Origin of the sequence: Corallococcus sp. CA053C (assembly GCF_003611675.1) — a bacterium.
Lineage (GTDB): Bacteria > Myxococcota > Myxococcia > Myxococcales > Myxococcaceae > Corallococcus.
Genome location: NZ_RAWA01000021.1, coordinates 1 through 52255, shown reverse-complemented (window position 1 = coordinate 52255; position 52255 = coordinate 1). Strand labels below are relative to the sequence as shown.

The following is a 52255-nucleotide window of genomic DNA, read 5'->3' as shown; positions in this document are numbered from 1 at the left end:
GGGTTCGTCGGCAGCGTCAGATGTGTATTAAGAGACAGGTGTAGGCTGGGGGCGTGACGAAGCTCTTCCTGTCCCAGGCGCAGCTCGAGGAGTGGGCCCTGGCGGACAAAGCAGACCTGCGCGAAGGCCGGCTGGTCGTGGCCGAGGGAGGGGGCGACTGGCCCCTCACTCCCGCCGTCCACGTCCTGCAGCTGGTGTCGGGCGAGGACACGCATCAGCTGGTGTCCCGGGTGAAGACGGAGGAACAGCTCGCCCGGCTGGGGGCCGAACAGATGGCCGACTCCATCCTGGTGGGGGACTCCGCGTACGAGGTCGTTCCAGGCTATGTGGCGGAAGTGGGCGCTCCTTCTCCGGAGCGCAAGCCCAACTCGGAGACCGATCTGCTGGCGGCCTTCATTCTCGATAAAATGGGTTGAGGACGGGCTGATTGCCTCCTCGCCCGTGGTTATGAGCCTGCCGCCATGAGCCACACGCTCGTCACACTCGCCTGCCACGCCTACGGGCTGGCCGCGCTCGTCTACCTCGCCTTCCTGGTCCGCCAGTCGCAGGTGCTCGCCGTCACCGGGCGCGTGCTCGTGGGGACGGGGCTCTTGCTGCATTGCGTTGCCCTCATCGAGCTGCTGGGAGCGCAGGGCGGCCGGCTGGTGGGGCCCGCGCAGGGCATGTCCACCTTCGCCTTCCTCCTGCTGGCGCTCTTCCTGGCGTTGGATGTGCGCTACCGCAAGCCTGTCATCGGCGCGTTCCTCACACCCCTGGCGGTGGCGGTGCTGCTCGTCGGCATGCTGTTGCATGGCGGGCCGGCGCCGCTCCCGGCCGCGGTGCGTCAGCCGCTGTTGCCGGTGCATGTCACCATCGCGCTGCTGGGAATGACGGCCTTTGGCGTGGCGGCGGGGGTGGGCGTGATGTACCTGCTGATGGAGCGGCAGGTGAAGACCAAGCACTTCGGGCTGCTCTTTGCCCGGCTGCCCTCGCTGGAGTTCCTGGACACGCTCAACCGGCGGCTGGTGGTGTGGGGCTTCATCGCGCTGTCGCTCACCCTGGCGACCGGGGCGTTGTTCGTCACCACGGTGCCGGGCATCGCCTGGAACTTCGACGCCAAGCAGCTGGCGACGTTCATCGCGTGGGGCGTCTTCGCGGCGCTCGTCAACGCGCGCATCTTCGCCGGCTGGCGCGGGCGGCGCGTGGCACTGCTCACCATGGCGGGCTTCTGCCTGGTGCTGGTGTCCTTCCTGTCGTCCTACGATCTGTCCGCCGCTGGCCCGGGGATGCCGTAGCCATGGAATTCATCTGTATCGGCGTGTCCCACCGCACCGCGCCCCTGGGCATCCGGGAGCGGTTGGCATTGCCCGAAGCCCGGCAGACGGAAGTGTTGCAGCGGCTGGCTCAGGCGCCGGTGGAGGCGCTCTGGGTGTCCACGTGCAACCGCGTGGAGGTGTACCTGGCGGCCCCCAGCGCGGAGCAGGCGCGGGAGCGTGCGCGGGAGACGCTGCAGGAACTGGGCGGCACGGAGGCGCTGGAGCACCTGTATGAGCACCAGGGCGAGGCGGCGCTCGTGCACCTGTTCCGCGTGGCCTCCAGCCTGGACTCGATGGTGCTGGGCGAGGCGCAGATATTGGGCCAGGTGAAGGACGCCTTCGAGCGCGGCCAGGGCGCGGGCGCGGTGCGCGGGGAACTGACGCGTGCGTGCGCGGCGGCGTTCGGCTGCGCCAAGCGCGTGCGCACGGAGACGGCGGTGGGGCGCGCGGCCACGTCCATGGCGTCCGCCGCGGTGCAGCTCGCGAGCAAGGTGTTCGACGGGCTCAAGGACAAGACGGTGCTGGTGGTGGGCGCGGGCGAGATGGGCGAGCTGGCGGCGCGGCACCTGAAGAACGCGGGCGCCGGGAAGCTCATCGTGACCAACCGCACGCTCGCTCGCGCGGAGGCGCTGGTGGCGGAGGTGGGAGGCGTCGCGCGGCCTTTCGAGGACCTCTTCGCGCTGCTGGCGTCCGCGGACGTGGTGGTGACGAGCACCGCGTCGCCGGTGCCGCTGTTCACCCGCGACAACGTGGGAGCGCTGGGCAAGGGGCGCCGGGGCCGGCCGCTGTTCATGGTGGACCTGGCGGTGCCGCGAGACATCGACCCGGCGGTGGGCACGCTGGACTGGGTGCATGCGTACGACGTGGATGACATCCAGAAGTTCGTCGCGGACAACGCCGCCGCGCGCGCGGAAGAGGCGCACAAGGCGGGCGGGCTGGTGGCGCAGGAGGTGGCGCGCTTCGCCCGCGAGCGTGCGCTGCGCGACGGCATGCCGGTGCTGGCCCGCCTGCGTCAGCGCGCGGAAGGGATTGCCCGCGCGGAGGTGGAGCGCACGCTGCTGGGCCTGGGCGACGGGCTCACCGACAAGCAACGCAAGAGCATCGAGGCCATGGGACGCGCCATCGTGAACAAGCTCCTGCACGAGCCCACCGCGCGGCTGCGCGCCGTGGGGCCGCAGGGTGAAGGCAACCGTCTGGCCGGCGCCGCCGCGGAGCTGTTCGGTCTGAGCGAGGAAGAGGCCGCCGCCATCGCGCCGGAGCCGGAGCCCGCGCCCGGTGCGGATGTGGCGTCAAACGTGGCGGCCAATGGGAGTCGGCGATGAAGGCCGTGCGCATCGCGACGCGGCAGAGTCCGCTGGCGCTCTGGCAGGCGCGCCACGTGGCGGCGCTGCTCATGGAGCGCAACCCGGGCCTGGAGGTGTCGCTGGTGGAGATGACCACCGAGGGCGACCGCTTCCTGTCCGCGCCGCTGTCCGCCGTGGGGGGCAAGGGCCTGTTCGTGAAGGAGATTGAGCAGGCATTGCTCGACGGCCGCGCGGACGTGGCGGTGCACAGCCTCAAGGACATGACGTCGGTGTTCCCGGACGGGTTGATATTGGCCGCGGTGCCGGCGCGCGAGGATCCGCGCGACGCGTTCTGCAGCCCGGAGGGCTACACGCTGGCGCGGCTCCCGCCGGGGGCCAAGGTCGGCACGTCGTCGCTGCGCCGCAGCTGCATCCTGCGCGCGCGCCGTCCGGACCTGGAGATCATCTCGCTGCGCGGCAACGTGCAGACGCGGCTGCAGAAGACGCGCGACCTGAAGCTCGCGGGCGCGATGCTCGCCGCGGCGGGGCTCAAGCGGTTGGGCCTGGAGCACCACATCACGGAGATCGTGCCGGTGGCGGACAGCCTGCCCGCGGTGGGGCAGGGCGTGCTGGCCATCCAGTGCCGGGGCGCGGACGCGGACGTGCGCGCGCTGCTCGCCCCCCTGGAGGACCTCACCACGCGCGGCGCGGTGCGGGCCGAGCGCGCCTTCCTGGCGAAGCTGGAGGGCGGCTGCACGGTGCCCCTGGCGGGCCACGCCACGGTGGTGGATGGACAGGTCCACCTGCGCGGGCTCGTCGGCCGGCCCGACGGCACCCGGGTGGTGCGGGGCGAGGTGAAGGGCCCGGTTCCGGAGGCGGAGCGGCTGGGCGAAGCGCTCGCGGAGGAGCTGCTGTCGCGCGGGGCAGGCGACATCCTGCGTGATTTCGGCCGCCGCGACGACGCGTCCCGCGCCTAGAGTGCCGGCCCGTGGACCGGCGACTGGATGGCATCCGAGTGTTGGTGACGCGCCCGCGAGAGCGCGCCGAGGAGCTGTGCTTCCTGCTGGAGGACGAAGGCGCGGAGGTCTTCAGCCTTCCGCTCCTGGAGCTGCGGCCCCCGGAGGACCCCCGGCCGCTCGCGTCCGCGGCCGAGCACGTGCAGCGCTACCACTGGGTGGTGTTCGCGAGCCCCTCCGCCGTGGAGGCGTTCCTGGAGGCCCTGCGGCTCGCGGGCACGTTGGACCGGCTGTCGCGCGTGAAGCTGGCCGCGGTGGGGCCGCGCACCGCGAGGACGGTGGAGGCCTTTGGCCTGACGGTGGCCGCCGAGCCCGCGGAGGGCACCGGGGCGGCGCTGTTCACCGCGCTGCGCGACCTGCTCGGTCCTGACGACGACGTGCTGCTGCCGTCGGCGGAAGAAGGCCGGCGCGAGCTGGAGGACGGCCTGCGCGACCTGGGCGTGCGCGTCACGCGCGTGACGGCCTACCGCTCCACCCCCGCGCCCCTGCCGCCCGAGGCCCTGGCGCACCTGTCCGAAGCGCCGCCCCAGGTGGTGCTCTTCGCGTCACCGCGCACCGCGGAGGCCTTCCTGGAGGGCGCGGGCCGCGAGCCCCTGGCCTCGGCGAAGGTGGTGGCCATCGGCCCCACGACGGCGACGGCGCTCGCGCAGCTCGGGCTCGACGTCGCCGCCATCGCGGAGCGCCCCACGCCCGAGGCGCTGGTGGATGCCACCGTCCGGGCGGTTCGCGGTTAGACTGTCCGCCCGGTGACGCTCCGGGTGCCAGGCCGGCGCCCGCGCGACGTGACGCGAAGAGGTGCGGGTGATGAATCGTGGGTTGCAGCGGAGTGGCTTCCTGCTCGGATTGCTGGCACTGGCCGCGACCGCGGCTGCGCAGGGCCCGGCGGACTACCAGTACCTGGACCACTGGGTGCTCAACAACAGCCAGGACCCGTTCGAGTACTACCTGGACGCGCGCAACGGCCGGCCCGGCGACAATGACCTGGCGCGCGTGGAGACCGCGGTGCAGGCCGCGTTCAAGGCCTGGCAGGACGTGGCCTGCGCCTGGCCCGCCTTCACGTACAAGGGTCGCTCCACCACCGCGCCCATCGCGGACGTGAGAGACCGGTTGGATCGCTTCAACGTGGCGGCCATCTGGGTGACGGACGCCGCGGATCCGGCGTACTCGGACGTGCTCAACCACGGCAACAGCGTGTCGCAGGCGGTGCCGCTCACGAACGGCGGCTACGTCTACCAGTGCGACATCTTCCTCAACGCCGTGAGCAACCGCTTCACCACCGCGGACACGACGCCCGCGGGCTTCTACGACCTGCAGACGACGGTGACGCGTGAGATTGGCCACTGCCTGGGCCTGGGCGACACCGGCGACTCCGTCTGGGAGTCCGTCATGTACTTCGTGCAGGAGCCGGGCCTGCAGCGGCGCACGCTGTCCGCCTACGACCGGGGCGCGTTGTGCCAGCGCTATCCCCAGACGGGCGCGGTGGGCTCGCCCTGTGACACCACCGCCTGCGGCAGCGGATTGACCTGCGCGTCCACCCAGAACACCACCAGCGGCAAGGCGGTGAAGATCTGCACCAAGGCGTGCCCGGACGGCGTACCCGGTGCGTGCCCCGCGCCCTACCAGTGCCGGGCCTCGGCGGTGGTGTCCGGCTCCCAGTTCGCGTGTCTGCCGGCCCCCGTGGGCGAGGACACCCAGGTGGGCAGCCCCTGCGCCAGCGCGACCGAGTGCGGCGCGGCCAACTCCCGCTGCCTCACCGAGGCCGACCAGACGACCGGCTTTCCGCCCTGGAAGGGCGGCTACTGCACGGAGTCCTGCACGGCGAACGCGGACTGCCCGCTGGGCTCCACGTGCGCGACGGTGGGCTCCATCGGCAAGCGCTGTCTCGACACGTGCCGCGCGGGCACGGGCGACTGTCGCTCCGGCTACTCCTGCACCCCGCTGCCCGAAGGCAACGTGTGCGTGGCGGACTGCGCGAGCAACGCCCAGTGCGGGACGTCCTACGCGTGCCGCACCTGCGACCACGCCTGCATCACCCAGCAGGCCGGCACCCGCACCGTGGGCGAGCCCTGCACGCAGACGACCGAATGCGGCACCAACCAGCAGTGCCTGAAGCTCAATGGCAATCCGCAGGGCGTGTGCGCGGAGTCCTGTTCGGTCTCCACCTGCACCTGCGCCCCGGGCAACACCTGCCGCTCCGCGGGCTCGGGCGGCCAGCGCTTCTGCTTCCGCGACTGCGAGGACGGCACCTGCTCCTCGCCGCTCCAGTGCGTGCCCTTCGAGGAAGGGAAGGCCTGTCTGGCCAACTGCCGCAACAGCCAGGACTGCCCCAACGGCCTCGCGTGTGACAGCGCCGGCCGGTGCTACGATCCGTTCGCGAAGACGGACGGCGGCACCTGCGCGCTCTGCAGCGACGGCGGGACGCAGCCTCCGCCCCCGCCCACCGATGGCGGGACGGGCGGCACGTCGGGGCCGGATGGCTGTGGTTGCCAGGGCGCGCCCGCGTCCGCCGCGGCATTCCTCGCGGGGCTCGGGCTGTTGCTCCTGGCCACCCGCAGAAGGAGGAACGGTTGACCCAGGCGGCACCCCCCGGAGGCAACACCCCGTCCCGGAGCAGCGCTGACTTCACCGTCGCCTTCCTGCTGGAGGCGATGGTGGCCCAGCGCCTGCTCACCCCGCAGCAGGCGCAGGAGGTGCTGGCGCGCGAGCCCGCGGCCCGGGCCCGCGTCCTCAAGCAGCAGGGTGGGGCGGGCAAGGACGCGGTCCGCTACGACGTCTCGCCCGTGGAGGTCATCGCGGCCTTCCAGATTCCCGCGCCGGGCGGGCGGGGCGTGCTGGACGAGGACCGCGTGACGGAGGCGGCCGCGCGCGCGGCGGGGCTGGAGTACCGGAAGTTGGATCCGCTGAAGATGGACATGGCGCTGGCCACGCGCACCGTGTCGCGGCCCTACGCGCAGAAGCACGTGCTGCTGCCCCTGGAGCGCACCGAACAGGGCCGGCTGCGCGTGGCGGTGGCCAACCCCTTCGACCGCGAGCTCTTCGAGAGCTTCCACCGGCTCACCGGCGAACCGGTGGAGCCGGTGCTGTCGGCGAAGACGGACATCCTCAAGTCCATCGCGGACATCTACGGCTTCAAGAAGACGCTGGCGCGCGCCGCGGACGACTTCGGCGGCGCGCAGACGCAGATGGGCAACTTCGAGCAACTGGTGTCGCTCAGCGGCACCCAGGAGCTGGAGGCGTCCGACAGGCCGGTGGTGCAGGCCGTGGACTACCTGCTGCGCTACGCGTTCGACAACCGCGCGTCGGACATCCACGTCGAACCCAAGCGCGCCACCAGCGTGGTGCGGCTGCGCATCGACGGGGTGCTGCACCCCGTCTACACGTTGCCCGCGCAGGTGCACGCGCCCATCGTGTCGCGCGTGAAGATGCTGTCGCGCATCGACATCTCCGAAAAGCGCCGCCCCCAGGACGGCCGCATCAAGACGGAGCGCGACGGCCGCGAGGTGGAGCTGCGCGTCTCCACGCTGCCCACCGCCTTCGGCGAGAAGGTGGTCATCCGCATCTTCGACCCGGAGACGCTGGTGCAGGACATCGCCCAGCTGGGCTTCGAACCGGACGAGAAGGGCCACTTCGAGTCGTGGATTGATCAACCCCACGGCCTCATCCTGGTGACGGGCCCCACGGGCAGCGGCAAGACGACGACGCTCTACTCCGCGCTCAAGGCGGTGGCGGGCCCGGACGTCAACGTCACCACGATTGAAGACCCCATCGAGATGGTGTGGGACGCCTTCAACCAGGTGCAGGTGCAGCCCAAGGTGGGCCTGGATTTCGCCGGAGCCCTGCGCCACATCCTGCGCCAGGATCCGGACGTCATCATGGTGGGTGAGATCCGCGACGCGGAGACGGCGGAGAACGCGCTCCAGGCCGCGCTCACCGGCCACCTGGTGCTCTCCACGCTGCACACCAACGACGCGCTGGGCGCGGTGGCGCGCATGAAGGACCTGGGCGTGCCGGCCTTCCTGCTGGCGCAGAGCCTGCTGGGCGTCATGGCCCAGCGCCTCCTGCGCCGCGTCTGCGTCCACTGCGCGGAAGAGGCGGTGCTGACGTCGGACGAGTTGCAGGCCCTCCAGGCGCCCCTGCCGCTGCTGCCGGGCGGGGTGCGGCTGATGAAGGGCGCGGGGTGCGTGCGCTGCCGGGGCACCGGCTACTCGGGCCGCACCGGCGTCTTCGAGATCGTCTCCACCACGCACGAGGTGCGGGAGCTCATCGCCAACGACGCGCCCCACTCGGAGCTGGTGAAGGCGGCGCGCAAGAGCGGCATGCGCACCCTGCGCGAGGCCGCCGTGCGCAAGCTGGCGCAGGGCCTCACCGCGTTCGACGAAGTGGTCCGCATGACGTCCGCTTCCTGAAGGCGCAGCCGGCCCCAGGAAACACGAAGGGCCCGCCGTACCGCACGGCGGGCCCCACGCACTGCGAAGACCGAGACGGCGACTAGAAGCGAGCCTGCAGGAGCGTGTTGAAGCCCAGCGCGTGCGGCTTCTCGAAGTTCGGCTGCGCGACGCCCGTCACGTCGTCCTCGAACGTGGTCCGGTTGGTGTCGTACGTGTAGTAGACCTCGCCCACCGCGGCCACGGACTCGGACAGGTCCCAGCGGAACGTGGCCTTCGCGGAGATGATGGGCTGCGCGTCGCAGCGATCGCTGCCGCCGCACTCGGCGGGCAGGATGCTCAGCTGGTTGGCGTCACGCACCACCACCGTGCGCGTGCCCGTGAGGCCGATGGGCGGGTTGCTGCCGCCGAGCGACGGATCCGGGCTGCGGAAGGAGGCCGGCTGCTGGATGCCCAGGATGATGCCCGGCGTCACGTGCAGCGCGGGCAGGTGGTAGTCCGCGCCCACCGCGACGAACATCTCCGGCTTCAGCTCCGTGCCCGTCGGGAAGTCCTTGAACGGCGGGAGGCCCGGCACGTCGAACTGGATGAAGGACAGGCTGCGGTAGAGCGCCAGCACGTTGAAGCGCCACAGGTTGTACTTCGCGCGCCCCTGCAGCGCCGCGGCTGTCGCGCCCTGCGGCTTGGTGGCGCCGAAGGTGTCCGGATCCTCCAGCGTCTGCGTCAGGTAGCTGCCCTCCAGCGACACGGAGTAGGACAGGCCGCCCGGGTACTGCTCCGGCGCGAAGAAGCGCTGGTAGATTTCCGGGTCGTTCTTGTAGAGCCGGAAGTCCACGCTCGTGCCCACCGGTACGCCCACGTGGTAGACGATCTGCCCGGACACGCCCGCGGAGTTGACGTTCGCCTCGATGCCCTGGTTGGCCAGGCCCGGGACGATGCCCTTCTGGAAGAAGCCGCCGCCGGCCTCCACGCGCAGCGTCTCCAGGATGTCCCAGCCCGCGCCGCCCATCACGCCGTAGAGCGTCTCCTGCTCCAGCACGAGGTCGTTGAGCACCAGCGCCGTCTTGCCGCCGAGGTACGCGTACCAGCGGTCGCGGGTGAGCTGGAGCTTGGCGCCCGGCACGCCCGCCGCGGTGGCGCGGTTGGTGAAGATGGGGCTGCCGCCCCAGGAGATGCGGTACGCGTACCCCAGACGGAAGCGGTCCGCGGACACCGGGAAGCCGGTGAGCGACAGGCCTTCCTTCTCACCCCAGCCCGGCGGCTGGTAGTTCAGGCGCACGTAGCTGGAGTTGTCGAGGATGTCGACGCCGCCCGAAGGCCGCTCCAGCACCAGCAGCGTGAGGGCCGCCTCGGTGGTGAGGCCCTCGAAGAACGCCGGCATGCGCTTGTAGAGCACCACGTTCGACAGCGACTCGAAGCCGGAGAACTTGGTGTTGAAGTTGTCGTAGAACTGCGTGTTCTGGTTTCCCGCGCCAAAGCGCGCGTTGGGGCTGTTGGGCGTGGTTTCACCCGCGCCCGCAAGCACGTTGTCGTCCGCGAAGACGAACGACAAACGGGTATCCACGAAGTCCCCGGCCCATGCGGGCGCGGAAAGAGCGGTCAGGCCCGTCAGGGCCAGCGTCTGCAACGTTTTCAATGTCCCTCCAGGAAGCGGTCCGGGGGAGACCGCTCCTCCCTGCGCCCCGGAATCCACCGGGGCGCGATGCGACTTTTAAGAAAGAATGACTACGGGCACGGCTTGATGGGCTTCGGGCACTCCAGGCCGGGCCCGGGGTAGCAGCAGAGGTCGTCCTGGTCGCGAGGCAACACGTTCCACCGGGGGCGCGCGGGGCCCACGTGCTTCAGGTGGCCCACGACGTCGAAGGTGGCCGCGTGCAGCTGCTTGCACTGGAGCGCCTTCGCCGCGTCGGCGTCGGTCTCGCTGCAGTCCGGGTTCAGGTCCGGCACCGCGTCCTTGATCTGCAGGCTGATGCGCGAGCGCGAGTCCGGCGCCAGCTGACAGGCGGCGTTGCGGGTGGCCGCGGCATCGCGCACGAGCGCGACCTGCGTCTCGTTGCCCTGCAGGGTGTACTCGAACCGGGTGTTGGCCGCGACGAGGGTGCCCGTCTGGTCCACGCTCACGCCCTCTTCGCCAAAGCGCACGTGCACCGGCTGGTCGCAGTAGAGGTTGATCCGCGCGCCCTGGGGCTGGGCACGGGTGAGCGACGTGGTGCCCACGGAGACCTTGGTGATGCGCGCGGCGACGGAGTCGTCCAGGCCGGCGGCGGCGGGGCCCGTGGCGTTCATCTCCACCACGAACTGGCCGAAGTTCGTGTACGTCGTCTTCTCCGCGCAGATGGTGCCGGCGAACTGCCCGATGCCCAGCGTGCAGTCGATGACGCACTGGCGCTCCGGGAGGTCCGGATCATCCGCCGGCTCCTCGAAGCAGTTCTTCCAGGTGCGCGCCGCGCCGCTGCCGGACGGGCAGAACATGGGCATGTCGTTGTTGCCGTTGGCGTCGCAGTTCTTGAACACGCGCGGGAACTTCACCCGGCGCAGCTTCACGAGCGACGACTCCAGGCTCTCCATCTTGAAGTTCTTGTAGCTGTAGCCGCACAGGAGGTCGTCCAGGTACGGCGACCCGCTGTAGCCGCACAGCCGGCCGTTGATCTCCACCGGCGGCACCTGGGACAGGTACTTGTTCCACTCGCTCTGCGGCAGCAGGCGCACGTTCTCCCGCAGGGTCCAGGCGGGGAAGCTCAGCTGCGTGGTGTTGGTGAACTCCGCCACCGTGCCGGAGAGCGTCCAGATGAGGTCGCCCGCGTCCAGGCCTTCCGGGAACTGGTAGTTGTAGATGTAGACGCTGTTGAAGCGGCCCGGGTTGAAGCCGTCCGGCTCCGGCGTCTGGATGTTCGCGCCCGCGAGGCTCTTCTCCAGCACGCGGCAGGCGGTCATGTCCGTGACGTAGAAGCCGCTGGAGTCCGTGCCCGTGACGAGCAGCTTCATCTGCTGGCCGTTGTTCGGATCCGACGGGTCGCAGTTCTGCACCAGCGGCTCGCCGGCCTCCGGGTTGCGCCCGATGCGCAGGAACTGCTTGATGAAGACGCTCGTCTCGAAGCCCGACTCCGGCAGCTGGAGGGTGGAGATTCCGGGCTCCGAGAAGCGGATGGGCGTGGACAGGCCCGTCGCGAACGTGCGCGTGGCGGGCTCCGCAGGCACCTGGGTCAGGTCCCCCACGACGCCGCCATCCGCGTAGTCCAGCTCGAAGGGCTCGTCCTGCACCCAGACGTGCGTCTCGCCGTACAGGTGGGCCACGCGCACGCTGCCGGTGCCCTTGCCGTTGGTGAGGTTCGCCCAGCGCTTGCTGTAGTCGCCGGTGATGTCACCCGGCACGACGCGGAAGGAGACCGGTCCGTTGAAGGACGTCATCTCCCCGCCGTTGCCGTCCACCGCGGTGATGGACAGCCCGATGTCCACGTCCGTGCGGGGCAGGGTGTAGGGGCACTCCGTCGTGCCGCGCACCGCGGGGGGCACCGCGGCCTGGTCGTTGCCGTACTTCGCGGCGCACGCGTTCACCACGGGCAGCAGCGCGCCGGAGCCGTCACCGACGGTCAGCGTCGTCACCTCCACGCGGAACGAGGAGAGTCCGTTGGGCGTCTCGGATTCCTTCGTGTAACAGCCGGCCGCCAGGGCCAGCGTGGACAGCAGCAGGAGTCTTTTCATTACTTCACCCTCCGCCCGATGCGGCCATCCTCGATGGCGTTCGCGATGGGCATGGAAGTGGGCTTCTCACAGAAGGAGCGAAGCTGGGTCGTCACGGTGCCGCAGGTCGGGTTGGTACCGGACAGAAGGTCGCGGCAGGTGCACCGGCCGGTGGACGGGCCCGGGGGCACCGCGCACTGGGCCTGCATGGCCTCCCGCGTCAGGTCCGGCACGCCGCAGCTGCTGAGCCGCTCGCGCTGCCCGTTCTCGTCCGCCGGCATCTTGAGCAGCGAGCCGCAGGTGCAGCTGCCTTCCGCGCCGTCGGAGGTCTTCACCTTCTTGTTGAGGGCGTCCTCGAAGGTCTTGGACACCGCGCAGGCGCCCAGCGTCTTTTCGTCCACCGTCCACGTGCCGTCGATGAGCGAGCCGCAGCGCGTGCCGTTGCTGGACGTCTCCTTGCCCTTCAGCAGGTCATCGCAGGTGCAGAAGCCCTGCATGTAGCCGATGAGCGAGTCGCGCAGGCTGATGTTGGTCTCGATGCGCGTCGTGTTGCGCTTGAGCACCGTGAAGCCGGAGCCGCCCTTGGCGATGTAGTCGTTCACCGCGACCTTGTAGGTGCCGTTGGTGTCCAGCGGCTTGCCGTTGATCTGGATGTCGATGCCGGGGTGCGCCCAGCAGCGCGAACCGCTGGCGTCCTCAAGGCACTGCCACGGCGCGTGGCCCTCGCGGCCCGTCTGCGGGCAGTCCTGCTGCGCGGTGGCCGGGGTGCAGGCGATGCGCAGGTCGTTGAGCTGCACCTGGGCGCAGTCCATGGTGAAGCGGGCGCCGGAGATCTGCGCCTGGCTCACGCACCCGCGCTCGGCGGAGCGCTCGGTGACGAAGTCGAACATCTCCTGCATCTCCACGCCGGACAGGTACATGATGTTGATGGTGTTCTCGAACGGGAACACGTTGAACATCGACTCCTGCGTCACGACGCCCGCGTAGAGGTTGTCGCGGATGCCCAGCGAGTTGGTGAGCGCCATCTCCGCTTCCACGCGGTTGCGCTTGCGCATGGAGTCCGCCGCGATGTTCCCCAGGGGCGAGTCACCGCCGTTGGAGTTGTTGCGGCGCTGCACGTCGATGGGCGCGTAGGAGAAGATGGACGTCAGCTGGAGCTTGAAGTCCATGCCCAGCATGTACGGCACCAGCAGGTCGGTCGTCTGCGGGTCCTCCTGCCGGCGGCACTCCTCGATGGCCTCGCGCACGCCCGGGGCCTGGATGAACTCCCCCGGGTCCCAGAAGATGGCGTCGTCGAAGCGGTACTTGCGCATCACCTCGTTGCACCAGAGGCCGTCCACCGGGAACGCGTGGTAGTCCTGGCTGACCACCTCCGCGCCCTCGTTCTCGCCCAGCTGCTGGGGCATCTTCACGACCAGCTCCAGGCGACCCACGTACTTGGCGAACGCGCCGGAGTGGGACAGCACGACCTTGCGGCCGCTGGGGTCGCTGACGAGCTGCGGGGGGTTGAGCACCACGTGCAGGTGGCCGCCCAGCACCACGTCCAGGCCGTTGACGCCCGCGATGTGCACGCGCACCACCGACTTGTCGTCGCCCACCGGGCCGAACCACTCCAGCACCTTCCACGCGTCGTGCGAGCGCTCCACGAACGCCTTCGCGCGGCCGTACTCGTAATAGGCCTCGTAGCCCTGGATGAGGTCCTGGTCCTCGGTGAGGCCCAGGTGGCTGACGACGACGATGAGGTCCGTCACCGGGCGCAGCAGCTCCACGTAGGAGCGCGCGACCTCGTTCTGCTCCAGCGGCGTCGCCTGCAGGCTGTTGCCGCCCTCCACGATGGAGTTGAGCGAGGAGATGTTGGCCATGCCGATGATGCCCACCCGCAGGCCCTTGATGACCTTGATGGTGTACGGGTTGGTGATCAGGCCCGCGCCGTTGTTGCCCGGGGCCTTCGGGTCGTCCCACTGGTAGTTGGCGGCCAGGAGCGGGAAGTTGGCGAAGTCGCGCGCCTTCTTGACGAAGTTGAGCGCGCCGGCGTCGAACTCGTGGTTGCCCACCACGGCGGCGTCCAGGTGCTGCTCGGACAGGAAGCGGAACTCCGCCTCGCCCGTGTTCACGTTGAAGATGGGCGCGCCCTGGAAGCAGTCACCCGAGTCCAGGTGCAGGATGCGGTCGCCGCGCTTGCGCTCCCTCTTGAGGATGGACGCGATGCGCGTGGCGCCACCGAACGGACCGGCCTCCGGGATGAGCTCCAGGTCCTGGTCCGTCTTCAGCGGCGTGAAGTCATACGGGATGAGCCGCGAGTGGATGTCAGAGGTATGAAGGAGGGTAAGCCGCACCTCCTGACCCTCGAGGTGGTAATCCTGGCCTTCCAGGACAGGCATGCACGAGGCGAGGGCCAGGGCGCAGGCACAGAAGAGGCCGAGCAGTGCGCGACACATTCGTGGCGGATCCGTGATTCAAGAGAGTGACGACTTGAGGACGGCGCAACCTACGGGATCAAGGGTGCACGGGCAAGCAACGCCACCGTGGCACCTCTACCTACCAGTGCAGCAGGAGAGCAGGCAGACATGCGTCCCAGCAGTTCCAATGTGACTGACATCGAGATCATCGAGGATTTCTCCGCCACGGCGCGTTGTGACGAGGGTTTCCTTCGGGTGCGGCGTCTGCGGTGCCGCAACCGGCGGCAGGACGGCACGTCCTCGTCGGTGTACCGGGTGGACGTGGTGGACCGCCCCCGGTTGGACGCGGTGTCCGTGCTCGTCTACCGCCGTGCGTCAGATGGCGGCGTGGAGGTTTTGACGCGGATGAACCTGCGCCCGGCGGCGTACTTCCGACGCGAGCAGACGTCGTCCATGACGGTGCCGGACCCGGTGAGCTACCTGCGCGTGGAGGAGATCGTCGCGGGCCTGCTGGAGCCGTCCGACAAGGGCGAGGAGGGGCTGCGCCGCCGCGCGGCGGAGGAGGTGAAGGAGGAGGCGGGCTACGCGGTGAAGCCGGAGGACATCCAGCTGCTGGGCGGCGCGTTCTTCCTCGCGCCGGGCATCCTGTCGGAGAAGGTCTTCCCGGCCGCGGTGGACGTCACGGGCGTCACGCAGGGCGAAGTGGAGGGCGACGGCTCTCCCCTGGAGGAGGGCATCTTCCTGCAGTGGCGGCCGGTGCAGGCGGTGCTGGAGGCGTGCCGCAAGGGGGACATCGCGGATGCGAAGACGGAGGTGTCCCTGACGCGGCTGCTCGCCCGTCTGGGGTGAAAGGCCGGCGCGGCTTGCAGTTTCCGGGGCGCGGAGGGACGGGGTAGGGTGCTGCCCGTCCCGTTCCCCGTCCAGGTGAGGTTCGTCGCATGCCGTCGTTGCCCCCGTGGCTGACCCAGCTGTTGCCCATCGTCATCCTGCTCGGGGCCATTGGCCTGGTGCTCTCGCGGCTGCCGCGCGTGGAGCTGGGGCACAGCGAGGCGTTCCGCCGTCGCCGCTTCTTCAACTGGTTCCCGCTGGGGCTCACGTACGCGTTCCTCTACATGGGGCGCTACAACCTCAACGTGGCGACCACCGCCATGGGCCAGCAGACGTCCAACGCGGACTTCGCCACCATCTTCTTCTGGGGGACGCTCACGTACGGCGTGGCCTTCCTCCTCAACGGCCCGCTGACGGACAAGCTGGGCGGCCGCTTCACCATCCTGCTGTCCGCGGGCGGCTCCGCGGTGGCGAACGTGGCGATGGGCGGACTCGTCTACGCGGTGCTGAAGAACGGCTGGGCGCCCCCGGGCGGCATCGTCGCGTGGCTCGCGGCCCTCTACAGCGTCAACATGTACTTCCAGAGCTTCGGCGCGGTCTCCATCGTCAAGGTGAACGCGTCGTGGTTCCACGTGCGCGAGCGCGGGCAGCTGGGCGGCGTGTTCGGCATCCTCATCTCGCTGGGCCTGTACTTCGCCTTCGACTGGTGCCGCTTCATCGCGGACGCGGCGCCCGTGTGGTGGGTGTTCTTCATCCCCGCGGGGCTGCTCGTGGTCTTCCTCGTGCTGGACTCGTTCGTCATCCGCGACACGCCGGGCCAGACGGGTCACCCGGACTTCGACACGCAGGATGCGTCCAGCGGTGACACCGGCCCCGCGCCGTCCGTGCCAGAGCTCTTCAAGAAGCTGCTCTCCAACCGCATCATCCTCATCATCCTGGGCGTGGAGTTCTGCAGCGGCTTCCTGCGCAACGCGGTGATGCAGTGGTTCCCCAAGTACGCCAAGGCGGTGGGCGAGTCGGGCGGCTTCGTCGCGTCCAACTGGGGCATGCTGTCGTGCGTCGCGGGCATCCTGGGCGGCATGTTCGCGGGCGTCATCAGCGACCGCATCTTCGACTCGCGCCGCGGGCCCGTGTCCACGGTGCTCTACGCGGGCCTGCTGGTGGGCGCCGTGGGCGCGGTGTTCCTGCTGGGCACCCAGGGCGCGGGCTGGTCCGTGGTGTTCATGTCCCTGTGCGTCATCGGCGTGCACGGCATGCTGTCCGGCACGGCCACCATGGACTTCGGCGGCAAGAAGAACGCGGGCGTGGTGGTGGGCATCATCGACGGCGCGGTGTACGCGGGCACGGCCATCCACGCCCTGGTGTACGGGCGCATCCTGCCCACGGGCGACGCGATGAAGGACCCGGCCAACTGGCGCCCCTGGCCCCTGGCCATGCTGCCCCTGGCCCTGGTGGGCCTGGTGCTGGCCTCGCGGGTGTGGAACGCGAAGCCCCAGCCGAAGGCCGCGCCGCTGCCCGTGGGGGATGTCATCCCCGGGGCCCTGCCGGGGTCATCCTCTCGTACGGGGACCAACGGTTAGGGGTCCAACACCCTCCCTTCGTCCAGGGTGGCTCCCGTGTGACAGGCCTGTGACATAGAGTTGCGTTCGTGTCCCAGGCCCCTGAAGCGCTCCACAGCCGGTTCGACGTCCACGACCGCAAGCAGTTCGAGATCAAGCTCGAGTACCAGCCGACGGGCGCTGATGAGACGCGCTACCTCGTGGAGGCCTACCTCTTCCTGCCGTCGAGCCTGAACATCGACGCGGAGACGTACCCGCGCGCGGACTTCTACGCGGACATCCACAACTACGTGCGCTTCAAGACGCCGGTGATGGGGCTGTCGGAGATCCTCGCGTCGGAGGGCTCGCCGCTGCTGAAGCTGGAGGCGTGGATGCGCACGGGGCTCGCGCCGGAGTCGGACGTCGTCTACCAGGCGAAGCTGCTCTCGTGCGTGCTGCGGGGCGCGCTGCGGAGGTTCGCCACCACGGTGGAGCTGCGCTGCGAGCCGAAGGCCGGCGACGCGGGCCGCGCGGACCTGGAGACGGTGGTGCGCTCGGCGGGGGAGAGCGTGCCGGCGGTGCTGGAGCGCTTCCGCGCGTGGCTGCGCGCGACGGGCGAGGCGAAGCTCCAGGAGAAGACGCGCGCGTCGCTGCGGCTCGTGGACGAGTACGTCAGCCTGCTGGTGGAGCAGTTCTTCCGCCGCGCGGTGGCGGACATGGACGCGCTGCCGCGCTCGGGGCCGTGGCTGCCGCTGCGCAAGGGGCTGATGGAGGCGGTGCTGCGCGAGGAGTCCTACCGCAAGGAGCACCGGCTGCGCAGCGTCCTCAGTCCCACCGGGGACAACGAGGAGTACATGCAGCGGCTGGGCTTCCTGAAGAAGTTCTGCATGAACGTGCTCTTCCTGTCCTCGCGCCGGCGCCAGCGCCGCCAGGGCTGGGAGGAGGTGCTGTTCGCCATCGCCGCGGGCGTGGCCATGGCCTTCGCCACGTCGGTGGCGCTCTGGGCGCAGGTGCGCTTCACGCAGGTGAGCCTCAACTTCTTCCTGGTGGCCGTCGTCGGCTACATGATGAAGGACCGCATCAAGGAAGGCCTGCGGCGCATGTTCAGCCGCTTCGCCGCCACGCACCTGTACGACCGCACCACGGACCTGGTGGACCCCGTCACGGCGCGCGCCATCGGCATCTGCGAGGAGCGGGTGGACTACGGCCCCGCGGTGAAGGTGCCCGCTGGGGTGTCCGCGCTGCGGCTGCACGACGACTTCCTCACCGTGTCCCAGGGGGAGCTGTCGGAGGCGGTCATCCGCTACCAGAAGCGCATCGTGCTGGACGCGCGCCTGCTGCCCCGCTCGGAGCGCGGGCTCACCGGCGTCACGGACATCCTGCGCCTCAACGTGGGGCGCTTCCTGCGCGACATGGACGAGCCGGAGTTCGCGCTGGAGTACGTGGACCTGGAGGACTTCTCCGTGGGGCACATCCGGGGCGCGAAGCGCTACCCGGTGGACCTGGTGTTCCGCTTCACGGTGATGGAGGCGGGGACGCGCAAGGAGTCCGCGCAGCGGGTCCGGCTGGTGCTGGACAGGAACGGCATCCAGCGCATGCAGAACTTCCCGCAGCCCGCGGCCGCACCGGAGCCCGCAGGGTCCGTGCCCATCCAGCCGGCCGCCTGGCGCGCGGGCGCGTGATTTGATGGGCAGCCCCGCGCCGGGGGCATGTATCTTCCGGCGTCCATGGCTTTTGAAGACCTCAAGCAACGCGTGCGGCCGGACTGGCGCGACACGCTCCAGGGCATCCTGACGAGGGCCCGCTCGCTCGGCCCCCAGGCGGTCCTCGCGTTCGACCTGGACTCCACCCTCTTTGACAACCGCCCCCGTCAGGCGCGCATCCTGCGGGAGTACGGCGACGCGCGGTCGCTGGGCCTGCTGTCCGCCTGTGAACCCCACCACTGGGAGACGGGCTGGGACATGCGCGCCGCCATGCGCGCGTGCGGCCTGGGCGATGCGGACGTGGAGCGCCTGTTCCCCGACGCGCGCGCCTTCTGGCAGGAGCGCTTCTTCACCAGCGCCTACTGCGTCTCCGACGAGGCCATCGAAGGGGCAGGGGCCTTCCTTCAGGCGGTGGCCGCCACGGGCGCGCAGGTCGTGTACCTCACCGGGCGCCACGAGGGCATGCGCGAGGGCACGGAGGCGTGCCTGGCGCGCTGCGGGATGGTGACACCCCCCGGCGAGGCCGGCCGCGTGCACCTGATGATGAAGCCCACGCTCGCGGAGGACGACGACGCCTTCAAGCGCGAGGCGCACGCCCGCCTGGGGCGCATGGGCACGGTGGTGGCCGCGTTCGACAACGAGCCCACCCATGCCAATGACTACCGGCACCGCTTCCCGGAGGCGACGGTCATCCACCTGGCCACGGACCACTCGGGCCGGGCCGTGGAGCTGCGGGACGGCATCGTGTCAGTGCCACATTTCGCACTGGAGGACGTGACGCACCGCGCCTGAAAGGAAGGCGTGGCGGAGAGCAGTTCTGAAAGGCTTTGGAAGTCCCTTGGCCGCGCGCTAAGAGGCGCACGGCGTCGCCGCCCTTCCCCCTCGGGTCCACAGGGGCGGCCCAGACGGAGGCATGCCGCGGTGGCCAGCGCGTACTCGAAGGACCTGTTGTTGAAGATGTACCGGAAGATGTACCTCCTGCGTCGCTTCGAAGAGCGCGCGGGCCAGCAGTACACGCTGGGGAAGATCGCCGGTTTCTGCCATCTGTACATTGGCCAGGAAGCCGTGGCGGTCGGGTGCAACGAGGCCATCCGTCCGGATGACTACATGCTGTCCGCCTACCGCGACCACGGGCAGCCGCTCGCCCGTGGCAGCGACGCCGGGATGATCATGGCGGAGCTGTTCGGCCGGGGCTCCGGCTACAGCAAGGGCAAGGGCGGCTCGATGCACATCTTCGACATCGAGCACCACTTCTACGGGGGCTACGGCATCGTCGGCGGGCAGATTCCGCTCGCGGCCGGCATGGCCTTCGCGGCGCGCTACCGCAACGAGGACCGCGTCACGGTGTGCTTCTTCGGCGACGCGGCCGCGAACCAGGGCGCGTTCCACGAAACCTTCAACATGGCGCAGAAGTGGAAGCTGCCGGTCATCTACATCTGCGAGAACAACCGCTACGGCATGGGCACGGCCATCGCGCGCACGTCGGCGGTGCCGGAGATCCACAAGCGCGCCTCCGCGTACGGCATGCGGGGCGAGGCCGTGGACGGCATGGACGTCCTCAAGATGTACGAGGCGGTGAAGGACGCGGCGGAGTACTGCCGCGCGGGCAAGGGCCCGGTGCTGATGGAGGCGAACACGTACCGCTTCCGTGGCCACTCGATGGCGGACCCGGCCACCTACCGCAGCAAGCAGGAGGTGGAGGACGAGCGCCGCAACGACCCCATCCCCAAGCTGCGCGAGTACGCGCTGAAGCAGAAGCTGGGGCTGTCGGACGCGGACTTCGAGGCCATCGAGGAGGAGGAGAAGCGCACGGTGGACGCGGCGGTGAAGTTCGCCGACGAGTCGCCCGAGCCCAGCGTGGAAGAGCTGTGGCGCGACACCATCGTGGAGCCGGGTGAGGAGGACGTGCGCCCGCGCGAGCGCGTGCTGGGCGTGAAGGTCACCAACTGGCCGAAGTACCCCACGGGCCAGGAGCTGAAGGTGACGTGGGACCTGGAGCCCCGCGCAGAGGCCGAGGCGGCTGACAAGAAGGCGGGCCTGAGCCGCTAGCGCTCGGTCCTTCCCCCAGGCACAACCCTTTCGAGTTCGAGTTCGGAGCCGACGATGCCCGAGTTGATGTATCGCGAAGCGTTGAACCAGGCGCTCGCCGAGGAGATGGAGCGCGACGCCAATGTGTTCCTCATTGGCGAGGAGGTAGGTCGCTACAACGGCGCCTTCAAGGTGTCCCAGGGCCTGCTGGACAAGTTTGGCAGCGCGCGCATCATCGATGCGCCCATCAGCGAGCTGGGCTTCACCGGCCTGAGCGTGGGCGCCGCCGCCGTGGGCCTGCGCCCGGTGGTGGAGATGATGACCTGGAACTTCGCCATCCTGGCGATGGACCAGATCGTCAACAACGCGGCCAAGCTGCGCCACATGAGCGGCGGCCAGCTGCGATGCCCCATCGTGTTCCGCGGCCCGGGCGGCGCGGGTGGCCGGCTGTCCAGCCAGCACAGCCAGTCGCTGGAGGCCAACTACGCGCACTTCCCCGGCCTGAAGGTGATTGCGCCTGCGACCCCGGCGGACGCCAAGGGCATGCTCAAGAGCGCCATCCGGGACGAGAACCCGGTCATCATGTTCGAGGGCGAGCGGCTCTACGCGCTCAAGGGCGAGGTGCCGGAGGGCGAGCACATCGTCCCGCTGGGCGTGGCGGACGTGAAGCGTGAGGGCACCGACGTCACGCTCATCACCTGGAGCCGGATGTACTACTTCTGCATGGAGGCCGCGGAGGCCCTGGCGAAGGAAGGCATCAGCGTGGAGGTGCTGGACCTGCGCACCCTGCGGCCCCTGGATGAAGAGGCCATCCTCAAGAGCGTGCGCAAGACGAACCGCGCCGTCATCTGCGAGGAGGGCTGGGCGCTCGCTGGCATTGGCGCGTCCGTGGTGGACCTCATCCAGTCCCAGGCGTTCGACGAGCTGGACGCGCCCGTGGTGCGCGTCACCGGGCTCGACGTGAACATGTCCTATGCGGCGAACCTGGAGAACGCGACCCAGCCGGACGCGCCCAAGATCATCGCGGCCATCAAGAAGGTCCTGTACCGCGAGGGAGCCTGAGCGATGGCGACGCCCATCCAGATGCCCAGCCTGTCCCCGACGATGAAGGAGGGGAAGATCATCAAGTGGCTGAAGAAGGTGGGAGACAAGATCTCCTCCGGAGACGCCATCGCCGAGGTGGAGACGGACAAGTCCAACCTCGAGGTGGAGGCGTACGACGACGGCTACCTGCTGCAGATCTCCGTGCCCGAAGGCGAGGTCGCGACGGTGGGAGCCCCCATCGGCTACCTCGGCGCCAAGGGCGAGAAGGTCTCCGGCGGAGCGCCCGCCGCGGCCGCTCCCGCGAAGACCGAAGCTCCGAAGTCCGAAGCCCCCAAGGCTGAAGCCCCGAAGCCCGCGGCCCCGCCCGCGAAGGCTCCGGAGCAGGCCCCCGCCGCGTCCGGCGCGGGGGAGGGGCTCGCCATCCTGATGCCCTCGCTCTCCCCGACGATGAAGGAGGGGAAGATCGTCAAGTGGCTCAAGAAGGAGGGCGACAAGGTCTCCTCCGGTGACGCCATCGCCGAGGTGGAGACGGACAAGTCCAACCTCGAGGTGGAGGCGTACGACGACGGCACGCTCGCGCGCATCGTCGTGGGCGAAGGCGACCTGGCCAACGTCGGTGCGCCCATCGCGTACCTCACCCCGAAGGGTGCCAAGGCCGGGGCGGCCGCGCCCGCCGCGTCCAAGCCGGCCGCGTCCCAGGCTCCCGCTGCGGCTCCGTCCGCTCCGCCCGCCGGGGCCCAGGTCGTTCCGCTGCGCCGCGAGGCCGCTCCGGCTTCAGGCGGAGGCCGGCTGCGCGCCAGCCCCCTGGCGAAGAAGATGGCGCAGGAGCGCGGGCTGGACCTGGCGCAGGTGCGTGGCTCGGGTCCGCTCGGTCGCGTGGTGAAGCGCGACGTGGAGCAGGCGCTGGGCCAGGGCCTGGCGAAGGCTCCCGTCCAGCAGGCGGCGCCCGCGGCGAAGAAGGCCGGTGCGCAGCCCGAGGTCCGCGCCTTCGGCACCCGTCCGGAGCCGCAGGCCGTGCCCATGTCCTCCATGCGCAAGGTGATTGGCCAGCGCATGTCGGAGGTGAAGCCCGGCGTGCCGCACTTCTATCTCACCGTCGAGGTGGAGATGGAGGCCGCGGTGAAGATCCGCGAGGAGGCCAAGGCGCTGGACGTGAAGGTGTCCGTCAACGACATCATCGTGAAGGCGGCGGCCATCGCGCTGCGCCGCTCCCCGAAGATGAACGTGTCGCTCCAGGGCGACCAGGTGCTGCACTACGGCACCGTGGACGTGGGCATCGCGGTCGCCATCGAGGACGGGCTCATCACGCCCGTCATCCGCGACGCGGACCTGAAGGGCCTGCAGACCATCTCCGCCGAGTCCCGCGACATGGCGGAGCGCGCCCGCAAGCGCGCCCTGAAGCCCGCCGAGTACACCGGCGGGTCGCTCACGGTGAGCAACCTGGGCATGTACGGCATCGACCAGTTCATCGCCGTCATCAACCCGCCCCAGTCCGCCATCCTCGCGGTGGGCGCGGTGGCGGAGAAGGCCGTGGCGCGCGACGGACAGGTCGTCGTGCGCAAGGTGATGACGGTGACGCTGTCGGGTGACCACCGCGTCATCGACGGGGCCACCGGCGCGGAGTACCTGCGCGAGCTGAAGGGCCTGCTCGAGCACCCCACGCGTCTGCTGTTCTAGCGGTCGAGCCGCCGGCCCAACCCCCTCGCCCCCGTGCGTCGTGCACGGGGGCAGGGGCGGTCCTGGCTACTCCCGCGTCGGCTCGTCCGACTCCACGTCCTTCTCCAGCTTGCGCTGCGCGTCGGTGACGCTCGCCTGCTCGGAGCGCTTCGTGCCCGTGGGCAGCTCCTCCTCATGCTCCTGCGAGCGCCCCTGGATGCCGGGCCACGGCTCCGGCCGGGTCGCCTGGACGTGCTTCACGGGCTTCGGGTCCTGCTGCTTCTTGTTCGCCATGGTGTCGCTCCTCCCCCGCGCGAGCAGGGCCTGAAAGGGGACTTCCTGGCGGTACGGTGGGATGCCCGGCGTGGAGCGGCCACCCGGGGGGATGTGGGTGGGAGGCGCTCGCCTGCCTGACTCCCTTCGGATGGCGAAAAAAGACCAGCAGCCGGCGCGGTTCGCTGCTTAACTTCTCAGCCAATGAACGACGACATGACTCGCGAGCGCCTGGGACTTGGACTGCGGGAGGTGGAGCCTTCGCCGGTTCCGTTGGTCCCGGTGGTGTCCCCGGCGCACTCACTGCAGCAGGCGCTTCAGGGCGCGGTGTTCCCGCTCACCTCGGAGCAGTTGACCTGGGTGGCGCGCGAGAACGAGGCGCCGTCGCACGTGCTGTCGCTGCTGGGCACGCTGCCCCGGGGACGTTTCGCCTCCGTGGAGGCCGTGGTCCTCGCCGTCGGGGACATCACCGCCTGAGTCGGGCGCTTCCCGTCGGGGTGCCCCTCGATGCCCACCTCCGGCCCTGGGTACAACGTACCCCCAGGCGCGCGGGCGGAGGTGCGCGTTATCTTCGGCGCGACCAGCCTGTCTTCCGGATGAGGAAGCCATGGTCTGGAGGAGCTCCATGAACGCCTCGGACCTGCCCGCCGTGCTGTACGTGGACGACGACGCCCTCAACCTGAGGGTGTTCGACGCCAACTTCGGGCAGCGGTTTCGCATCTTCCGGTGCTCGTCCCCCAACGAGGCCCTGGCGCTGCTGGAGCAGCGACGCGGGGAGATTGGCGTGGTGCTGTCGGACCAGCGCATGCCGGGGATGACGGGCGTGGAGTTGCTGGAGCGCGCCCGCACCATCGCGCCGGACGCCAAGCGCATGCTCGTCACGGCGTACGCGGACATGCAGGCCGTCATCGACGCCGTCAACCGCGGCCAGGTGACACGCTACTTCGTCAAGCCGTGGGACCGCGCGGAGCTGCTCGCGGCGCTGGAGGACGCGCTCAAGATTGCCCGGTTGGAGCTGCGCATCCGCGAGGTGGAAGGCCGGATGATGAAGTCCGAGCGTCTGGCCACGCTGGGGCAGGTCACCGCGGGCATCGCGCACGAGCTGATGGGGCCGGTGGGCTACCTCACGCAGAACGTGTCCTCGCTCCAGCGCGACATGCACTGCGTGGTGCAGTACGTGTCGCGCCACCTGGCGACGGATCCGGACGCGGAGGTGTCCTCCACCATCGAGGACCTGCCGGCGCTCATCAAGGACCTCTCCGAGGGCGCGGGCCACCTGCGCGAGGTGGCGTTGGGCCTGCGCGCCCAGGCGCGTGGAGAGGACATGGAGGCCACCGCGGACGTGGCCGAAGTGGTGTCCTTCGCCGTGAAGCTGGCGCGCGCGGAGGTGCGGGACCGGGCGCGGCTGTCGAGCAACGGCGACCCCGTGCGCATCGTCTTCGGGCCGGTGAAGCTGTGCCAGGTGCTGCTCAACCTCATCGTCAACGCGGCGCAGGCGATGGAGGGCACGGGCCGGCCGGGCCGCATCGACGTGAAGTGGGCGGCGCGCGAGTCGGAGGTGGTGCTGTCCGTGGTGGACAACGGGTGCGGCATCCCGCTCGCGTTGCAGGAGCGCGTGTTCCAGCCGCTCTTCACCACCAAGCCCGTGGGCATTGGCACCGGGCTGGGCCTGTCCATCTGCAAGGAGCTGGTGACGCAGTTCGGAGGTCAGCTCCGCCTGTCGTCCACGCCGGGCGAGGGCACGGAGATCGAGCTCATCTTCCGGCGAGCCCCGCCCCCTTGAGCCCGAAGGCGTTGTGCAGCAGGCGCCACACCCGGTGGAGGGTCTCCCCCTCCGCGGGCCGCACGTCCCGCACCAGCAGTGCGCGTCGTGGCGCTTCTTCCGGGCCGTACTCCACCACCAGCGAGTAGCCGCCTCCCGACGGCTGGACGATGTGCACCGCGCGCACGTCGTCGAAGGGCAGCGTCTCCGTGCGCGCGGCCCCCGGCGCCCACGCGAGCGTCTCCAGCCGCAGCGACTCCGTCTTGAAGTGCAGGACGAAGCGGCGGCGCTTCAGCCGCGACTCCAAGAGCAGCGCGCCCGCCACCAGGGCCCCCGCGAGGAAGAGCAGCAGGGCCGCGGCGCCCGGCGTCCGGGAGGCGTCCAGCACGAGGAACACCAGGCCCACCACCGTGCTCACCCCGGCGAGGCCCAGGCAGAGCGTTGGCAGCATCCTCAGCGTCCAGGGCGGCGGCAGGGACTCACCCACCAGCCGTCCCCCGTCGTAGAACAGCCGCACGTCGCCCAGCAGCGGCGGCACCCGGTTCTCCCGGAGCGCGTCTTCGAAGCTCACTGCGCGAGCATAGGCGGACCGCCCGTTTCCCACCCTCGAAGTTGGACGTGAGCTGTGCGATCCTCCCAATTCATGGATCTCCCGTTCGAGACCGGCGAAGGTGATGGGGAAGGGCGGGGGACGCTCGCCTCGAAGGTGCTGCTGGTGGATGACGAGCCGGTGGTGCTCGACATCTGCGTGCGCCTCCTGAGGCGTGAAGCGGACCTCGTCGTGTCCCCCGTGGGCAGCGCGGAAGAAGCGCTCGTGCTCTTGAAGGACCAGCGCTTCGACGTGCTGGTGACGGACAAGAACCTGCCCGGCATGGGCGGCGTGGAGCTCATCGCCGAAGCGCGCCGGATGCAGCCCGCGCTGGAGGCGGTGATGATCACCGCCTACGCCAGCTCCGAGTCCGTCATCGCCGCCTTCGCCGCCGGCGCCAGCGACTACATCCTCAAGCCCTTCGACGACCTGCGCGTGCTGCGCGCCAAGGTGCGCGGCGCGCTGGAGCGCCGCACGGAGCGCGTGCGCACGCGCAACGGCGCCCGCGAAGTCGCCCGTCAGGCCGCGGCGCTGCTGGACGCGGGCCGCGACGCGCCGGAGCCCGCGCACGTGGCGCTGGAGACAGAGCTGCGCAACTACGAGGAGGCCGTGCGCCTGGGCCAGCACGGCCACGTGGCGGTGGTGGGCAGCAGCGAGGCCGTGAAGGTGCTGCAGGACGCGCGCTTCGAGGTGGTGGACCTGCCGCCGTACTCGCCCCAGCTGGAAAGCGCGGACGTGGTGGTGGTGGAGACCGGGGATCCGCAGTGGCGCACGCTGGCCGAGCGCCTCCAGGGCCGCTCTCCCGACGTGGTGCTCCTGGCCGGCGCGGACGCCGACCTGAGCGACCTCCTGGAGGCCATCACCCTGCGCATGGACCTGGTGGGCTACGGGCAGGCCAACGCCGCCCGCGTCCTGCCGGAGAAGGTGCGCATGCTGCTGATGCGCCGGGGCATCCAGCGGGCCCAGGAGCGGCTCACGGCCGCGCTCGACGCCTTCCGCCAGAGCATCACGGCGGCCTGAGCGGGCGGGGCGCGCAAGCCGCGCGCCCCGAGCACTCCCAAGCCCGCAAAAGCGAAACGCCCACCTTCTTTTCAGAAGATGGGCGTCTCAGTGACCCTGCCGGGATTCGAACCCGAGTTTGAGCCGTGAGAGGGCTCCGTCCTAACCACTAGACGACAGGGCCGGCTTTCCTACAACCGCGCCTTTGAGGCCGACGCTTCCTACACTTTCTGGTTGCTGACGTCAACCAGGAACTTCAGCTGGGGAACTAGGATTCGAACCTAGATAAGCAGAGTCAGAGTCTGCTGTCCTGCCGTTAGACGATTCCCCAAGAGCTGCGGGACCTGCGACTTCGGGCGCTTCTACTACCCACTTCTCTGCTCGACTTCAACTACTTCGTTTTCCTGACCGGCTTCGTGTCCTTCTTCGCCGGTTTCGTCGTCCCCTGCGCCGGGACGACGTAGATGCGAACCTCTTCGTTCGCCTCGTAAATGTTCAACCCTTCGAAGTTCTTCCCCGACGGGTTGGAGATGTGCACCGCCTTGACGCCCGGCTGGTTGACGATCGACCGCCTCGGGTAGCTCGAGGACGGATAGACGGTCTTGTAGTAGTCGAGCGTCGCCTCGAAATCGCGCGATGCCCGGTACCGGTTCTCGCCCACCTTCTGGGCGCCATCCGGGAGTTGGGCGCCGCTCACCAACTCGGCGCCCGACGCCGTTGCCCAGAGGGCCAGCAGCACGGCCCCGAGCGGGCGCGCCTTATAGAAATGCGGTCGGAGGCTGTCAAGCGGTCGCGTCATCGCCGGCCAAGATAGGGCCCGGCGTGGTCCGCGTCCACCGTCAATCTCACCCGCCGCGCGCGAGCGCCGCGTCGATGCGCCGCAGGGCTTCCTCGCGCCCCACGAGCAGCAGCGTCTCCCCGATGCCGGGGCTCGTCGTGTTGCCGGTGATGGCGACGCGCAGGGGCTGGGCCACCTTGCCCATGCCCACGCTGGCCGCCTCGCTCACCGCCTTCACCACGCCGTCCAGCGGCTCCACCGTCCAGGCGGGCAGCGCGGCCAGCCGCTCGCGGGCCTGGCGCAGGAGCCCCAGCGAGTCGGCGCCCAGGTGCTTGGCCGCGGCCTTCTCATCCAGGGTGACGCCGGTGCGGAAGTAGATGGACGCGGTGTTCGCCATCTCGTCCAGCGTGCGCGAGCGCTCACGCAGCGCGACCACCAGCGGCTCCAGGCGCGCGTCGCCCCGGGCCTGGAAGCCGCGGGCCTCCAGGAAGGGCGTCAGCCGCTCGGCGACGAGCGCGGGGGGCAGCAGCTTGAACCACTGCTGGTTGAGCCACTGGAGCTTCTCCGGGTTCCACACGCCGGAGGTGCTGCCCACGCCGTCGAAGTCGAACCACTCCACCATCTGCTCGCGGCTGATGACCTCGTCGTTGCCGTGGCCCCAGCCCAGGCGGACGACGAAGTTGAGCAGCGCCTCCGGCATGATGCCGGTGCGCGCGTGGAGCATCACGTCCGCTTCCGGGTGCTTGCGCTTGGAGAGCTTCTCGCGGTCCGGCCCGAGGATGAGCGGCAGGTGCGCGAAGTCCGGCGGCGTCCACCCCAGCGCCTTGTAGAGCATCAGCTGCGGGAAGGTGGAGTTGATGTGCTCCTGGCCGCGCGCCACCAGGGTGATCTCCATCAGGTGGTCGTCGATGACGCAGCCGTAGTTGTAGAGCGGGATGCCGTCCGCGCGCATCATGACCCAGTCATCCAGGTCCGAGTACGGCTTGGTGATGACGCCCAGGACCTTGTCGTCGTACGACACCTCGCCTTCCCCCGTGGGCATGCGGAAGCGGATGACCGCGTCCTCCAGCTTCTTGCCGGCGGGCGGGGCCTTCAGCTCGTAGCAGGTGCCTTCGTAGCGGTAGGCGCGGTTCTCCTTCTCCGCCACCTCGCGACGCACGGCGATCTCCTCGCGGGTGCAGTAGCAGCGAAAGGCCTTGCCCTCGGAGATGAGCTGGTCGGCGTGGGCGCGGTAGGTGTCCAGCCGCTGGGTCTGGAAGTAGGGGCCGTGGGCGCCCTCCTTGCCGGGGCCCTCGTCCCAGTCCAGGCCCAGCCAGTTCAGTCCGTCCAGGATGGCCTTGACCGACTCCGGGGTGGAGCGCTCCTGATCCGTGTCTTCGATGCGCAGGATGAAGGTGCCGCCGTAGCGCCGCGCGTAGAGGTAGTTGAACAGCGCGGTGCGGGCACCTCCGATGTGGAGGTATCCAGTAGGAGACGGAGCGAAGCGGACGCGGGGTTTGGACGGGGCCATGGACAGGCGCGCGATAGCAGGAGGGATGCGTGAGGGTCAACGCAAGCCGCCCCTCTTGTCCGGTGCGCTCCGCGAGGGCTGAGGATAGGCTGCGCTGCCAAGGAGACTTTCCATGTCGATTCGACAGTCAGTTCGCACGTTGGTGCTGGCCGCCCTGCTCGGGGGGCTTCCCGTGGGGGCCACGACGATGCTGCGCGCGGACCTTCCCCAGATGGCGCAGGCTTCCGACGCGGTGGTGCAGGGCGTCGTCCGGCGCGTGCAGAGCCGGTGGAGCGGGGACAAGCTGCGCATCGTCACCGACGTGGAGATTCAGGTCACCGAATCGCTCAAGGGGCAGCCCGGCGGCACGGTGCTCGTCACCCAGCCGGGCGGTCGGGTGGGTGACATCGGGCAGGTGGTGAGCGGCCTGGCGTCGTTCTCCGAGGGCGAGGAGGTCGTCGTCTTCCTGGAGAAGAAGGGCGCGGCGGCGTTCCGGCTCGCGGGCATGGCGCAGGGCAAGTACCAGGTGCAGCGCTCGGCCTCCGGTGCCAGCGCGATGGCGGTGCCGGCGCCCACCGGGGACGCGGTGCTCATTGATCCGAAGACGCATCAGGAGAGCGTGTCGTCCGCGAAGCCGGTGACGCTCGAGCAGCTGAAGACGGCCATCCGCGCGGCGCTCCAGGCGCAGCAGGGCGCGCCCGCGACGAAGGGGACGAAGTGATGGGCGCGCTCGCGTCGTGGGTGGTGCTGGCGATGGCGCTGGGACAGAGCTCCGCGCCGTACGTGCGCAGCCGGGTGTCGCCGGGGGATGAGTCCACGCAGTGCCTGTACTGGACGCAGTCGCGCGTCGTCTGGCAGCAGAGCACCGTGGGCAACCAGCGGATGACGAACCACACGGAGTTCAAGGCCATCTCCGACTCGTTCCAGAGCTGGCAGACCCTCTTCGCCAGCTGCGGCAACCTGACGCTGGAAGAGGGGCCGCGGGTGAGCAGCCGGAAGGTGGGCTACGAGCGCACCGGCACGAACATCAACCTCATGCTCTTCCGCTCGCGCAGCTGTCGGGAGGTGGTGGACCCCGGCGACGCGTGCAACACCCTGGACACCTGCGCGAACACCTACGACTGCTGGGATGACAGCAACGGCACCATCGCCATCACGCTCACCACCTACGACGAGCGCACGGGCGTCGTGTACGACTCCGACATCTCCTTCAACGCCGCGCAGTTCAACTTCACCACCGGCAACGGTGGGCCGTGCGGCATCGTGGCCACGCCGGACTGCGTGGAGACGGACGTGCAGAACACGGCCACGCACGAGGTGGGCCACTTCGTGGGCCTGGACCACACGCTGGCCACCGGCTCCACGATGAACCCCAGCGCCCCTCCTGGAGAGACGGAGAAGCGCTCCATCGACCCCGGCTCCAAGGACTTCGTCTGCGCCGCGTATCCCAAGGGCAGCGCGAGCAAGCCCTGCATCCCGCTGCCGGACACCGGCAATGGTGACGGAGATGGCGACGGGGATGGGGACGGCGACGGAGACGGCTGCGCCGCGGCGTCGGGAGGCCTGGCCGTGCTGCCGCTCCTGGCGGCCGCCTCGCTGTTCGCGCGCCGCCGTCGCAGGGGTGGACGGTGAGTCGTCGCCTGCTGCTGCTGGCGGTGCTCCTGGGCGCGGCAGCGGCGGGCGCGCAGCAGGACTACAAGCGCACGCTCGTGCCGGGCCGGCCGCTGTGTCTCGTGTGGCCGGGGCGTGACTACGTCTACCACCTGGACGCGGCGGGCAGCACGCGCACGCCCGGGGACACGGAGTTCACCGCCATCGAGGCCGCCTTCGATGCGTGGCGCGCGCTGTCCGCGACGTGCAGCGACTTCCGCTTCATCCGGGGCGAGGACTGGCGACAGCGGGTGGACGTGGGCTACGACGAGGAGCACCCCTTCGACAACTACAACGTCATCACCTTCCGCGAGCGCGACTGCCAGGACGTCGCGCCGGCCGACGACGCGTGCTGGGAAGAGGAGACGTGCGGCAACGTGTACCAGTGCTGGTCGCACGGGGGCGCCACCATCGGGCTCACCACGTCGTCGTTCAGCTTCAAGGACGGGCACGTGGTGGACTCGGACATCGAGCTCAACGCGGCGGAGACCGACTCCGGCCCCACGTTCCTCTTCACCACCGTCAACGGTCCGCCGTGCGAGGGCGCACCCGCCACGAACTGCGTCGCCACGGACGTGCAGAACACGATGACGCACGAGCTGGGGCACGTCGTCGGGCTGGACCACGTCTTCGCGGCAGGCTCCACCATGGAGGCCACCGCGTCGCAGGGCGAGACGTCCAAGCGCGTCATCGATGCGGGCTCCGCCGCCGGGTTCTGCTCGGCCTATCCTCGCGGCCTGCCCCCCACCCAGTGCCGCATCCCGGCGGATCCGGGCCTCAAGCTGGTGGCGGAAGGGAAGGGCACCGGCTGCGCGGCCACCGCCGGAGGACCGGCCGTGGCCGCCGTGCTGCTGTGGGCGGCGGGGCTGGTGCGGCGCCGTCGGAGCGGGCGGGCAGAGGGGCTGGCGTCCGGTGGGCTCGAGGCTGCCCCGGACGGGCCGCGCGGTTAGACTGTGAGCGTGGCCGTCGCCTTCTTCGACCTGGACCGGACGCTGCTCGCCGCCAACTCCGCGTCGCTGTGGGTGCGTCGTGAGCTGGCGCTGGGGCACATCTCCCGCTGGCAGGCCCTGCGCGCCAGCGTGCTGCTCGCCCGCTACCACCTGGGGTTCGTGGCCATGCAGGACGTGCTCGTGCGCGCCACCGCGCTGCTCACGGGCTCCGACGCGCGGGACCTGGAGGCGCGCTCCGTCGACTTCTACACGGAGCTGGTGCGGGGCCAGTACCGGCCAGGCGGCCTGCTCGCCCTGGAGGCCCACCGGGAGGCAGGCGACCGGCTCGTGCTGCTGACGTCGTCCTCGGGCTACCTGTCCGACCTGGTGGCGCGCGAGCTGCGCCTGGACGGCGTGCTGTGCAACCGCTTCGAGGTGGACGCGGCGGGGCTCCACACCGGGCGCGCGCTGGGGCCCATCTGCTTTGGCGAGGGCAAGCGGCTCTACGCGGAGGCCACCGCGAAGGAGGCCGGTGTGCCGCTGTCCGCGTGCGCCTTCTACACGGATTCGTACTCGGACCTGCCGGTGCTGGAGGTGGTGGGGCGGCCCGTGGTGGTGAACCCCGACCATCGCCTGCGACGCGAGGCCCGGCGGCGGCGCTGGCCGGTGGTGGACTGGGGCGTGCCTCCGGGAGGCGCCGCCCCGTCCGTCCCACCCTCACCGCCGCTCTTGCCCTCCACCGGTCCGTAGGACGCGGTGCCCCCAGGACGGGGTGACGCGGTGGAGGTACGGCCCGGCGTGCTTTTCAGCGGCGCGGGGCGACGAGGCGCATGGTGAACGTGTAGTCCACGTTCACCGGGCGGCCCTGGTACTGGATGGGCTTGTATTCGCGGGACTGGAGCGAGTCGAGCACCGCGCGGTCCATGTGCTGCACCATCTTCAGGATGCGGCAGTTCTCCACGCGGCCCTTGGTGGTGATGGTGCAGCGCACCGCCACGAGCCCCTCCGCCTTGGTGGCGAGCGCCTCGCGCGAATACGCGATGGTGCGGCCCTCCTCCAGCATCACCGGCCGCTCCATGGACTCGTTGAAGGGGATGACGGCGTCGGCGCGGATGGGCGCCAGCGCGCCCGTGGTCAGCGACGGCACCGCGAGGCTGCCCGCCGCGCTCACCTGCGTCGTCGCGGCGGACGCGCCCAGCGAGCCCGCGGACTTGTCGCTCACCGTGGCGGGGACGGCGACGGCCACGGCGGACGTGTTGTTCGCCTGCATCATCACCGGCGCGGCCAGCCCGCCCTGCGTCACGGGGGCCAGGTTCTCGAAGTCCTCGGGCGTGGAGGCGTTGGCCAGCTCCACGCGGCCGGGCCTATCAGCGCCGCCCCGGCGCTTCGTCAGCTTCTGCGACAGCACCACCTCGCCGGAGCCGCCGGTGACGACCGTCTCCGTCTGGTAGCCCTCCAGCACGAACGACAGCTCCGCGGTGATGCTGCCCTCGCTGCCCAGCGGCAGCTCCAGGACGAAGGGCGTCGTGCCCCGGTCCTTGCCCTTGTAGAAGACGCGCGCGCCGGACGGCTGGCTCATCAGCCGGAAGCGCACCTTGCCCGCGCCGGGCGCCAGCGGGGCCTCCGCCACCGCGGCCTTCGGAGCGGGGGCCGCCACCTGCGCCGCGGCCTGCGCGGGCTTCTCCTCCGGGCTGCCGCGCAGGAAGAACATCATCGTGCCGACGACGCCGGCCACCACCACGCCACCGACGAGGCCGCCCATCAGCAGCGTGCGCTGCCGGGCGCGCTGCACGTCGCGCGGCACCTCCACGCTGATGTCCATCTCCAGCCCGTCCGACGCGTCGTTGTTGCCCACGTTGGAGAACAGCGGCGAGGCGTAGGGACCCGTCGTCGGCGGAGAGGGGTAGGGGCCCGTGGTGCTCGTGCCACCCATGCGGCGGAACACGCCGCTGCTGCCGCCCGCGGACATGTGCGCTTCGCGCAGGCCCTCCAGCAACTCGTCCATCGTCTGGTAGCGCCGGACAGGGTCCTTCTCCAGACACCTGCGGACCACCATCTCGATTTCCGGCGGCACCGCGAGGTCCGGGCGCACGGCCTGGAACGTGGGAGGCGGCTCCTTGTAGTGGGCGAAGATGAGCTCGATGTGATCGCGCGCGATGAACGGCGGGCGGCCCATCAGCATCTGGAACAACATGATGCCCAGCGAGTACACGTCGCTGCGCGCGTCCGCCACGTTGCGCGCCTGCTCCGGGGCCATGTACTGCGGCGAGCCCAGGAACGTGCCGTTCTGGGTGATCTCCGGACTCACGGGGCCCTCCTGCGGAGCCACCGACTTCACGAGCCCGAAGTCCAGGACCTTCACGAGCTCCTGATCCGACTCGCTGAGGATCATGATGTTCGCGGGCTTCAGGTCGCGGTGGATGATGCCCAGGCTGTGCGCCTCGCGCAGCGAGCGGCACACCTGCTGCGCCACCGACACCGCGCGCGCCCACGGCAGCGGGCCCACCTGGCCGAGCACCTGCGCGAGCGTGCGACCCTCCAGGTACTCCATCGCGATGTAGTAGATGCCGTCGTCCGTCTGCCCGTAGTCGATGACGGTGACGGTGTTCGGGTGCCGCAGCTTCGAGGTCAGCGACGCTTCCCGCAGGAAGCGCTTCTGGAAGCCCGGATCACGGCTGCTCGGGAAGTTGGGGTTGAGCACCTTGAGCGCGACCACGCGGTCGAGCGGTGCCTGAAGGGCCCTGTACACCTTGCCCATGCCGCCCACACCCAGGGGCTCCAGAATGCTGAAGCGGCCGTTCAACGTCCGGCCGATGAGCGGATCCGTTCCCGGCGCCTCGGGACTCGGGGAATCGCTCTTGATCATTCGTGTCCCCTTGAAGCAGGCAGCATGGTTTCTCCGTCAAACGCGACAGGTGTTCATCCAATCACAACTCCCCGGTCGCGCGCACCCCAAGGGGGTCGGTAATCCACCACGTCGGGGCATCCGGGACCCTGCCCCCCGGGGCCGGGTGGGAGGTCTGAACTTCCGGCTGCCCCGCATTGCGTTGGGAGGGCCTCCCGGTTTACCTTTTTTCATCCCTGCCTGCCTCGGGGTGGGCGGAGTCTCCTGATGGCCGAAACCCCCAAAACCCCCGTTCAATCGCAGGTGCGCCGTGCCTCCGTGCAGCAGCGGCTGAGCGCGTTGGAAGCCGAGCAGGTGTTGCTGCGTCAGGAGCTTGCCTCCCTGCAGGGCGAGCTCCGCCTGCCGGGCCTCTACCTCACCGTGGAAGCAGGCGGCACGTCCGCGCTCATCCCCGCGCGGCATGTCCAGGAGGTGGTGCGGCTGGTGGCGCTGGATGCGCTGCCCGGCGCGCCCGCGCATGTGCCGGGCACGTTCGTCTACCGCGGCAGTCCGGCGGTGGTGGTGGATCTGGCGCGGCTGTTGGGCGTGAAGCGCGTGCCGGATCTCGACTCGCACCTGGTGGTGGTGGACGCGGGCCGCACGGTGGCGCTGCTCGTGGATCGCGTGCGGGACCTGGTGGAGACGCCGGTGCTGCTGGACGGCACGCCCAATGGTGAAGAGGCGTTGCCGTGGGACGGCACCGGGCTGATGGCCGGGCTGTGCCGCACGCCCGAGGGCCTTCGCCCGCTCTTGCGCACGAGCGCCGTGCTGGCCGGGATGGAGGGCCTGTGAGCGAAGGGCTCCTGGACGAGGTCACGCTCGCGAAGGTCGAGGAGGTGCTCCAGGGCGCCTGCGGCCTGACGCTCGCGAGCAGCCTGCGTCGCTCGTTGGAGCCTGCGTTGTCCCGCGCGGCGTTGGCGCGCGGCCTGTCGGAAGTGACGTTCCTCCGCCAGCTGCTGATGCGGGATCCGGTGGCGGTGGAGGCGTTCATCGAGCACGCCGTCATTGGCGAGACGTACTTCTTCCGTCACCCGGAGCACCTGCGCGCCCTGGCGCTGCGGGCTCGCATGCACGTGGGCGGCACCTTCCAGGTGTGGAGCGCGGGCTGCGCGAGCGGCGAGGAGCCCTACAGCATCGCGATGGCGCTGATGGCCGCGGGGCTGGGGGACGCCGGGCGCTTCCGCGTGCTGGCGACGGATGTGTCCGGCCGGGCGCTGCTGCGCGCGAAGGCCGCCGTGTACAGCCCGTGGTCGCTGCGCCGCATCGAACCGGACCTGGAGCGGCGCTTCCTCACCCAGCAGCCGGGACCGGCGGGGCAGGACGCCCAGCACTCCGTCGTGCCGGAGGTGATCCGCACGGTGGACTTCCGTCGCCACAACCTGGCCACGGACGCGGTGCCCTCCATGGGCTTCCAGGCCATCTTCTGCCGCAACGTGCTCATCTACTTCACGCCGGAGCTGGTGCGCGCGGTGCTGACGCGGCTGGTGTCCGCGCTCGCGCCGGGCGGGCTGCTCTTCGTGTCGCCCGCGGAGGTGCCGCTGACCAACGGGATGGGGCTGGAGACGCTGGACGCGGACGGCACGCCCGTGCTGCGCGTGCCCCCGGAGCCGTCCTGGGCCTCGGCCTCGCTCACGCCCGCGACCCCGGCCCCGCGCCGGGACTCGTCGACGTCGCTCTCCGCCGTCGCGCTCCGCCGGGAGACGCCGGTGCCCGGCCAGCTGCGGATGGAGCCGCGCCGTCACACGCCGGTGCCCCTGCCGGGCCCCTGGGCGCTCAAGCCGGTGACGCCGTCGCCGACGACGCCGGCCCCGGTCGAAGCCCGTCGTCCGACGCCGACGCCCGCTCCCCACGTCATCCCCCGCCTGGGCGACGAAGCGGGCATGCTGACGCGCGCGCTGGAGGCGGCGCAGGCGGGCCACTACGACGAAGCGGAGGCGCTGGGCCGCGAGGCGGCGCGGTCGCTGTCGCCGGAGGCGTACCTGCTGCTGGCGATGGTGGCCGAGGCGCGGGGGGACCTGGTCGCCGCGGTGGAGGCGGTGCGCAAGGCGCTGTACCTGGAGCCGCAGCTGGCGCTGGGACATGCCACGCTGGTGGCGCTCTACAGCCGCATGGACCGACGGGAAGAGGCGGAGCGGGCGCGGCAGAACGCGCTGCGCGCGCTGGATGGATTGGATGACGAGCACCCGCTGCGAGGGGTGGAGACGACGATGACCGCGGGCGGGCTCCGAAAGTCGCTCTCGCCCCGTCCTTCGCAGGTGGGCTGGCAGGGCGCGCGCTGACGGCGCACGTCCCGACGTGAGGTGGAGATAACGTGGAAGTGCAAGGGATGAAGGTGGCGCTGCCCGAAGGTCTGGACTCGGCGCGGCTCAGCCTGCGGACGAAGATCCTCGTCGGCACGGGCATGTTTGGCATCGTGCTGGTCGGCATCCTGACCTTCGCGTTCTGGATGCAGATGCATGACGGCCTGCTGGACGAGCTCACCAAGCGCGCGCGCGCGGTGGGCATCGGCATGGCGTTCAGCGTGTCCGCGTCCGCCGCCACCCAGGACGCGACGATGCTCCAACTGGGCACCGACATGGCCCTCAAGAGCGTGCCGGACATCGCGTACATCGTGGTGCGGGACTCGGGCGGCAAGGTGATGGCGCGCTCGGCGGCGGAACGCTTCGCGAGCGCGACGGCGGTGGAGCCGGCGGACGGCGACGCGGTCGTGGACCGGCAGCTGACCGTGGGCACGCTGCCCGTGGTGGAGACGACGGCGCCCATCCTCTTCGGCCCGCCGGGCGGCACGCTGCGGCGCGTGGGCACCGTGCAGCTGGCGTTGGACCGGGAGGCCCTGTCGGGTGCGCTCTCCGCGAGCACCTGGCGCACCGCGGGCGTGGGCCTGCTGGTGCTGGTGGTGGGCCTGCTGGCGGCGGCCGGCATGGCGGGTCTCTTCATCGTGCCGCTGGAGCGGCTGGCGCGCGCGGCGGTGGGCATCGCGGCGGGAGACCTGCGCCAGCAGATCGACACCCGCGGCACGGACGAGATTGGCGAACTGGCGCGCAGCTTCGCCACCATGGCGGACGCGCTCGCGCACCTGCTCCATGACTTGCGGGGCGCGGCGACGGACCTGGAGTACGAGGCGGCGAACGTGCTGGCCACGTCCACGCAACAGTCCGCGATGGCGCACCAGCAGGCCTCCGCCATCAACGAGACCAGCACCACGGTGGCGGAGATCGCCCAGACGTCCAAGCAGGCGACGTCCTACGCGGACGCCGTCATCGCCCAGACGCAGAAGTCGGAGACGCTCAGCGCGGAGGGCCAGAAGGTCGTCACGGAGAGCGTGTCCGGCATGGAGAAGCTGGGCGAGCAGGTGAAGGCCATCGCCCTGGCCATCACCGACCTGAACGAGCGCACGCTGCAGATCAGCGACATCATCGGGCAGGTGAAGGACGTGGCCGAGCAGTCGAACCTGCTGGCGCTCAACGCCTCCATCGAGGCGGCGAAGGCCGGCGAGCACGGCCGCGGCTTCGCGGTGGTGGCCACGGAGATGCGCACGTTGGCGGAGCAGTCCCGCATGGCGGCGGAGCAGGTGCGGGTGCTCCTGGGGGAGGTGCAGAAGGGCACGCGCGTGGCGGTGACGACGACGGACGAAGGCAGCCGGCGGGCTCAAGCGGCGATGGAGCTGGCGCGCAGCGCGGGCAACACCATCCTGGGACTGTCGGAGGTCATCCGCGAGTCTTCAGGGGCCGCGCGGCAGATCGCCGGCAACACGCGGCAGCAGACCATCGGGGTGGAGCAGATCGCCACGGCGATGGGCGAGCTGACGTCCGCCATGAGTGATTCAGTGGAGGGCACCCGGCGCATCGAACAGGTGGCCGGCAACCTCTCCACCTTGTCGAAGCGGTTCTCGGATCTAGTGGGCAGGTACCAGCTATGAACAGCAACGTGACGAGCGGGGCCAAGAAGGCGGCGAAGGTGCTCATCGTGGAGGACACGAAGACCATCACCAACCTCCTTCAGGTGTATCTGATGGGATGGGGGCTGGACTTCGTGGACGCGCCCAACGGCGCGGTGGGCCTCAAGCGGGCGCGCGAACAGCGGCCGGACCTCATCATCTCCGACGTGCAGATGCCGGAGATGGATGGCTTCGCGCTGTGCGCCGCCATCCGGGGCGACCCCAAGCTGCATGACACGCCCTTCATGCTGCTCACGTCCCTGAAGGACGACGCGAGCCGGCAGAAGGGCAAGCTGGTGGGCGCGAGCGCGTTCCTCAACAAGCCCGTCTCCGTGGACGACCTCCGCTCGAAGGTCCGGGACATCCTCAAGCTGCCGGCCACCAAGTACTAAAGCGCGATGCCCAGCGACGACACCAAGTTCCAGCCCATCGACTTCGAAGAGCTGAAGGCCTCGCTCGACGCGGCGCAGATGCTGCTCGAGGGCGCCCATGTGGTGAGCGCCCACAAGCGGCGCGAGGTGCTGCACGCGCGCGCGGTGGCGCTGGCCGGCTCGCGCCACGAGGAGCGCCAGGAGGTCGTCACGGTGCTCGCCTTCCAGGTGGGCGGCGAGCGCTACGCGGTGCGCATCGAGATGGTGGACCACGTGCTGGAGGCGCGCGGCATGTGCGCGCTGCCCGGGGCGCCGCGCCACGTGCTGGGCGCGGTGGTGAGCCGCTCGCGCATCGTGCCGGTGCTGGACCTGCGGCAGCTGTTGGGCCTGGAGGGCGGCGGCATGTCCGACCTGGGCAAGGTGGTGGTGGTGGAGATGGAGGACGAGGCGTTCGGGCTGGCGGCGGAAGTGGTGGACGGACGGCGGGAGTTGCCGCGCGCGGAGCTGTCCCAGCCGCCGCCGGGCCCGTTCCTGTTCCTCACGCCGGACCGGCTCACGGTGCTGGACCTGACGCAGCTGGGCAACCCAGCGGCCGCTCGGCGCGGCTAGAGGGGACTGGGGTTTCATGGATCCGCAGTTGTTGCGCAGCATCTGGCCGGTCTTCGCCGCGGAGACGCGGGAGCAGATTCAAGCCATCGGGTCGAAGGTGCTGGGGCTGGAGCAGCCTGCCGCCGCGCGGGAGCCGGACCTGCTGCCGTCGCTCAAGCGCGTCGTGCACAGCCTCAAGGGCTCCGCGGCGAGCCTGGGCCTGGACGACATCGAACGCATCGTCCACGCCATCGAGGACGGGCTGTCCCACGTCAACGTGGAGGAGCCCATCTCCCGCACCGCCGTGGAGGCGATGCTGCGCGGCCTGTCCGCCATCGAGAACGCCCTCAACCGGGGCGACGCGGGCGAACAGCCCGTGGTGGACGGCGTGTCCGCGCTGCTCCAGGCACTGGGCCACGGTGGAGACGTCACGCCATCGCCCGAGGGCACCGCGAGCGCGAGCCCGCTGGGCCTGGACGGCCTGAAGATCCTGTCGTCGCTGGAGGCGGCGCTGGGCAGGCTGGTGTCCCCCCGGGTGGAGGACCGGGCGGGCGCGGTGCGCGCGGCGGTGGAGCGGGCGCATGCGCTGCGGCTGAGCGCGGAGTCCGCGCAGGCGGATCAGGTGGCCGCGCTCGCCGAGGCCGCCGCGCTGGGCTTCACGCGGATGGAGGAGGGCGGGGACGCGGCGGGGCTCGCGGCCTCGGAGGTGGCGGGCGCGCTGGTGGACCTGCGCGCGGCGCTGGGCGTTTCGGACGACGAGATCGACGGCGCGGTGTCCGTGCCCGCGACCGTGGCGGTGACGCCCGTGGTGCCGAAGCCGGCGCCCCGCGCGACGACGTCCGCCGAGGCCCGGGGCGGGGCGGTGGACCGCGCCGTGCGCGTGTCGGTGAAGACGCTGGACTCGCTGGCGCTCCAGGTGGAGCACCTGGTGGCGGGACGGGCGCAGCAGGGCCGGCGCACCGAGGCCTTCCGCACGCTGACGGATCAGGCGCATGAGGTGCTGCTGCACCTGGAGCGCGCCGCCTCGCAGCTCGCCATGGCCGGGGGCGGCTCCGCGCTGGAGCCGCTGCGCACCGGTGTCAGCCTGATGCGCGGGATGCAGAAGCGCCTGCTGGAGCAGGCGAAGGAGGCGCACCGCGACGGCGAGCAGCACGCGCTGGTGGCGCAGGTGGTGCGCGACGACCTGCGCGACCTGCGCATGGTGCCGGCCTCGCAGGTGCTGGAGCCCCTGCGGCGCACCGTGCGCGAGACGGCGTCGCGGCTGGGCAAGGAGGTGGTGCTGGAGCTGGGCGGCACCGACGTGCGGTTGGATCGGCGCATCGTGGACGCGCTGAGGGATCCGCTGGTGCACCTGGTGCGCAACGCCATCGACCATGGCCTGGAGATGCCCGCGGTGCGGCGCGCGGCGGGCAAGCCAGAGGCGGGCCGGTTGACGGTGCGGGTGGAGGCGCGGGGTACGCGCGTGGGCGTCATCGTGGAGGACGACGGTGGCGGCCTGGATCCGGTGCGCGTGCGCGCGACGGCGGTGCGCCGGGGCCTGATGAACCAGGACACGGCGGACAAGCTGACGGACGCGCAGGCCGCGCGGCTCATCTTCCAGCCGGGCTTCTCCACGCGCGAGGAGGTCACCTCCACGTCGGGCCGTGGCGTCGGGCTGGACGTGGTGCTGGCCACCGCGCAGCGGCTCCAGGGCTCCGCGGACGTGGAGTACACGCAGGGCAAGGGCACGCGCTTCATCGTGGACCTGCCGCTCACGTTGGCCGCGGCCCTGGGCCTGCTGGTGCGCACCGGCAACACCATCACCGCGATCCCCTCCGACACCGTGAAGCGGGTGCTGCGGCTGGACAAGGACGACATCGGCACGGTGGCGGGGCGCGTGGTGGCGCGGCTGGATGGCGAACAGCTCACGTTCCTGACGCTGTCGGAGGCCATCGGGTTGCCGCGCCTGGAGCTCGCGGTGGAGTCCGGGCGGCGGCAGACGGCGGTGCTGCTGGCGCTGGGCGACGAGCGCGTGCTGTACGCCATCGACGAGGTGGTGGGGCAGCAGGAGCTGGTCGTCCGGACGCTGGGAAAGCACCTGCAGGGCGTCCCCCACCTGGCGGGCGCGGCGGTGCTGGATGATGGCCGCGTGGTGCCCGTGCTCAACGCGTTGGAGCTGCTGCGCGCGGCGAAGCCGGAGATGCGCAACGCCTCGAATGACGCGAAGCTGCCGCGCATCCTGGTGTGCGACGACTCGCTGACGACGCGCTTCGCGATGAAGTCGCTGCTGGAGATCGCCGGCTACCCGGTGGTGACGGCCGCGGACGGCGAGGAGGCGTGGGCGGTGCTGGACCGCGTCCACTGCCACCTGGTGGTCAGCGACTGGCAGATGCCCCGGCTGGACGGCGTGGGCCTGGCGCGGCGGATGAAGGGACACCCCATGTTCCGGCGCACGCCCATCATCCTGGTGACGTCGCTGGACAGCCAGGAGGACCGCGCGGCGGGGTTGGAGGCCGGCGCGGACGGCTACCTCGTCAAGCGCGAGGTGGAGCGCGGCAAGCTGCTGGAGCTCGTGCGCCAGTTGCTGCCCTCCTCGTCGGGCGGACAGTAGGCCCGGCGCTGCAAAGGACAACGCCCCGTCCCTCGCGCGAGCGGAGGACAGGGCGTCGTCACTTCAGCGGATTTCAGCTCAGCGGGGGCGGACCCACGTCTTGGGCCAGTCGTCGAACTGCGCGACCTCCTGCTCCCCGACGAGCAGCGTGTACATGGACTCCTCGGGGAAGTCGCCGATGCGGATGCGCAGCTCCTGGCCTTCCGCCTTGGTGCGCAGCGGATGCAGCGCGTCCGACGTCTTCACCCATTCCAGCTTCTGCTTCAGGAATTGATCACCCGTCATAGCTTGGCCTGCTGGTTGAAGTGGTTGTTCACGGTCTGGTTGGTGCGCTTCGAGCTGTCGATAAGGCTCTGGTAGACGGCGTCCCCAGTCAACTTGTTCCCCTTGGCCTTATTGACCAGCTGATCGAACGAGGGGCCGTCCAGCCGACCGTAGGTGAAGAAGTCACGCGCCTTGAGCATCGCGACTTCGAAGGGGTTGCTCATGAACTTGCGCGCTTCGAGACGGGCGTCGTGACGGGTCTTCACCGCCGCCTTGGCGCGGTCCTCCAGGGAGGCTCCCTGCGCCTTGAGCTTCGCGTCGTTGGCCGGGATGCTCGCGACCTTCTGGTTGTACCAGGCGCGGATCTCCGAGTTCGTCGTGGGCTTCTTCACGGCGCCCGCGTCCGGCCCGTTCACCCGCGCGGCCCCGTCGGGGTTGCGAGGACGGGTGCGCGACGCGCTCCCCGTGGACAGGTCGCTGGGCGGACGCGACAGCGAGGACGTCGAGTTCGAGCGCGTGGGCTTCGTCGTCGTCGTGTTGGGCTTCGAATCCACGGAGTTGCTGCGCTTGGGCGGCGACAGCGAAGACTCGGACTTCGTGGAGCGGATGCTCGAGTTCCGGGAGAGCTTCATGGGGGAGACCTTCGGGGGCGGAAGGAAAACAGCTTTCCCTTTTATCGCAAGGACAGGTAGGCGAGTTGCGACCTCTGCCCACCTTTCATGCGACACCCCGACGTTTCCCGAAGTCTCACACTCTCAATGGAGGGCGGGGACGGCGAAGGCGTCATCGCCCGGGAACACGAAGGCGAGCTCCAGCCGGGGCTCCCGGTGCACGGCCAGCGTGCCTCCCAGCCGCTCCGCGAGGTGCCGCAGGACGGCCTCCGTGCGGGGCTCCAGGGCCGCGCCAGGGCACGCCTGGACGCGCAGCAGCCACCGGGTGGCGTGCAGCGCGGGGCCCAGGTGGACGTCCACGGCGACCGCGTTGCCGGTGCTCCGGGCCACGGTGCGGGCCAGCAGCTCCCAATCCGCGCGGGCGCCGCGCAGGGCCACGGCCCGTTCCTCGGGCAGCGTCAGCGTGGGAGTGGGCTGCCGGCGTCCGGCCTTGGGCGCGAAGGCGCTCCGCAACACGGGGCGCAGGTCATCCAGGGAAGGGGCCAGCGGTGACAGGCGCCGGTCGATGAGGTCCTTCTGGTCCGTGCCGGACTTCGCGAGCCGCTCCAGGTAGCGCTGCATCTGCGCGGTGAGCGGCCCCGCGGTGCCCTTGAGCATCATGTCCACGTAGCCCCGGATGACCATCAGGGGCGTGCGCAGGTCATGCGCCGCGCGGGACCTGCGCTTCTCCAGCGTCACCACGGTGCGCTCCAGGCGCGTCTTCGCTTCCAGGAGCCGGGAGTGCCTCGCGCCCTGCGCCACTTCCCGCGCATGCGCCGCGAGCAGCGCCGGGGCGAACGCACGGAAGCGCGCCACCACGTGCCGCTGCGCTGTCGTCAGCGGCGCGGGGAAGACCTCCAGCACGGAGCCCTGTTTCGTTGCCTTCCGGTGGGCGGGGACGCGCCCCACCTTCACCACGCATGCACGTCCTTCATAGAGGGCCGCGCCGGTCGCACCGGTCAGCCGCAATGTCGCCTTCAGGAGAGCCTCCAGGCCCGCGCGCGTTCCATTGCGCAGCGCCTGCTCGGCCACCGCCGTCAGCGTCGTTTCCACCCTGGCATCGAGGTCGTCCTCGATGCGCCGCCCCATCCAAGCCCCAGCCCGCACGCGACAAGGAATGGGCATGCCTGCGTGGAGGCGCAACGGCTCCTTCGCTGGGCATTTCTTCCGGTGTGCATCGGCAATCCTTTACCCAGCGTGATCGGCAAGAACGGACAATTTTACCGTCCTTCTGGGAGGTCGGGCACGGCAAACCCCTGGACTTGCTGGGAAAAGGCCCTGGCCGGGCGCTTGCTATCTCCTGCCCACGTCAGGTCGGTCTGGAAGGGGCGGATGGGAACTCTCGAGTACTACGCGGCGATCGCTCGGATGGCGCCAGGAGCCCTGGCGAAGAGCGCGGTCCGCCGTGTCCAGGGCGTCGCACGGCAGGCCCTCTACCGCCGTCGCGAGCAGGCCGATGAGGCCCAGCTCCTGGAGTCCTTCGGTGCCACCACGGCCGAAGCCCTGGTCACGCTGGCGCTCGACCACCGCACGTCGCGGGCCTGGTGCGAGCTGTCGCAGCGCGAGTCCGTCCGCGCCGCCCTCACGAAGCTTCCGGGCGCGAAGGAGCGCGCGCAGGTCCGCGCGGCGCAGGCGCTCAAGCAGGAGTGGAACGTCTTCGCCACGCCGGTGTCCTTCGGCGAGGGCCGTCCGGTGGACTGGTCGTTGGATCCGCTGAGTGGCAAGCGCTACCCCGTCGAGCCCGTGGAGAGCCTGCGGTTGCTCGTGCCGGGCATGGATCCGAAGTACCCGTGGGTGATGGGCCGGCTGGACAGCCTGGTGGCCCTGGCCCAGGGCGCGTGGGTGACGGACGATTCGAAGGAGCGCTCGCGGCTGGCCACGGCCTTCGTGGCGCAGACGCTGGACTTCCTGCAGGCGAACCCCGTGGGCATGGGCGTCCACTGGACCTGTCCCATGGAGATCGCCCTGCGCGCGGCCAACATCGCGCAGGCGCTGGTGATGTTCGCGGACGCGCCGGAGGTGCGCCGTCCGGAGTTCCTGGTGCCCGTGCTGGGCGCGCTCGTCGAGCACTCCGCGTGGGTGCAGGCCCACCTGGAAGATCACGGCGCGGTGCCCAACAACCACCTGGTGTCCAACTACGTGGGGCTCGCCGTGGTGGGCCTGCTGTTCCCGGAGCTGCCGGGGGCGCCCGAACAGGTGGCGCTCGCCGTGAACGGGCTCCGCGCGCAGATGGACGCGCAGGTGCATCCGGAGGGCACGTCCTTCGAGGGCTCCATTCCCTACCACCGCCTGTCGGTGGAGCTGTTCACGCTGGCCTGGCTCGTCGCGCGCGGCGCGGGCGTGTCCCTGGGGCCCGCGTACGAAGCACGTCTGCGATTGATGTATGTGGCGTCCCGCGCCTGGTCTTCGGAAGCAGGGCTGGCGCCGCAGATTGGCGACAACGATTCAGGCCGCGTGTTTCCCTTCCAGGACCGCGATGATCGCGAGCAGGGCTACCTTTCGGGCCTGGGCGCGGCGCTCTTCAACGACGTGGGGCTCGCGGGCGGGGTGTTCCCGGACGAGGCGGCGTGGCTCCTGGGCAATGCGGGCCTGACGCGTTTCAACGCGCTGCCCGTGGCGTCGGCGCCTGCTTCGGTGAGCTTCGCGGAAGGTGGATTTCACACCTTGCGCGGCGCGGGAGTCGTGCTCACCGTCTCGGCCGGAAAACAGGGGCAGCGGGGCGTCGGAGGACACAGCCACAACGACAAGCTTTCCTTCGAGCTTCATGTTCATGGCCGTCCCGCCATCGTCGACCCCGGCACGGGTTCGTACACGCGGGATCCGGCGCTGCGCAACGCGATGCGGAGCACCGCGGCGCACAACACGCTTCAGGTGGATGGGGCGGAGCAGGCCCCGTTGGATCCGGCGCGGCTGTTCGCGCTGCCGGAGGATGCACGGGCTCGCGTCGTGGCCTTCCAGCCCGGCGCGGTGCACGACCGACTGGTGGTGCGGCACGACGGTTACCGCGGCCTTCCGTCGCCGGTAGGCATTGAGAGGACTTTCTTCCTGGACCGGCACGTGCGCGCGCTGGCCGTGGGAGACCGGCTCGTCGGTACGGGCCGTCATGAGGTGGTGGGACGTTTGCATCTGCCCGATGGGCAGGCGCGGTGGTGTGAGCCCGACGCGGCTGTGATTGCGCGGGCCCGGCGCGTGCAGGAAGGCCCTGAGGCCTTTGAAGCACGGGCTGTTGAGATTGGACCGGCGGAGGCGCCCGTGGGTTGGGTGCTGCTGGAGCGCGGGTTGGAAACGTCGCTCGTGCCGTCGCGGTACTCGCCCGGGTATGGGCGGGTGGTGCCGGCGGTGTCGGTGGAGTTCCGGAGGCAGCTGTCGCCTCCGGCGAGGCTGGGGTGGGTGTTCGTCTTCAGGTGAATGGTGTGGGTCGGGACGTGTGAGCCGGCGAGGCCGCACGTCAACTGCTGGGAGTAACGACAATGCGCGTGATGGTTGGCAACCCGTTGCTGGAGCGGATCAGCAATCGGGAGGCGAAGGTGGGCGTGGTGGGTCTCGGTTACGTCGGTCTTCCCCTGGGCATGGCGTTCGCGGACGCCGGCTTCAAGGTGACCGGCCTGGACGTGGATCAGCGCAAGATCGACAAGATTGCCAAGGGTGAGAGCTACATCAAGCACATCCCCAGCGAGCCGCTGGCGGAGCTCACCAAGGCGGGCAAGCTCAAGGCGACGAACGAGTTCGCCAAGGCCCGCGAGCTGGACTGCGTCATCATCTGCGTGCCCACGCCGCTGACCGCGTCGCGTGAGCCGGACATGAGCTTCATCATCAAGACGGGCGAGGCGCTGGCGCCGTACGTGCGTCCCGGCCAGCTCTTCATCCTGGAGTCCACCACCTACCCGGGCACCACCGAGGAGATCCTCAAGCCCCTGCTGGAGAAGGGCGGCCTCAAGGCGGGCGTGGACTTCTTCCTGGCCTTCAGCCCCGAGCGCGAGGACCCGGGCAACAAGGGCTTCAACACGAAGACGATTCCGAAGGTCGTCGGCGGCTACTCGCCCGCGTGCCTCGAGGTGGCGGTCGCCCTCTACGGCAGCGCCCTGAAGGAAGTCGTCCCGGTGTCCTCCACGCGCGTGGCGGAGCTCTCCAAGCTGCTGGAGAACATCTACCGCTGCGTGAACATCGCGATGGTCAACGAGATGAAGATGCTCTGCGACCGCATGAACGTGGACGTCTGGGAGGTCATCCAGGCCGCCAGCACCAAGCCCTTCGGCTTCCAGCCGTTCTACCCGGGCCCGGGCCTGGGCGGGCACTGCATCCCCATCGACCCGTTCTACCTGACGTGGAAGGCGCGCGAGTTCGAGTTCCACACCAAGTTCATCGAGCTGGCCGGTGAGGTGAACTGGCAGATGCCCTACTACGTGGTGCAGCGCACCATGGAGGCCCTCAACGCGAACAAGAAGGTCCTCAACGGCGCGAAGGTCCTCTGCCTGGGCGCGGCGTACAAGAAGGACATCGACGACTTCCGCGAGTCCCCGTCGCTGCGCGTGATGACGCTGCTCAAGGAGAAGGGCGCGGACATCTGCTACCACGACCCGTTCGTGAAGGAGCTGCACAAGGGCCACGGCTTCAACATGGAGATGAAGTCCGTCCCCCTGGATCCGGAGACGCTCAACCAGTACGACGCGGTCATCATCCTGACCGACCACTCGCACGTGGACTACAACGAGCTGGTGCAGCGCTCGAACATCGTCATCGACACGCGCAACGCGACCAAGGCCGTCACGGAGGGCCGCGAGAAGATCCTCAAGGCGTAACGGCCTTTTGAAGCACGGGCAGGCGAGAGGGTCCTCGCTTCACGCGTCGCCGGGAGGGGCGGCGCGTGAGGGGAGGGCCCTCGCCCTTTTTTGGCTACAGTGGGCTTCGTGCCCAGAGCCTTCCGTCCCCTGTTCCCGCTGTTCGCAGCCGCGTCGTTGCTGATGGGCGCGGCGCCCGCGCCCGACGCCCGCCTGCCGCTCCTGGAGGCGATGGCGTCGGAGCTGACGCGCAACCAGCAGCAGCTCAAGGTGAGCGGCCACGAGGCGCCGTATTTCCTGAGCTACCTGGTGAAGGACTACCAGTCGCGGCTGCTCGTCGCGCGCTACGGGGCGGTGTTCCAGGACGACGACTACCGCGAGCGCAAGCTGGGCGTGGACGTGCGCGTGGGCAGCTACGACTTCGACAGCTCCGTCGCGGACTCGCTCGACTTCGGCTTCAGCACCAGCAAGGGCTCCAGCTTCACCGCGCGCAAGGAGGGGCCGCTGGACGACTCGCCGCTCGCGCTGCGCACGGCGCTGTGGCTCGTCACGGATGAGAAGTACAAGGCCGCGCTCTTCCAGTTCCTGAAGAAGAAGGGCGAGGACGTCTACTCCGTGGAGGACCCGAAGCGGCCTCCGTCCTTCTCCAAGGAGACGCCCGCCACCTTCGTGCAGCCGCCGGTGGCCTTCCCGTTCGACCGCGAGCGCTGGCGCAAGCTGGCGCGTGAGGTGTCCGCGCGCTTCAACGCGCATCCGGAGCTGTTCGACTCGGAGGTGCGCATCACCGCGGACAAGGCGACGCGGTTGTTCGTGTCCTCCGAAGGCACGCGCCTCATCACGGAGGAGACGCTGTACGGGCTGCACGTCTCCGCGGTGACGCGCGCTCCGGACGGGCAGCTGCTGGATGACTCGCGCAGCTTCTACCTGCCCACCGAGGCGGGGATGCCGGACGACGCGAAGGTGCACGCGGCGGCGCAGAAGGTCATCGATGAATTGCTGGCGCTGCGGCAGGCACCGGCCATCGTCCCGTACGCGGGGCCGGCCATCCTGGCGCCGGAGGCCGCGGGCGTGCTCTTCCACGAGACGCTGGGCCACCGGCTGGAAGCGGACCGGCAGGACGGCGACAACGACGGCAAGACGTTCAAGGGCCAGGAGGGCAAGCAGATCCTCCCGGCGTTCCTGTCGCTCCGGGATGATCCGTCCAAGCGCGAGGTGAACGGCGAGCCGCTCAACGGCTACTACCTCTACGACGAGGAGGGCGTGAAGGGGCAGGCGGTGAGCCTGGTGGAGAAGGGCGTGCTCAAGGGCTACCTGATGAGCCGCCACCCGGTGGAGGGCTTCACGAAGTCCAACGGCCACGGACGCGGCCAGAGCACGCTCCAGCCGGTGGCGCGCATGGCCAACCTGCTGGTGGAGAGCTCGAAGCAGGTGAGCGACGCGGAGCTGAAGAAGCTGCTCCTCGCGGAGGCGAAGCGGCAGGGCAAGCCGTACGGGCTCATCATCCGCGACATCACTGGCGGCAACACCAACACGTCCAGCTTCGGCTACCAGGCCTTCAAGGGCGTGCCGCGCATGGTGTACCGCGTGGACGTGAAGACGGGCGAGGAGACGCTGGTGCGCGGCGTGGAGATTGTCGGCACGCCGCTGTCGTCCGTGAACCGCATCCTCGCCACGGGTCAGCGACTGGGTGTGTTCAACGGCTTCTGCGGCGCGGAGAGCGGCAACGTGCCCGTGTCCACCGTGGCGCCCGCGGTGCTGCTCCAGGAACTGGAGCTGCAGCGGGCGATGGAGGGCAAGGACCGACCGCCCCTGCTCCCCAGCCCCGCCGCACCGGTGACTACCCCACCTTCTTGAGCACCACGTAGCCGGCGGCGGGGATGTTCACCTTGGTGTTCCCGCCGTTCAGCGTGGCGCCGAAGTTGCCGAAGTTGCCGCCGCCGTACGCGGAGGCGTCGCTGTTCAGCACCTCCTGCCACTGCCCGGGAGGCAGCGGGAGGGCGTAGCCGTCCAGGTTCTTCTTGTTGAGGCTGCCCACCACGAGGAACTCCTCGTTGCCCGACTTGCGCGTGAAGGCCATCACGCTGTCGTCGTTGTGGGTGTAGACGCGCTTCACCTCCGCCGCCGCGCTGAAGGCCGGGCTGCTGTTCCGCAGGCCGATGGCGTCCTTGTAGAAGCTGAAGCTCTGCCGGCGCGTGACGTCCAGCATCGCGCCCTTGCGCTCGTCGGCGGGCAGGGAGGAAACCTCCTTGAACAGCTTGCGGTCCTCCGCGGAGAAGGCCTTGTACGCGGCGTCCTTCGTCTGCGCGTCGGGCGAGAGCGTGAAGAGCCGCTCGTAGGTGGCCTTCGTCGCGTCGTTGAAGGTGACCTTGGTGAAGTCCACGCCCTTGCCCACGTCCTGCCAGCTCCAGTTGCTGTCCCAGGTGGAGGGGTTGCCCCAGCGGAAGTCGTTCTGCGCGCCGAACTCGTCACCCTGGAAGAACATCGGGATGCCGGGGCCGGCCATGCCGATGCCGGCGGCGAAGCGGGCGGCGCCGCGCGTCCACTGGTCCGGGAAGTCGGTGGCCTTCTCGCCCTCCGCGGTGTTCATCGTGCGCTGCGCGTTTCCCACCTCGTCGTGGTTGGAGATGATGGACAGCGCGTTCTTCCAGCTGTCCAGGCCGCGCGGCGACGTCATGAGATTCACGAACGCGTCCACGTCCGTCTTCAGCCCGCGCGAGGCCGCCTGCACCAGGCCCGGCTTGCTGTTGTCGTTGATGAGCCGGTGCTGGAACTCCGTGTACCACTGGGCGTCGAAGCCGCCGCCCGTGCCGTCCGGCTGCGCCGGCCGCGAGATGGCCGGGTCGTAGTCGAACTGCTCCGCGACGGTCCACGCGTTCGGGTTCACGAAGTGCACCTGGCGGTTGATCTCGCGGAGCATGTCCCAGCCCGCCTTGCCGCCCACGCCCTTGATGGGCTCCGTGAAGTCGAAGCGCAGGCCGTCGAACTTCAGCTCCGACACCTGCTGCACGGCGTGGTCCACGAACAGCTGCTTCACCTGCGGCGTGTTGTACGCGGGGACGGAGCCCCAGGGCGTGTCGCGCTGCTCGAACTGGCCCGGCTCCTTGGACCAGTTGAAGTAGGGGTTGCTGGGGCCGCCCACGTTCCACAGGCCGTTGTGGTCGCCGAAGACGTGGTTGTAGACGACGTCCGACACCACGTTGAGGCCCTTGCCGTGGGCCGCGTCGATGAAGCGCTTGAGGGCCTCATCGCCCTCCACCCACTGGCCCGTCTCGTCCTCGAAGCCGAGCGAGCTCTCCGCCGCGAGGCTGTTGACGCCCAGGTAGCCCCAGTTGCGGCTGCCTTCCACTTCGTTCGTGGGCAACAGCTCCAGCGTGGTGACGCCCAGCTCCTTGAAGTAATCCAGCTTCTTGATCAGGTCTTCCATGGTGGAGCGGTTGGAGTTGCCCGCCTGTCCCAGGAAGCTGCCCGCGTGCAGCTGGTACACCGTCCACTTCGACGGGTCCTTCTCACGCGGGACGTTGTCGTTCTTGAACTGGAACGCCGTGGGGTCCGTGAAGATGGAGCCGCGGAAGTCCACGCCGCTGCCCACGGTGATGAGGTCGCTCCAGGGGTCGTTCTCCGACGAGGCGAGGCGCTCCGTCTTGGAGAGCTTCCCGTCGTTGTTCACGTCGTCGCGCAGGTGCAGCTTGCCCTTCGCGTCCTTGTCGAACACCTGGAACTCGTAGCGCAGGCCCGCGAGCTTGTCGGGGTCGTTGACGAGCGTGGTCCACGCGCCGCCCTCGTTCGTCATCTTGATGCGGCCGTCGTCCGTGACGTTGCGCGACCAGAAGTCGTTGAACTTCCCGCCGCGCATCTTGTCGATGAGCGTGTCGTCGAACGTGCCCAGGCGCTCCTGGAGCTGCGCCTTGTTGAGCGGGTTGCCGTCGCCGTCCTTGAGGACCAGGTACGCGCTGTCCGCGTCCTCGGCGTCATCCACGTCGAAGCGCATCAGGCCGGTGGCGCCGGGGAAGTAGCGGTCCACCTCCTTGCCGCGCATGGGGTCCAGGAAGAGCCGGTCCAGGCCGCGCTGCTCGCCCATCATCCGGCGCGCATACGGATCCGGCCGGTCGCTGGTGGCGCCCGTGGAGTCCACGACCTCGTAGACGTAGGACTTGCCCTCCAGCTGGCTCCAGGCGCCCTTCGCCTGGGCGGTCCAGTTGCCGCCCTCATCGCGCGTCAGCGGGATGCGCTGCTGCTGCCCCTGCTTGTCGGTGACCTTCACCTGCACCGCTCTTGCGTCCGGCGCCCAGAACTTGAACGACACGTCCTGGCCGGAGCGCTGCGCGCCCATCTGGTGGTAGGTCGTGGGCGAATAGGACGCGGTGGGCTTGGACAGGTCCAGCTTGAGGTTGCCCTCGCCCATCACCGCCCACTGGTCCTTGCCCGCGGGGCCGTCCACGCTGACGCCCCACTCCCAGTTGCGGGCGAGCCCGTCGTCCGCCACCTTCACCGTGGCCTCGTACTTGCCATTGCCCAGGGGCTTCATGGGGATGCCGCCCCCGCTCCACTGGGCGTTGAAGCGGCCGTCCGCGTCCCAGCTCCCCTTGAGCTTCGGGTTGGTGAGCTGCTGGTGCGGGCCCGCGTCGTACGTGAACGTGATGGTGCGGGTGACCGGCTTCTCCACCGTGGCGCCCGGGCGCACCGGGGCGGTGGGCGCGGCGCCCAGCAAGGGGCCGGCGTTGCTGGCGCGGGCCATCGCGGCGGCCGGGCCCCGGGCTCCGGGGGCCGGGGTGGCTTCGAAACCGGACGCGTTCCGGCGGGCGGCGGCGGCCTTCGCGGCGGCGGCCTTCTGCTGGGCGAGCGCCTTCTCGGGGTCGGCCGTGGTGGAG

The 52255-nt window shown here is 70.1% G+C and carries 42 protein-coding genes and 2 tRNA genes; 30 read left to right on the top strand and 14 right to left on the bottom strand.

Annotation, left to right across the window (positions count from 1 at the left end; genetic code table 11):
• Positions 1–53: 53 nt before the first annotated feature.
• The 7 genes from D7V97_RS04870 (at position 54) to D7V97_RS04840 (ending at position 8000) form a co-directional block, all read left to right on the top strand.
• Positions 54–416 carry a hypothetical protein gene (locus D7V97_RS04870; RefSeq protein WP_120609411.1) on the top strand — a complete coding sequence of 121 codons (363 nt, stop codon included), beginning with the start codon at positions 54–56 and terminating at the stop codon, positions 414–416.
• 45 nt (positions 417–461) lie between these two features.
• The gene (locus tag D7V97_RS04865) at positions 462–1274 is read left to right on the top strand and encodes an inner membrane protein YpjD (RefSeq protein WP_120609410.1); all 813 of its coding nucleotides are present in this window, start codon (positions 462–464) and stop codon (positions 1272–1274) included.
• Between the two features lie 2 nt (positions 1275–1276).
• Positions 1277–2617, top strand: a complete 1341-nt coding sequence (hemA, locus tag D7V97_RS04860; RefSeq protein ID WP_233582513.1) for a glutamyl-tRNA reductase — start codon at positions 1277–1279, stop codon at positions 2615–2617.
• Positions 2614–3555, top strand: a complete 942-nt coding sequence (hemC, locus tag D7V97_RS04855; RefSeq protein ID WP_120609409.1) for a hydroxymethylbilane synthase — start codon at positions 2614–2616, stop codon at positions 3553–3555. Before hemA ends, hemC begins: the two co-directional genes overlap by 4 nt.
• Positions 3556–3566: 11 nt before the next feature.
• A complete protein-coding gene (locus D7V97_RS04850) occupies positions 3567–4328 on the top strand; it encodes a uroporphyrinogen-III synthase (protein ID WP_120609408.1) in 762 nt (253 codons plus the stop codon).
• A gap of 70 nt (positions 4329–4398) precedes the next feature.
• The gene (locus tag D7V97_RS04845; protein WP_147444686.1) at positions 4399–6165 is read left to right on the top strand and encodes an adhesin; all 1767 of its coding nucleotides are present in this window, start codon (positions 4399–4401) and stop codon (positions 6163–6165) included.
• 77 nt (positions 6166–6242) lie between these two features.
• A complete protein-coding gene (locus D7V97_RS04840; protein ID WP_233582514.1) occupies positions 6243–8000 on the top strand; it encodes a GspE/PulE family protein in 1758 nt (585 codons plus the stop codon).
• A gap of 82 nt (positions 8001–8082) precedes the next feature.
• On the opposite strand, the gene D7V97_RS04835 is transcribed toward D7V97_RS04840, so the two are convergent.
• From D7V97_RS04835 to D7V97_RS04825, 3 genes are all read right to left on the bottom strand, one after another.
• A complete protein-coding gene (locus D7V97_RS04835; protein WP_199728707.1) occupies positions 8083–9615 on the bottom strand; it encodes a hypothetical protein in 1533 nt (510 codons plus the stop codon).
• Between the two features lie 89 nt (positions 9616–9704).
• Positions 9705–11681, bottom strand: coding sequence for a hypothetical protein (locus D7V97_RS04830; protein WP_120609404.1), 1977 nt, complete (start codon positions 11679–11681; stop codon positions 9705–9707).
• Complete coding sequence (locus tag D7V97_RS04825; protein ID WP_233582512.1) at positions 11681–13996, bottom strand: bifunctional UDP-sugar hydrolase/5'-nucleotidase; 2316 nt, start codon at positions 13994–13996, stop codon at positions 11681–11683. Before D7V97_RS04825 ends, D7V97_RS04830 begins: the two co-directional genes overlap by 1 nt.
• 231 nt (positions 13997–14227) lie before the next feature.
• Between D7V97_RS04825 and D7V97_RS04820 the strand changes: the two genes are divergently transcribed.
• The 7 genes from D7V97_RS04820 (at position 14228) to D7V97_RS04790 (ending at position 22877) form a co-directional block, all read left to right on the top strand.
• Positions 14228–14908 (top strand): NUDIX hydrolase, encoded by a 681-nt coding sequence (locus D7V97_RS04820; RefSeq protein ID WP_120609402.1) that lies wholly within the window; start codon positions 14228–14230, stop codon positions 14906–14908.
• An 89-nt stretch (positions 14909–14997) separates the two neighbouring features.
• Entirely contained in the window at positions 14998–16467 is a 1470-nt protein-coding gene (locus D7V97_RS04815) for an MFS transporter (RefSeq protein WP_120609401.1), read from the top strand.
• Between the two features lie 68 nt (positions 16468–16535).
• Positions 16536–18107, top strand: a complete 1572-nt coding sequence (locus tag D7V97_RS04810) for a hypothetical protein (RefSeq protein ID WP_120609400.1) — start codon at positions 16536–16538, stop codon at positions 18105–18107.
• A gap of 45 nt (positions 18108–18152) precedes the next feature.
• Entirely contained in the window at positions 18153–18920 is a 768-nt protein-coding gene (locus tag D7V97_RS04805; protein ID WP_120609415.1) for a hypothetical protein, read from the top strand.
• Positions 18921–19049: 129 nt separating this feature from the next.
• Positions 19050–20177: a pyruvate dehydrogenase (acetyl-transferring) E1 component subunit alpha gene (gene pdhA / locus D7V97_RS04800; protein WP_120609399.1), complete on the top strand. Its 1128-nt coding sequence runs from the start codon at positions 19050–19052 to the stop codon at positions 20175–20177.
• Between the two features lie 54 nt (positions 20178–20231).
• On the top strand, positions 20232–21218 hold the full coding sequence (locus D7V97_RS04795) for a pyruvate dehydrogenase complex E1 component subunit beta (protein ID WP_120609398.1): 987 nt from the start codon (positions 20232–20234) through the stop codon (positions 21216–21218).
• Between the two features lie 3 nt (positions 21219–21221).
• On the top strand, positions 21222–22877 hold the full coding sequence (locus D7V97_RS04790; protein WP_120609397.1) for a pyruvate dehydrogenase complex dihydrolipoamide acetyltransferase: 1656 nt from the start codon (positions 21222–21224) through the stop codon (positions 22875–22877).
• A 66-nt stretch (positions 22878–22943) separates the two neighbouring features.
• Here D7V97_RS04790 and D7V97_RS04785 read toward each other — a convergent pair whose 3' ends face one another.
• Positions 22944–23150, bottom strand: a complete 207-nt coding sequence (locus D7V97_RS04785) for a hypothetical protein (protein WP_120609396.1) — start codon at positions 23148–23150, stop codon at positions 22944–22946.
• Between the two features lie 195 nt (positions 23151–23345).
• On the opposite strand from D7V97_RS04785, the gene D7V97_RS04780 reads away from it, so the two are divergent.
• Positions 23346–23606 (top strand): DUF2795 domain-containing protein, encoded by a 261-nt coding sequence (locus D7V97_RS04780; protein ID WP_233582511.1) that lies wholly within the window; start codon positions 23346–23348, stop codon positions 23604–23606.
• Between the two features lie 148 nt (positions 23607–23754).
• Positions 23755–24912, top strand: coding sequence for a sensor histidine kinase (locus D7V97_RS04775; protein WP_120609394.1), 1158 nt, complete (start codon positions 23755–23757; stop codon positions 24910–24912).
• On the opposite strand, the gene D7V97_RS04770 is transcribed toward D7V97_RS04775, so the two are convergent.
• Positions 24884–25462, bottom strand: a complete 579-nt coding sequence (locus D7V97_RS04770) for a hypothetical protein (RefSeq protein WP_199728706.1) — start codon at positions 25460–25462, stop codon at positions 24884–24886. The genes D7V97_RS04775 and D7V97_RS04770 overlap by 29 nt on opposite strands.
• Before the next feature lie 72 nt (positions 25463–25534).
• Between D7V97_RS04770 and D7V97_RS04765 the strand changes: the two genes are divergently transcribed.
• Positions 25535–26500: a response regulator gene (locus D7V97_RS04765; RefSeq protein ID WP_199728705.1), complete on the top strand. Its 966-nt coding sequence runs from the start codon at positions 25535–25537 to the stop codon at positions 26498–26500.
• 91 nt (positions 26501–26591) lie between these two features.
• Here the strand turns inward: D7V97_RS04765 and D7V97_RS04760 are convergent.
• From D7V97_RS04760 to gltX, 4 genes are all read right to left on the bottom strand, one after another.
• Positions 26592–26663: transfer RNA gene (locus tag D7V97_RS04760), tRNA-Glu, on the bottom strand.
• 76 nt (positions 26664–26739) lie between these two features.
• Positions 26740–26810: transfer RNA gene (locus tag D7V97_RS04755), tRNA-Gln, on the bottom strand.
• Between the two features lie 60 nt (positions 26811–26870).
• Entirely contained in the window at positions 26871–27278 is a 408-nt protein-coding gene (locus D7V97_RS04750) for a hypothetical protein (protein ID WP_120609391.1), read from the bottom strand.
• Positions 27279–27324: 46 nt separating this feature from the next.
• Positions 27325–28767: a glutamate--tRNA ligase gene (gene gltX / locus D7V97_RS04745; RefSeq protein ID WP_120609390.1), complete on the bottom strand. Its 1443-nt coding sequence runs from the start codon at positions 28765–28767 to the stop codon at positions 27325–27327.
• 112 nt (positions 28768–28879) lie between these two features.
• On the opposite strand from gltX, the gene D7V97_RS04740 reads away from it, so the two are divergent.
• The 4 genes from D7V97_RS04740 to D7V97_RS04725 are packed head-to-tail and all read left to right on the top strand — an operon-like array spanning position 28880 to position 32075.
• On the top strand, positions 28880–29467 hold the full coding sequence (locus D7V97_RS04740) for a hypothetical protein (RefSeq protein WP_120609389.1): 588 nt from the start codon (positions 28880–28882) through the stop codon (positions 29465–29467).
• Positions 29467–30378 (top strand): myxosortase-dependent metalloprotease, MXAN_2677/MXAN_2678 family, encoded by a 912-nt coding sequence (locus D7V97_RS04735; protein WP_120609388.1) that lies wholly within the window; start codon positions 29467–29469, stop codon positions 30376–30378. The genes D7V97_RS04740 and D7V97_RS04735 overlap by 1 nt, the downstream gene beginning before the upstream one ends.
• A complete protein-coding gene (locus D7V97_RS04730; protein WP_120609387.1) occupies positions 30375–31346 on the top strand; it encodes a myxosortase-dependent metalloprotease, MXAN_2677/MXAN_2678 family in 972 nt (323 codons plus the stop codon). Before D7V97_RS04735 ends, D7V97_RS04730 begins: the two co-directional genes overlap by 4 nt.
• Positions 31347–31355: 9 nt before the next feature.
• Complete coding sequence (locus D7V97_RS04725) at positions 31356–32075, top strand: HAD family phosphatase (protein WP_120609414.1); 720 nt, start codon at positions 31356–31358, stop codon at positions 32073–32075.
• A gap of 55 nt (positions 32076–32130) precedes the next feature.
• Here D7V97_RS04725 and D7V97_RS04720 read toward each other — a convergent pair whose 3' ends face one another.
• A complete protein-coding gene (locus tag D7V97_RS04720) occupies positions 32131–34191 on the bottom strand; it encodes a TonB family protein (protein ID WP_120609386.1) in 2061 nt (686 codons plus the stop codon).
• 246 nt (positions 34192–34437) lie between these two features.
• On the opposite strand from D7V97_RS04720, the gene D7V97_RS04715 reads away from it, so the two are divergent.
• The 6 genes from D7V97_RS04715 to D7V97_RS04690 are packed head-to-tail and all read left to right on the top strand — an operon-like array spanning position 34438 to position 41695.
• Positions 34438–35001, top strand: coding sequence for a chemotaxis protein CheW (locus tag D7V97_RS04715; protein ID WP_120609385.1), 564 nt, complete (start codon positions 34438–34440; stop codon positions 34999–35001).
• Positions 34998–36488 carry a protein-glutamate O-methyltransferase CheR gene (locus D7V97_RS04710; RefSeq protein WP_120609384.1) on the top strand — a complete coding sequence of 497 codons (1491 nt, stop codon included), beginning with the start codon at positions 34998–35000 and terminating at the stop codon, positions 36486–36488. The genes D7V97_RS04715 and D7V97_RS04710 overlap by 4 nt, the downstream gene beginning before the upstream one ends.
• Before the next feature lie 47 nt (positions 36489–36535).
• A complete protein-coding gene (locus D7V97_RS04705) occupies positions 36536–38128 on the top strand; it encodes a methyl-accepting chemotaxis protein (RefSeq protein ID WP_120609383.1) in 1593 nt (530 codons plus the stop codon).
• Complete coding sequence (locus tag D7V97_RS04700; RefSeq protein WP_120609382.1) at positions 38125–38538, top strand: two-component system response regulator; 414 nt, start codon at positions 38125–38127, stop codon at positions 38536–38538. Before D7V97_RS04705 ends, D7V97_RS04700 begins: the two co-directional genes overlap by 4 nt.
• Before the next feature lie 6 nt (positions 38539–38544).
• Entirely contained in the window at positions 38545–39126 is a 582-nt protein-coding gene (locus D7V97_RS04695) for a chemotaxis protein CheW (RefSeq protein WP_120609381.1), read from the top strand.
• A gap of 16 nt (positions 39127–39142) precedes the next feature.
• Positions 39143–41695, top strand: coding sequence for a hybrid sensor histidine kinase/response regulator (locus D7V97_RS04690; protein ID WP_120609380.1), 2553 nt, complete (start codon positions 39143–39145; stop codon positions 41693–41695).
• Positions 41696–41773: 78 nt separating this feature from the next.
• Here the strand turns inward: D7V97_RS04690 and D7V97_RS04685 are convergent, their stop codons facing one another.
• The 3 genes from D7V97_RS04685 to D7V97_RS04675 form a co-directional block, all read right to left on the bottom strand.
• Entirely contained in the window at positions 41774–41980 is a 207-nt protein-coding gene (locus D7V97_RS04685) for a hypothetical protein (protein WP_120609379.1), read from the bottom strand.
• A complete protein-coding gene (locus D7V97_RS45730) occupies positions 41977–42591 on the bottom strand; it encodes a hypothetical protein (protein WP_233582510.1) in 615 nt (204 codons plus the stop codon). The genes D7V97_RS04685 and D7V97_RS45730 overlap by 4 nt, the downstream gene beginning before the upstream one ends.
• Before the next feature lie 123 nt (positions 42592–42714).
• Complete coding sequence (locus D7V97_RS04675; RefSeq protein WP_158623271.1) at positions 42715–43698, bottom strand: histidine kinase dimerization/phospho-acceptor domain-containing protein; 984 nt, start codon at positions 43696–43698, stop codon at positions 42715–42717.
• A 243-nt stretch (positions 43699–43941) separates the two neighbouring features.
• On the opposite strand from D7V97_RS04675, the gene D7V97_RS04670 reads away from it, so the two are divergent.
• The 3 genes from D7V97_RS04670 to D7V97_RS04660 all read left to right on the top strand — a co-directional run bounded on the left by D7V97_RS04670 (position 43942) and on the right by D7V97_RS04660 (position 49241).
• Positions 43942–46017 (top strand): alginate lyase family protein, encoded by a 2076-nt coding sequence (locus D7V97_RS04670; RefSeq protein WP_120609377.1) that lies wholly within the window; start codon positions 43942–43944, stop codon positions 46015–46017.
• Positions 46018–46088: 71 nt separating this feature from the next.
• The gene (locus D7V97_RS04665; protein ID WP_120609412.1) at positions 46089–47408 is read left to right on the top strand and encodes a nucleotide sugar dehydrogenase; all 1320 of its coding nucleotides are present in this window, start codon (positions 46089–46091) and stop codon (positions 47406–47408) included.
• Positions 47409–47570: 162 nt separating this feature from the next.
• Positions 47571–49241 (top strand): TldD/PmbA family protein, encoded by a 1671-nt coding sequence (locus tag D7V97_RS04660; RefSeq protein ID WP_199728708.1) that lies wholly within the window; start codon positions 47571–47573, stop codon positions 49239–49241.
• Here D7V97_RS04660 and D7V97_RS04655 read toward each other — a convergent pair.
• Positions 49225–52255: alpha amylase C-terminal domain-containing protein (locus D7V97_RS04655; protein WP_120609375.1), on the bottom strand; the 3031-nt coding region annotated here is incomplete at its 5' end. The genes D7V97_RS04660 and D7V97_RS04655 overlap by 17 nt on opposite strands.

Excerpts from the sequence above, each read along its gene's own strand:
- D7V97_RS04865 (WP_120609410.1), top strand. The coding sequence starts at position 462 with ATGAGCCACACGCTCGTCACACTCGCCTGCCACGCCTACGGGCTGGCC.
- hemA (WP_233582513.1), top strand. The coding sequence starts at position 1,277 with ATGGAATTCATCTGTATCGGCGTGTCCCACCGCACCGCGCCCCTGGGC.
- hemC (WP_120609409.1), top strand. The coding sequence starts at position 2,614 with ATGAAGGCCGTGCGCATCGCGACGCGGCAGAGTCCGCTGGCGCTCTGG.
- D7V97_RS04845 (WP_147444686.1), top strand. The coding sequence starts at position 4,399 with ATGAATCGTGGGTTGCAGCGGAGTGGCTTCCTGCTCGGATTGCTGGCA.
- D7V97_RS04840 (WP_233582514.1), top strand. The coding sequence starts at position 6,243 with ATGGTGGCCCAGCGCCTGCTCACCCCGCAGCAGGCGCAGGAGGTGCTG.
- D7V97_RS04830 (WP_120609404.1), bottom strand. The coding sequence starts at position 11,681 with ATGAAAAGACTCCTGCTGCTGTCCACGCTGGCCCTGGCGGCCGGCTGT.
- D7V97_RS04820 (WP_120609402.1), top strand. The coding sequence starts at position 14,228 with ATGCGTCCCAGCAGTTCCAATGTGACTGACATCGAGATCATCGAGGAT.
- D7V97_RS04815 (WP_120609401.1), top strand. The coding sequence starts at position 14,998 with ATGCCGTCGTTGCCCCCGTGGCTGACCCAGCTGTTGCCCATCGTCATC.
- D7V97_RS04805 (WP_120609415.1), top strand. The coding sequence starts at position 18,153 with ATGGCTTTTGAAGACCTCAAGCAACGCGTGCGGCCGGACTGGCGCGAC.
- D7V97_RS04795 (WP_120609398.1), top strand. The coding sequence starts at position 20,232 with ATGCCCGAGTTGATGTATCGCGAAGCGTTGAACCAGGCGCTCGCCGAG.
- D7V97_RS04790 (WP_120609397.1), top strand. The coding sequence starts at position 21,222 with ATGGCGACGCCCATCCAGATGCCCAGCCTGTCCCCGACGATGAAGGAG.
- D7V97_RS04785 (WP_120609396.1), bottom strand. The coding sequence starts at position 23,150 with ATGGCGAACAAGAAGCAGCAGGACCCGAAGCCCGTGAAGCACGTCCAG.
- D7V97_RS04780 (WP_233582511.1), top strand. The coding sequence starts at position 23,346 with ATGACTCGCGAGCGCCTGGGACTTGGACTGCGGGAGGTGGAGCCTTCG.
- D7V97_RS04775 (WP_120609394.1), top strand. The coding sequence starts at position 23,755 with ATGAACGCCTCGGACCTGCCCGCCGTGCTGTACGTGGACGACGACGCC.
- D7V97_RS04765 (WP_199728705.1), top strand. The coding sequence starts at position 25,535 with ATGGATCTCCCGTTCGAGACCGGCGAAGGTGATGGGGAAGGGCGGGGG.
- D7V97_RS04750 (WP_120609391.1), bottom strand. The coding sequence starts at position 27,278 with ATGACGCGACCGCTTGACAGCCTCCGACCGCATTTCTATAAGGCGCGC.
- gltX (WP_120609390.1), bottom strand. The coding sequence starts at position 28,767 with ATGGCCCCGTCCAAACCCCGCGTCCGCTTCGCTCCGTCTCCTACTGGA.
- D7V97_RS04740 (WP_120609389.1), top strand. The coding sequence starts at position 28,880 with ATGTCGATTCGACAGTCAGTTCGCACGTTGGTGCTGGCCGCCCTGCTC.
- D7V97_RS04735 (WP_120609388.1), top strand. The coding sequence starts at position 29,467 with ATGGGCGCGCTCGCGTCGTGGGTGGTGCTGGCGATGGCGCTGGGACAG.
- D7V97_RS04720 (WP_120609386.1), bottom strand. The coding sequence starts at position 34,191 with ATGATCAAGAGCGATTCCCCGAGTCCCGAGGCGCCGGGAACGGATCCG.
- D7V97_RS04715 (WP_120609385.1), top strand. The coding sequence starts at position 34,438 with ATGGCCGAAACCCCCAAAACCCCCGTTCAATCGCAGGTGCGCCGTGCC.
- D7V97_RS04705 (WP_120609383.1), top strand. The coding sequence starts at position 36,536 with ATGAAGGTGGCGCTGCCCGAAGGTCTGGACTCGGCGCGGCTCAGCCTG.
- D7V97_RS04700 (WP_120609382.1), top strand. The coding sequence starts at position 38,125 with ATGAACAGCAACGTGACGAGCGGGGCCAAGAAGGCGGCGAAGGTGCTC.
- D7V97_RS04695 (WP_120609381.1), top strand. The coding sequence starts at position 38,545 with ATGCCCAGCGACGACACCAAGTTCCAGCCCATCGACTTCGAAGAGCTG.
- D7V97_RS04690 (WP_120609380.1), top strand. The coding sequence starts at position 39,143 with ATGGATCCGCAGTTGTTGCGCAGCATCTGGCCGGTCTTCGCCGCGGAG.
- D7V97_RS04685 (WP_120609379.1), bottom strand. The coding sequence starts at position 41,980 with ATGACGGGTGATCAATTCCTGAAGCAGAAGCTGGAATGGGTGAAGACG.
- D7V97_RS45730 (WP_233582510.1), bottom strand. The coding sequence starts at position 42,591 with ATGAAGCTCTCCCGGAACTCGAGCATCCGCTCCACGAAGTCCGAGTCT.
- D7V97_RS04675 (WP_158623271.1), bottom strand. The coding sequence starts at position 43,698 with ATGGGGCGGCGCATCGAGGACGACCTCGATGCCAGGGTGGAAACGACG.
- D7V97_RS04670 (WP_120609377.1), top strand. The coding sequence starts at position 43,942 with ATGGGAACTCTCGAGTACTACGCGGCGATCGCTCGGATGGCGCCAGGA.
- D7V97_RS04665 (WP_120609412.1), top strand. The coding sequence starts at position 46,089 with ATGGTTGGCAACCCGTTGCTGGAGCGGATCAGCAATCGGGAGGCGAAG.
- D7V97_RS04660 (WP_199728708.1), top strand. The coding sequence starts at position 47,571 with ATGGGCGCGGCGCCCGCGCCCGACGCCCGCCTGCCGCTCCTGGAGGCG.